49 protein-coding genes and 1 other RNA gene (2 of these 50 running past the window's edge) are annotated in these 57,671 nt (G+C 60.9%); 21 read left to right on the plus strand and 29 right to left on the minus strand.

Going from position 1 to position 57,671, the window contains the following annotated elements:
* The 5 genes from zipA to ffs form a co-directional block, all read left to right on the plus strand.
* Positions 1–92, plus strand: the 3' end of a protein-coding gene (gene zipA, locus BLU76_RS13400) for a cell division protein ZipA (protein WP_092223061.1). Its footprint begins 754 nt before the window's first position; only the last 92 of its 846 coding nucleotides appear in the window; its start codon lies beyond the left edge, outside the window; it ends in the stop codon at positions 90–92.
* A 259-nt stretch (positions 93–351) separates the two neighbouring features.
* Positions 352–2,709, plus strand: coding sequence for an NAD-dependent DNA ligase LigA (gene ligA / locus BLU76_RS13405; RefSeq protein WP_092223063.1), 2,358 nt, complete (start codon positions 352–354; stop codon positions 2,707–2,709).
* Between the two features lie 233 nt (positions 2,710–2,942).
* Positions 2,943–4,103 (plus strand): zinc-binding metallopeptidase family protein, encoded by a 1,161-nt coding sequence (locus tag BLU76_RS13410; protein ID WP_092148454.1) that lies wholly within the window; start codon positions 2,943–2,945, stop codon positions 4,101–4,103.
* Between the two features lie 868 nt (positions 4,104–4,971).
* On the plus strand, positions 4,972–5,286 hold the full coding sequence (locus BLU76_RS13420) for an IS110 family transposase (RefSeq protein WP_371914665.1): 315 nt from the start codon (positions 4,972–4,974) through the stop codon (positions 5,284–5,286).
* 274 nt (positions 5,287–5,560) lie between these two features.
* An RNA gene (gene ffs / locus BLU76_RS13425) (signal recognition particle sRNA small type) lies at positions 5,561–5,657 on the plus strand.
* Between the two features lie 161 nt (positions 5,658–5,818).
* On the opposite strand, the gene BLU76_RS13430 is transcribed toward ffs, so the two are convergent.
* A complete protein-coding gene (locus tag BLU76_RS13430; protein WP_139197676.1) occupies positions 5,819–6,667 on the minus strand; it encodes a hypothetical protein in 849 nt (282 codons plus the stop codon).
* A 525-nt stretch (positions 6,668–7,192) separates the two neighbouring features.
* Positions 7,193–7,507: a helix-turn-helix domain-containing protein gene (locus BLU76_RS13435; protein ID WP_063322219.1), complete on the minus strand. Its 315-nt coding sequence runs from the start codon at positions 7,505–7,507 to the stop codon at positions 7,193–7,195.
* 339 nt (positions 7,508–7,846) lie between these two features.
* On the opposite strand from BLU76_RS13435, the gene BLU76_RS13440 reads away from it, so the two are divergent.
* The gene (locus tag BLU76_RS13440) at positions 7,847–9,595 is read left to right on the plus strand and encodes a putative bifunctional diguanylate cyclase/phosphodiesterase (RefSeq protein ID WP_092148448.1); all 1,749 of its coding nucleotides are present in this window, start codon (positions 7,847–7,849) and stop codon (positions 9,593–9,595) included.
* Here the strand turns inward: BLU76_RS13440 and BLU76_RS13445 are convergent.
* Positions 9,541–10,311, minus strand: a complete 771-nt coding sequence (locus BLU76_RS13445) for a substrate-binding periplasmic protein (RefSeq protein ID WP_092148445.1) — start codon at positions 10,309–10,311, stop codon at positions 9,541–9,543. The genes BLU76_RS13440 and BLU76_RS13445 overlap by 55 nt on opposite strands.
* 143 nt (positions 10,312–10,454) lie before the next feature.
* Between BLU76_RS13445 and dnaX the strand changes: the two genes are divergently transcribed.
* The 4 genes from dnaX to recR all read left to right on the plus strand — a co-directional run bounded on the left by dnaX (position 10,455) and on the right by recR (position 14,913).
* Entirely contained in the window at positions 10,455–12,530 is a 2,076-nt protein-coding gene (dnaX, locus tag BLU76_RS13450; protein WP_092148442.1) for a DNA polymerase III subunit gamma/tau, read from the plus strand.
* Positions 12,531–12,594: 64 nt separating this feature from the next.
* Entirely contained in the window at positions 12,595–12,933 is a 339-nt protein-coding gene (locus BLU76_RS13455; RefSeq protein WP_003183512.1) for a YbaB/EbfC family nucleoid-associated protein, read from the plus strand.
* A gap of 276 nt (positions 12,934–13,209) precedes the next feature.
* Complete coding sequence (locus tag BLU76_RS13460) at positions 13,210–14,244, plus strand: NADP-dependent oxidoreductase (protein WP_092223069.1); 1,035 nt, start codon at positions 13,210–13,212, stop codon at positions 14,242–14,244.
* Between the two features lie 66 nt (positions 14,245–14,310).
* The gene (gene recR / locus BLU76_RS13465; RefSeq protein ID WP_003199585.1) at positions 14,311–14,913 is read left to right on the plus strand and encodes a recombination mediator RecR; all 603 of its coding nucleotides are present in this window, start codon (positions 14,311–14,313) and stop codon (positions 14,911–14,913) included.
* Positions 14,914–15,036: 123 nt separating this feature from the next.
* Here the strand turns inward: recR and BLU76_RS13470 are convergent, their stop codons facing one another.
* The 18 genes from BLU76_RS13470 to ccoN (BLU76_RS13555) all read right to left on the minus strand — a co-directional run bounded on the left by BLU76_RS13470 (position 15,037) and on the right by ccoN (BLU76_RS13555) (position 31,547).
* Positions 15,037–15,585, minus strand: coding sequence for an adenine phosphoribosyltransferase (locus BLU76_RS13470; protein WP_063322214.1), 549 nt, complete (start codon positions 15,583–15,585; stop codon positions 15,037–15,039).
* A gap of 76 nt (positions 15,586–15,661) precedes the next feature.
* Positions 15,662–16,396, minus strand: a complete 735-nt coding sequence (gene fnr, locus BLU76_RS13475) for a fumarate/nitrate reduction transcriptional regulator Fnr (protein WP_063322213.1) — start codon at positions 16,394–16,396, stop codon at positions 15,662–15,664.
* 94 nt (positions 16,397–16,490) lie between these two features.
* Positions 16,491–17,873, minus strand: coding sequence for an oxygen-independent coproporphyrinogen III oxidase (gene hemN, locus BLU76_RS13480; RefSeq protein WP_092223071.1), 1,383 nt, complete (start codon positions 17,871–17,873; stop codon positions 16,491–16,493).
* Positions 17,874–17,993: 120 nt separating this feature from the next.
* Positions 17,994–18,677 (minus strand): sulfite exporter TauE/SafE family protein, encoded by a 684-nt coding sequence (locus BLU76_RS13485; protein ID WP_063322211.1) that lies wholly within the window; start codon positions 18,675–18,677, stop codon positions 17,994–17,996.
* Positions 18,670–18,888 carry a cbb3-type cytochrome oxidase assembly protein CcoS gene (gene ccoS / locus BLU76_RS13490; protein ID WP_063322210.1) on the minus strand — a complete coding sequence of 73 codons (219 nt, stop codon included), beginning with the start codon at positions 18,886–18,888 and terminating at the stop codon, positions 18,670–18,672. Before ccoS ends, BLU76_RS13485 begins: the two co-directional genes overlap by 8 nt.
* 24 nt (positions 18,889–18,912) lie before the next feature.
* Positions 18,913–21,363, minus strand: coding sequence for a heavy metal translocating P-type ATPase (locus tag BLU76_RS13495; protein ID WP_092223072.1), 2,451 nt, complete (start codon positions 21,361–21,363; stop codon positions 18,913–18,915).
* 179 nt (positions 21,364–21,542) lie between these two features.
* Positions 21,543–22,082, minus strand: coding sequence for a FixH family protein (locus BLU76_RS13500; RefSeq protein WP_063322208.1), 540 nt, complete (start codon positions 22,080–22,082; stop codon positions 21,543–21,545).
* An 11-nt stretch (positions 22,083–22,093) separates the two neighbouring features.
* A complete protein-coding gene (gene ccoG / locus BLU76_RS13505) occupies positions 22,094–23,509 on the minus strand; it encodes a cytochrome c oxidase accessory protein CcoG (RefSeq protein WP_003199601.1) in 1,416 nt (471 codons plus the stop codon).
* Between the two features lie 285 nt (positions 23,510–23,794).
* A complete protein-coding gene (locus BLU76_RS13510; protein WP_092223073.1) occupies positions 23,795–24,241 on the minus strand; it encodes a type II toxin-antitoxin system VapC family toxin in 447 nt (148 codons plus the stop codon).
* Entirely contained in the window at positions 24,241–24,495 is a 255-nt protein-coding gene (locus tag BLU76_RS13515) for a type II toxin-antitoxin system Phd/YefM family antitoxin (RefSeq protein ID WP_063322205.1), read from the minus strand. Before BLU76_RS13515 ends, BLU76_RS13510 begins: the two co-directional genes overlap by 1 nt.
* A 147-nt stretch (positions 24,496–24,642) precedes the next feature.
* A complete protein-coding gene (gene ccoP / locus BLU76_RS13520; protein ID WP_063322204.1) occupies positions 24,643–25,626 on the minus strand; it encodes a cytochrome-c oxidase, cbb3-type subunit III in 984 nt (327 codons plus the stop codon).
* A complete protein-coding gene (locus tag BLU76_RS13525) occupies positions 25,623–25,808 on the minus strand; it encodes a CcoQ/FixQ family Cbb3-type cytochrome c oxidase assembly chaperone (protein ID WP_003183474.1) in 186 nt (61 codons plus the stop codon). Before BLU76_RS13525 ends, ccoP (BLU76_RS13520) begins: the two co-directional genes overlap by 4 nt.
* A 6-nt stretch (positions 25,809–25,814) precedes the next feature.
* Positions 25,815–26,423 (minus strand): cytochrome-c oxidase, cbb3-type subunit II, encoded by a 609-nt coding sequence (gene ccoO / locus BLU76_RS13530; protein WP_018925301.1) that lies wholly within the window; start codon positions 26,421–26,423, stop codon positions 25,815–25,817.
* A complete protein-coding gene (gene ccoN, locus BLU76_RS13535) occupies positions 26,423–27,865 on the minus strand; it encodes a cytochrome-c oxidase, cbb3-type subunit I (RefSeq protein WP_063322203.1) in 1,443 nt (480 codons plus the stop codon). The genes ccoO (BLU76_RS13530) and ccoN (BLU76_RS13535) overlap by 1 nt, the downstream gene beginning before the upstream one ends.
* 481 nt (positions 27,866–28,346) lie before the next feature.
* The gene (gene ccoP / locus BLU76_RS13540; protein WP_092148429.1) at positions 28,347–29,300 is read right to left on the minus strand and encodes a cytochrome-c oxidase, cbb3-type subunit III; all 954 of its coding nucleotides are present in this window, start codon (positions 29,298–29,300) and stop codon (positions 28,347–28,349) included.
* Entirely contained in the window at positions 29,297–29,500 is a 204-nt protein-coding gene (locus BLU76_RS13545) for a cbb3-type cytochrome oxidase subunit 3 (protein WP_092223077.1), read from the minus strand. Before BLU76_RS13545 ends, ccoP (BLU76_RS13540) begins: the two co-directional genes overlap by 4 nt.
* A gap of 3 nt (positions 29,501–29,503) precedes the next feature.
* Entirely contained in the window at positions 29,504–30,112 is a 609-nt protein-coding gene (ccoO, locus tag BLU76_RS13550; protein WP_063322200.1) for a cytochrome-c oxidase, cbb3-type subunit II, read from the minus strand.
* A gap of 10 nt (positions 30,113–30,122) precedes the next feature.
* Entirely contained in the window at positions 30,123–31,547 is a 1,425-nt protein-coding gene (gene ccoN / locus BLU76_RS13555) for a cytochrome-c oxidase, cbb3-type subunit I (RefSeq protein ID WP_060738426.1), read from the minus strand.
* A gap of 96 nt (positions 31,548–31,643) precedes the next feature.
* Between ccoN (BLU76_RS13555) and BLU76_RS13560 the strand changes: the two genes are divergently transcribed.
* Positions 31,644–32,330 carry an alpha/beta family hydrolase gene (locus BLU76_RS13560; RefSeq protein ID WP_092223079.1) on the plus strand — a complete coding sequence of 229 codons (687 nt, stop codon included), beginning with the start codon at positions 31,644–31,646 and terminating at the stop codon, positions 32,328–32,330.
* A 98-nt stretch (positions 32,331–32,428) separates the two neighbouring features.
* On the opposite strand, the gene BLU76_RS13565 is transcribed toward BLU76_RS13560, so the two are convergent.
* The 4 genes from BLU76_RS13565 to acnA all read right to left on the minus strand — a co-directional run bounded on the left by BLU76_RS13565 (position 32,429) and on the right by acnA (position 38,643).
* Positions 32,429–32,893, minus strand: a complete 465-nt coding sequence (locus BLU76_RS13565; RefSeq protein ID WP_092481403.1) for a hypothetical protein — start codon at positions 32,891–32,893, stop codon at positions 32,429–32,431.
* Between the two features lie 206 nt (positions 32,894–33,099).
* A complete protein-coding gene (locus tag BLU76_RS13570; protein ID WP_063322198.1) occupies positions 33,100–34,665 on the minus strand; it encodes a methyl-accepting chemotaxis protein in 1,566 nt (521 codons plus the stop codon).
* Between the two features lie 86 nt (positions 34,666–34,751).
* Entirely contained in the window at positions 34,752–35,540 is a 789-nt protein-coding gene (locus BLU76_RS13575) for a CPBP family intramembrane glutamic endopeptidase (protein WP_092148417.1), read from the minus strand.
* A 361-nt stretch (positions 35,541–35,901) separates the two neighbouring features.
* Positions 35,902–38,643, minus strand: coding sequence for an aconitate hydratase AcnA (gene acnA / locus BLU76_RS13580; protein WP_092223081.1), 2,742 nt, complete (start codon positions 38,641–38,643; stop codon positions 35,902–35,904).
* Positions 38,644–38,815: 172 nt separating this feature from the next.
* Between acnA and rlmM the strand changes: the two genes are divergently transcribed.
* Both rlmM and tusA read left to right on the plus strand, forming a co-directional pair.
* Entirely contained in the window at positions 38,816–39,889 is a 1,074-nt protein-coding gene (gene rlmM, locus BLU76_RS13585; protein WP_092148410.1) for a 23S rRNA (cytidine(2498)-2'-O)-methyltransferase RlmM, read from the plus strand.
* A gap of 187 nt (positions 39,890–40,076) precedes the next feature.
* Positions 40,077–40,328, plus strand: coding sequence for a sulfurtransferase TusA (tusA, locus tag BLU76_RS13590; protein WP_003183455.1), 252 nt, complete (start codon positions 40,077–40,079; stop codon positions 40,326–40,328).
* On the opposite strand, the gene BLU76_RS13595 is transcribed toward tusA, so the two are convergent.
* Positions 40,325–41,725, minus strand: coding sequence for an MATE family efflux transporter (locus BLU76_RS13595; protein WP_092148407.1), 1,401 nt, complete (start codon positions 41,723–41,725; stop codon positions 40,325–40,327). The two genes, tusA and BLU76_RS13595, sit on opposite strands and share 4 nt — an antisense overlap.
* Before the next feature lie 317 nt (positions 41,726–42,042).
* Here BLU76_RS13595 and pdxB point away from each other — a divergent pair, with 317 nt between their 5' ends.
* The gene (pdxB, locus tag BLU76_RS13605; protein WP_092148401.1) at positions 42,043–43,185 is read left to right on the plus strand and encodes a 4-phosphoerythronate dehydrogenase PdxB; all 1,143 of its coding nucleotides are present in this window, start codon (positions 42,043–42,045) and stop codon (positions 43,183–43,185) included.
* Between the two features lie 181 nt (positions 43,186–43,366).
* Here pdxB and BLU76_RS13610 read toward each other — a convergent pair whose 3' ends face one another.
* Entirely contained in the window at positions 43,367–43,546 is a 180-nt protein-coding gene (locus BLU76_RS13610) for a PA1571 family protein (protein WP_003199629.1), read from the minus strand.
* A 249-nt stretch (positions 43,547–43,795) separates the two neighbouring features.
* Here BLU76_RS13610 and BLU76_RS13615 point away from each other — a divergent pair, with 249 nt between their 5' ends.
* The gene (locus BLU76_RS13615; protein ID WP_161951739.1) at positions 43,796–45,577 is read left to right on the plus strand and encodes an ABC transporter transmembrane domain-containing protein; all 1,782 of its coding nucleotides are present in this window, start codon (positions 43,796–43,798) and stop codon (positions 45,575–45,577) included.
* Between the two features lie 119 nt (positions 45,578–45,696).
* Here the strand turns inward: BLU76_RS13615 and BLU76_RS13620 are convergent, their stop codons facing one another.
* The gene (locus tag BLU76_RS13620) at positions 45,697–47,625 is read right to left on the minus strand and encodes a transglycosylase SLT domain-containing protein (RefSeq protein ID WP_092223083.1); all 1,929 of its coding nucleotides are present in this window, start codon (positions 47,623–47,625) and stop codon (positions 45,697–45,699) included.
* A 213-nt stretch (positions 47,626–47,838) separates the two neighbouring features.
* On the opposite strand from BLU76_RS13620, the gene BLU76_RS13625 reads away from it, so the two are divergent.
* On the plus strand, positions 47,839–49,749 hold the full coding sequence (locus BLU76_RS13625) for an ATP-binding cassette domain-containing protein (protein ID WP_092148392.1): 1,911 nt from the start codon (positions 47,839–47,841) through the stop codon (positions 49,747–49,749).
* Between the two features lie 133 nt (positions 49,750–49,882).
* Here the strand turns inward: BLU76_RS13625 and BLU76_RS13630 are convergent, their stop codons facing one another.
* Positions 49,883–50,323: a universal stress protein gene (locus BLU76_RS13630; protein WP_063322188.1), complete on the minus strand. Its 441-nt coding sequence runs from the start codon at positions 50,321–50,323 to the stop codon at positions 49,883–49,885.
* Between the two features lie 102 nt (positions 50,324–50,425).
* On the opposite strand from BLU76_RS13630, the gene BLU76_RS13635 reads away from it, so the two are divergent.
* From BLU76_RS13635 to topA, 5 genes are all read left to right on the plus strand, one after another.
* Positions 50,426–50,863: a hypothetical protein gene (locus BLU76_RS13635; protein WP_003199638.1), complete on the plus strand. Its 438-nt coding sequence runs from the start codon at positions 50,426–50,428 to the stop codon at positions 50,861–50,863.
* Between the two features lie 487 nt (positions 50,864–51,350).
* Positions 51,351–53,498 (plus strand): fatty acid oxidation complex subunit alpha FadB, encoded by a 2,148-nt coding sequence (fadB, locus tag BLU76_RS13640; protein ID WP_092223085.1) that lies wholly within the window; start codon positions 51,351–51,353, stop codon positions 53,496–53,498.
* Positions 53,499–53,528: 30 nt separating this feature from the next.
* On the plus strand, positions 53,529–54,704 hold the full coding sequence (fadA, locus tag BLU76_RS13645; protein ID WP_024618393.1) for an acetyl-CoA C-acyltransferase FadA: 1,176 nt from the start codon (positions 53,529–53,531) through the stop codon (positions 54,702–54,704).
* A 108-nt stretch (positions 54,705–54,812) separates the two neighbouring features.
* Positions 54,813–55,049 (plus strand): DUF1653 domain-containing protein, encoded by a 237-nt coding sequence (locus BLU76_RS13650; RefSeq protein ID WP_003199644.1) that lies wholly within the window; start codon positions 54,813–54,815, stop codon positions 55,047–55,049.
* A 115-nt stretch (positions 55,050–55,164) separates the two neighbouring features.
* Positions 55,165–57,671 carry the 5' portion of a type I DNA topoisomerase gene (gene topA, locus BLU76_RS13655; RefSeq protein ID WP_092223087.1) on the plus strand. The gene runs 106 nt beyond the window's last position, so 2,507 of the gene's 2,613 nt are visible here — the first part of the coding sequence; the start codon lies at positions 55,165–55,167; the stop codon falls past the right edge of the window.

Raw genomic sequence — 57,671 nt, forward strand, 5'->3', positions numbered from 1 at the left:
ACCAGCGCAGCGTGCTGACCGCCCAGACCATCGAGCACTACCGCCAGCGCATCGTCGAATTCGAGCGTCGTGCGTTGACCCAGAAACGCTGAAATCGGCAAAGCCTTTGTGGCGCAGGGGCTTTTTGTGGCGAGGGGATTTATCCCCGCTGGGCTGCAAAGCAGCCCTGAAACCTGACGCCCTAGCCTGATCAGGCTAATTGAATTGATGACTTTTGGGGCTGCTTCGCAGCCCAGCGGGGATAAATCCCCTCGCCACAGGTTCTGTATTGGTAGGTTCAGGTTCGAACTGCCAACGATTTTAAAAGATTGAGCAGCCTAGGCTGCTCTTTTGCTTTATGAGAGAACACCCATGAACGCCGTCGAAACCCGCATCCAACAGCTGCGTACCGAGTTGGATCAGCACAACTATCGTTACCATGTCCTCGACGAGCCGAGCATCCCCGATGCCGAATACGACCGTCTGTTTCACGAACTCAAGGCCCTGGAAGAGCAGCACCCGGAGCTGGTGACCAGCGATTCCCCGACCCAGCGCGTCGGCAGCATGGCGCTGTCGGCGTTCAGCCAGGTGCGTCACGAGATCCCGATGCTCAGCCTGGGCAACGCCTTCGACGAAACCACCATGCGCGAGTTCGACCGGCGGGTGACTGAAGGCCTCGACCTGCCCATGGGCGATTTGCTGGGCGGTGGCGCGGCGGTTGAATACAGCTGCGAGCCGAAGCTCGATGGCTTGGCGGTCAGCCTGTTGTATCAGGACGGCCTGCTGGTGCGCGGAGCCACGCGCGGTGATGGCACCACGGGCGAGGACATCAGCGTCAATGTGCGTACCGTGCGCAACATCCCCCTTAAGTTGCAGGGCAGTGGCTGGCCGCCACTGCTGGAAGTGCGCGGCGAGGTGTACATGTCCAAGGCCGGTTTCGAGCGCCTCAACGCTACGCAACTGGAAGCGGGTGGCAAGACCTTCGCCAACCCGCGCAACGCGGCGGCGGGGAGCCTGCGCCAGTTGGATTCCAAGATCACCGCCAACCGCCCGCTGGAATTCTGCTGCTACGGTATCGGCCAGGTGACCACGGACATTGCCGATACCCACATCGGCAATCTCAAGCAACTCAAGGCCTGGGGCCTGCCCATCAGCCGTGAATTGAAGCTGGCCCATGGTATTGACGAATGCCTGGATTACTACCGCGACATCGGCGAGCGGCGCAACGCGTTGCCTTATGAAATCGACGGGGTGGTGTTCAAGGTCAACAGTATCGCCTCCCAACGCGAACTGGGTTTCCGCGCCCGGGAACCACGCTGGGCCATCGCTCATAAATTCCCGGCCTCTGAAGAGCTCACCGAGTTGCTGGACGTTGAGTTTCAGGTCGGTCGCACTGGCGCCGTGACGCCCGTGGCGCGCCTCAAGCCGGTCAAGGTCGCTGGCGTGACCGTGGCCAACGCCACGTTGCACAACATGGACGAAGTGGCGCGTCTGGGCCTGATGATCGGCGACACGGTGATCATCCGCCGCGCCGGGGATGTGATTCCGCAAGTGGTGCAGGTGATCACCGAACGTCGGCCGGAGCATGCTCGTCCGGTCGCGATCCCACAGCAGTGCCCGGTGTGCGGCTCCCATGTCGAGCGCACGCAACTGATCAAGCGCAGCAAGGGCCGTGAAACTATCAGCGAAGGCGCGGTGTATCGCTGCGTCGGTCGCCTGGCCTGTGGCGCGCAGCTCAAGCAGGCGATCATTCACTTCGTCTCGCGCCGGGCCATGGACATCGAAGGTCTGGGCGAGAAGAGTGTCGAGCAACTGGTGGACGAGGGCCTGGTGGGTTCGCCCGCCGACCTGTATGCCCTGACCTTCGAGCAGGTGGTCGACCTGGAGGGTTTCGCCGAACTGTCGAGCAAGAACCTGCTGGCGGCCATTGTCGACAGCAAAAAACCGAGCCTGGCGCGTTTTATCTACGCCCTCGGCATCCCGGACGTGGGCGAGGAAACCGCCAAGGTCCTGGCTCGCTCTCTTGGTTCGCTGGAGCGCGTACAAGCGGCTTTGCCCCAGGTGCTCACCTACTTGCCCGACGTCGGCCTGGAAGTGGCCCACGAGATCCACAGCTTCTTCGAAGACCCACACAACCGCCAGGTGATCAAGGACCTGCTGTGCCACGGTCTCGAGATTCAGGACCAAGGCGAGTTGGGCGCCGAGTTCTCCGCCAGCACAACCCTGGGCGGCTTTCTCGACAAACTGGACATCCCCTCGGTCGGGCCGGGCGGGGCGCAGAAACTGGCAGACAAGTTCGGTTCACTCGAAGCGGTGATGAATGCCGACTGGCTTGACATGCGCCAGGCGTTGCCGGAAAAGCAGGCCAACGCCGTGCGCGAGTTCTTCGCCAATGCCAGCAACCGTCAGCAGGCCGAGGCAGCGGAACGACAGTTGCGCGACTTCGGCATGCATTGGCAGAGCGAAAAGAAGGTCGTCGAAGGCTTGCCCGAGGCGGGGCATACCTGGGTGCTGACCGGTTCGCTGGAGTTGATGAGTCGCGACGTCGCCAAGGACAAGCTGGAGAGCCTGGGGGCGAAGGTCGCCGGTTCGGTGTCGGCGAAAACCCACTGCGTGGTGGCGGGGCCGGGCGCCGGGTCGAAATTGACCAAGGCCAATGAGCTGGGGCTCAAGGTGCTGGATGAAGAGGCGTTCGTGGCTTTCTTGAGCAAGCATGGCATCACGGTTTAATCGTGAGGGCGCCGCTGTGGCGAGGCAGCTTGCTCCCGCTCGGCGGCGCAGCCGTCGTAAAACCTCCTGACGCGGTCCGTCTGGGAAGGTTGCGTCGTTCCGATTGGGGCGGCTGCGCCACCCAGCGGGAGCATGCTCCCTCGCCACGGTTTATCGGGCACTATGACGCAACGCGTGGGAACGATCATGGATACAGGGTGATCTAGTCTTGCAGGCCCCAGGGAGAGATCGCCATGCACCGCTTCTTCGAACAACTGAGCTCACGCATCGCCGCGCCGTTCCTGGGCGATCGGTCACGTAACAGCAAGGTCTGGCCGTGCCGCTGTGGCCAGTCGTTGTTTTTTCGCAATAGCCAATGCCTGGCCTGCCTGGCGGCGCTGGGTTATCAACCTGAGCAGAGTCGCCTGACGTCCTTGCAACCTGGCGAGCAAGCCGGGACCTGGACGCTGGACGTTGATCCCCAAGCCGGGCTGTTTCGCCGTTGCGCCAACCTCGACACTGCGGCGGCCTGTAATTGGCTGCTGCCGGACAATGGGCACGACACCCTGTGCGTCGCCTGTAGCCTGAACCGCACCATTCCCGACCTGTCGATCCCGGAAAACCCAGAACGCTGGCGCAAGGTCGAGACCGCCAAGCGTCGACTGGTCGCGCAACTGATTACTCTCGGCTTGCCGGTCATCCCGAAAACCGTCGACGAAAACATCGGCTTGGCGTTTGATTTCATCGGTGTCGACCCCGACGGCACGCCACCCACCACCGGTCACGCCAGCGGGCTGATCACCCTCGACATCAAGGAAGCTGACGATGCCCATCGCGAATACGTGCGCCAGCAGATGCGCGAGCCGTATCGCACCTTGCTCGGGCATTTCCGGCATGAGGTGGGGCACTACTACTGGGACCGACTGGTCGCCAACAGCCACTGGCTCGGGGCTTTTCGCGAGCTGTTCGGCGATGAGCGCGCCAGCTACGCCGACGCCCTGGAGCAGCACTACCAGCAAGGCGCGCCGCTGGACTGGCAAACCCGCTACGTCAGCGCCTATGCCACCATGCACCCGTGGGAGGACTGGGCGGAAACCTGGGCCCATTACCTGCACATGATGGACGCGGTGGACACCGCCCTGGGGTTCGGTATGAGCGCCCGGGAAATGGATTTCGACTACCAGCCGTTCCCGCCCGAAACCCTATACGATTCCGGGCACGCTGGCGGTGCGGCCTTCCTCTCGTTCGTCAACGCCTGGATCGAACTGGCCGGCATGCTCAACGAACTGTCCCGCAGCATGGGCCAGCCGGATTTCTACCCATTCGTCGTACCGGCCGCGGTGATTACCAAGCTGCACTTCATCCATCTGGTGATCCAGGAGGAGGGTGGTCGGGCGGATGGGGTACTGTTGTAGTTTGCTCACGCAGGAAGTTTTGCTCGCCAGATACAGAGTCGACTCTCGATAAGAGCCTGGGCGAAGTTAAAGTGATGCCATTTGTTTTGACAGTGGTTTTATATTCTAGCTTTCCTTTACCCTAAGGCTGCCATGGATGATGGCTATATTTATTATGGAAAATTTTATGAAACACGATCAGATGGATAAGGCGACGACCATTCCCAATGCGCCCCGGAGGCTATCCCAGGCCGGACAAAGCACTTACACCATTATATTGGCCTGGCAAATCTCGGATAACGTCTGCCCCGACCAGATTGCCGCTCATACGTTCAGAGTGACTGCCGTGTCTACTGGACAGGGGCAGTTTGTCCCCGCCACCACTGTCCGGCCGGACCATCGTGGTTGGTACCGCCATGAAATAGGCGTCAGTGGTGGCTCCAGGCCGGTGTACTTCAATGTTCAAGTTCGGGCCCAGGCGCTTAATGGCGAGTATGGACCATTCTGCCCAGTAGTAGTTTGTAATACTTCGTCGTGATTAATTGCTGTTCAAGCATAACGATCTCTGAGTGTTCAATCCTGTCGCCGAAAGATCAATTTTCGCCGCTCTTGTTGCTAGGATCTAACGTCGACAATGATTCGGGGTTAGTTAAAAGTGTTGGGTGTAGGCGTTCATGTTGCGTGTGCCGGCGCTTTCGCGGGCAAGCCCGCTTGTATGGTAGGACTTGAAGGGAGGAGGAGGGACAAAGTCCGCTTCTGACTGTTAGCGCAGTACAGGCCGTGGGAGATTTCACCCCTCCTCCGTTCACCCAAGGGAGATCGGCTTGAGACGATTCCCAACAAATCGGCGGTCAAGAAATGGCTCAAGGCCTGGTTCGCGCCAGTGGGAGTGGCCATCGAAGCCTGCAATATCTATCACCAGAAGTTCGCCGATCTGGCTCATGCGGGCGGCTGTGTGATCCATATGGTCGGTGGTTATGAGCTCAGCCATTACCGCAAGGGCGTGAACGTACGGGCCAAAACTGATGCGCTGGATGCTCGACTGCTGGCCCGCTACTTGAAAACGAAGGGCGTGACCTGCACTCCTGAACCGCGCCGACTTATAAGTCTTCTTCGGCGCCGGGCGCCTTGGTTCAGGCTCGTGTCAGCCTCAAGCAAAGCTGTGCTAACGAGCTGTTGCGAATATCTGCCGAAAGGCATTTAAGGGCTATGCATGCACCATAGAGTCTCCCACAGTTGTTTTTGGATGGCCTCGGGATTTGCATCACCACAGATCCCCTGTGGGAGCTTGCTCGCGAAAGCGCTGAGCCAGCTTGCATTCATGTCCAATGTGCCAACGTCATCGCTAGCAAGCGATGCGCCCACAGCAAGTACTTGAACATCTTCAGTTTTTTTATCCGCCGCGAACGCTTGTAACTTCTCGTCAGATAGGTACAATGGCCCGGCTCGCCGTCAGGCGGGCGTCGTTATGGTGACCCCATCGGTCCCCCCGCAACGATTACCCGTGAACCTGGTCAGATCCGGAAGGAAGCAGCCACAGCGGGAACATTGTGTGCCGGGGTGTGGCTGGTGGGGTTGCCTCCATAACACCCAGGCCTTCGTTCGTAAGGTCTATGAGATGCCTTTCGGTCAGTCTGAAGCGGGGTGATCCTTTTCGCTTTGAAATTTGCCGGGATAGCGCAGCTTATTGCTGGTTAAAACGCCCCGTGCTTTGGTGAGGTGTTTCACTCCCGAAGTTATAGTGCAAATACAATCATCGATTCTCTTAGTTCACAAACTCTAACTGTTTTCGACAGTACCGATATTTTAACGGTTCCGTCGGTGGTGTTATGGTTGAATTCTATTTTAGCTACACTCTCCGAAAATCCATCATCTATATTCAAGATTGATATTCCGTCAGGGTAAAGCTTGTCCTTGTTGTCGGTAAGGGCATAGCTTCCTCCCGAAGATGCATAGCCCTGGAGGATGCGGCTCTCTACTTTTACTAATTTCTCATTAATCACTTGATGGATGGAGCTAGCTTGGTTTTCTCCTGCGGAGAAATACAGGCTGGTATTTGTTGTAAATGAAAAATATGTCGTGTTCGGAACTATGACGGATTCTTTTCCATTGCTGAAAATGGAACCCTGTTCCTCGCCAACGGCTATAAGGTGTTGGATGCCATTTTCTTCATGAAACTGGTTTTTGTTGTTATGAGATGACCGGCTTTGCTCGCCAACGATAAGATCCACGGATGCGAGGATGTCCCAGGCAAAGTTTGTCGTGACCGATCCCTGTGAGTTCATTGATGTATAAGTAACTTGGTCTCCAAATTTTTTTATTTCGAATATGGCCCCTGTTTCCGGGTCACTCATTTTCAGAGTGATTGAGTCAGGGATGTAGGCGACTATTAAGCCATAATGGTTGGGGCGTATATCTGTTGTTGTAGGGAAAAGGAATGGCTCGATTTGCCAGGTTTCAACCAGTCTCCATTCTGGATTTGTAAGGTCAGTCCGGGTATACAAGCTCTTTGACAATAAAAGCGCCTTCGAAGATCTGATTGTCATAGGCGTTTTATTTGATGCGGTCACTGATTTGGTTTTCATTTGATTATCCAGCAAATATGGCCTGAGTTGGTGCGGCGCTGCAAGAAGTTAGCGGTTTCTTGTCCTGTGATTGTTTTTTTTTGCCATATTTGTTGTCTACTGTCAGAACTGACAGTCCGGACGAGCGGTGGTTTTAAGTTCTTCGCGATTTGCAGGGAGAGTCGTTTTATATAAAAGGAACTCACTGTTCGGTAGCCACGGGCTTATTCTGCGTGAGCCGGTTATTGATTCCTTCCAATTGGTCGGTGTGCATCGGCTACCAAGCTCTACTCACCATCCCTTCCCGGCATCGGCGGGCCCCGTATCCCGTGCAACGCTGGGGTAAGGCATGCTTTGGGATTTCCCCGAGGAGAGAATCTGCCCTGGCGGTTTCCATGCCATCGATAACAAAAGCGTCAACGTGTTTGCCAGCAGTTTGACCAGTACTTGTTCCAGGCTGAGCGCATTGTCACGCCGCAGGTACCCGCCGTCGAACAGAAGCAGCACGGGCGGCAGGTATACTGGCTTCTCTTTTTCATGACTTCATCAAGGCTTGGACAAGGCCTGGTCAACCGCGGCGATCAGCTTTCCCAGATCCTTCGGCGTGGCTCTGTGTATGACACCGAACAGATAGGCCCGCTGTTCGTCCTCATCGCCCATGTCGGCAAAAAAGGCTTTCAGTTGTACATCCAGCACATTGGCAAGCAGGAACAAGGCTTCGACGCTGGGGGTGTAGGTGCCGGTTTCGAAGCGGCTGATGGTTTTGGGGTCAAAACCGGTTTTTTCGCCAAGTTCAGCCTGAGTAAGCCCCGCTACTTTGCGGTAGCGTCTGATGGCTGGACCCAAACTTGAAATTTGCATCGCTTAATTCCCATTTAGAATCAAGAACTTAACGATAGATTTTCGCATTAGACAACCGCGTGATCCATCACCTTGCTTTGCAAAGTGTGATGTGTTTCGTAGAATCGGCCTTTGGCACGGGTATTTGGCGACCTGCTTCAGAAGCCGGGGGCGTGTGCAGAGACCGGGCCTTGCGTTTCTTGCCGCGATACTTGGCAAGGGCTGAAGCTCTCCCTTAGTACCGCCAGGGCCCGCGCTCCAGCTTCTCTCAAAGTGTTTGAGCCTAGTTGATTTTCGCCTGTCTTGAAGGCGGTGCAACCGCGCGCGACAAATGAGCCTGACTCATGGATGACTGCTTCGATGGATAAGAAGTACCGCAGAGCCGTTGACGCCGCCGCGATTTTTTCCGAAACCGATCTGAGCGGGCGCATTACCTACGTCAACGATCAATTTTGCAGCCTTTTTGGTTACCGGCGCGATGAGTTGCTGGGTGTGAACCATCGCCTGCTCAATTCCGGCCAGCACCCTGACGAATTCTTCGGCGCCATGTGGCGCACCATTGCCCTGGGCCAGGTCTGGAAAGGGGAAATCTGTAACCGGGCCAAGGACGGTACGCTGCACTGGGTCGACACCACCCTGGTGCCAGTGATCGATGACGATACAGGACAAGTCGAACGCTACCTGGCGATTCGCTTCGATGTCAGCGAAAAGCGTCGCCTGCTGCATTCGCTGCAATGGCGGGTTGGTCACGATGTGCTGACCGGGTTGCCCAATCGCACTTATCTGTCCGATCTGCTGGACCAGGCCCTGGAGTTTTCTCGTGCGGAAAACTTGCCCCTGGCGGTGTGCATGCTCGACCTCGATGGCTTCAAGGCGGTCAATGACGGCTACGGCCACGCCAGTGGCGATCGGCTGCTGGTGGAGGTCGCCAGGCGCCTGCGCAGTATCGTGCGGGGCGAGGATGTGGTGGCGCGGCTGGGTGGGGACGAGTTCGTGCTGGTGCTGCGCCATGTGCGTGGGATGGATGAGTTGCACGCCGCGTTGAGCCGGGTGTTGATCGCTGTTTCCATGCCGTATGGCATTGACGGGAAGGGCATCAAGGTCTTCGCCAGCATTGGCGTCACATTGTTTCCTTGGGATAACGAAGACGCCGAGACCTTGTTGCGTCATGCCGACCAGGCGATGTACGTGGCCAAGCAAAGCGGTCGCAATCGTTTCCATTTGTTCGATGTGTCCCGGGACAAGGAAGTGCGAGCCACTTACCAGACCGTCGAGCGGGTCCGCCAGGCGCTGGCCGGCAATGAGTTGCGGCTGCATTTCCAGCCCAAGGTCAACATGCGCCACGGCACCGTGGTCGGCCTGGAGGCGCTGCTGCGCTGGAAGCATCCGCAACGTGGCCTGGTGCCGCCTCGGGAGTTCCTGCCGCTGGTGGAAGAGACCGACCTGATCGTCGAGATCGGCGAGTGGGTCATGGAGCAGGTATTGACCCAGTTGCAGCAATGGCTGCAAGCGGGGCAGGGCTGGCCGGTGAGCATCAATATCTCGGCGCGGCATTTCCAGCGAGCGGATTTTGTCGAGCGGCTGCGACAGGTGTTGGAGCGGCATCCGGCGGTACCGCCATGCCTGTTGGATCTGCAGATTGTCGAATCGGTCGCGGTGGAGAACCTTGCCCACGTCAGCGCTTGCCTCCAGGCCTGCCATGCCTTGGGCGTGGGGTTTTCGCTGGGTGGGTTCGGCACGGGCTACTGCTCGCTCAATGATCTCAAGCACCTGCGCACGCAAGCCATCAAGATCGACAAGACCTTTGTCCGCGACATCCTCCATGACCGCGACGACCTGGCACTGACCAAAGCGGTGATCGGCCTGGCTCGGGCGTTTGGCCGTGAGGTGGTCGCCGAAGGGCTGGACAGCCTTGAGCACGGCCAACTGCTGTTGAGCCTGGGCTGTGAGGTGGCACAAGGTTATTTCATCGCACGGCCCATGCCGCCCGAACGGATACCCGGCTGGGTGCAGGGCTTCATCCCGCCGTCGCAATGGCAGCAGCGGCCAGGCGATCAGGGGGAGGGTGCCTCTCTCCTGGCCTGCGATGCATCACTGCGGCCAGTGTAAAGCTGGATGATCGCGTCGATTTCCCCGGACGTCTTCATGTTCAGCAAGGTTCTCAGGATGCGTTGCGCTGGAATGTCCGGATCGTTGCGCACGTAACAGCTCAACTGCTGTTCCTGAAGCACAGCCACGGCACGGAGTTGTCGATCCGCCGGATGGCGTTGATTGAACCAGTCCAGTGCCCATTGGTTGCTGACCGCATAGCTATAGCGGCCTGCCAGCAGTTTCGCCAGCACTTGCTCCTGGCTGCGAGCATCGTCTCGGCGCAGTTGGCCGCTGTTGAACAAGGGTTGCAAGGTCGGGTAGGTATAGCTGAGCACTGTGCCTATGGCCTGGTGCGCCAGCGTTGCCGGTGTTACTGCCGCAGGTGCGTTTGCCGTGGCAACGAGCAGGTCGCGTTGGAAAAACAATGGGATGCTCCACAGATAATCGCCGCCATCACTCACCCATTCAGGGCTGACATAGCAACGTACGTCGATCTCGCCGTGTTTCATGGCGCTGTCCAGCCGGGCGCGGGACAGGACGTGGAATTGCGCTGGCAGTCCCATCTGGGTCGCCAGGCTGGTCATTACATCGGGAAGGATGCCCTGGGTCGGGCGACCCCGTTCGATCTGCACCATGGGCATCGCCCAGCCGTCGGTAACGGCAAAACGCAAAGGTACTTCATCAGCAAGACAACCTGTCCCCAACAACAGCAAAGCCCCCATGGCTGAGCGCATAAACTCTCCTGACTGTGCAAAACCGCGTCGACAACCTAGTCCCTGATCCCATCTTAGTCAGATTAGACGAGCACACCGGATGCAATTTCGCCCCTGCTCCGCTAGCATTAGCCGCTTATGTTCCTTCGTTGCGACGGTTTTCGATGAGTTATCAGGTTCTTGCACGTAAATGGCGTCCGCGCTCGTTCCGCGAAATGGTCGGCCAGACCCATGTGCTCAAGGCTCTGATCAATGCCTTGGACAGCCAGCGGCTGCACCATGCCTACCTGTTCACGGGTACCCGTGGCGTGGGCAAGACCACCATCGCACGGATCATCGCCAAGTGCCTGAACTGTGAAACCGGCATCACCTCCACGCCTTGCGGCGAGTGCTCGGTCTGCCGGGAAATCGACGAGGGCCGTTTCGTCGACCTGATCGAGATCGACGCCGCCAGCCGCACCAAGGTCGAAGACACCCGCGAGCTGCTCGACAACGTGCAGTACGCGCCGAGCCGTGGGCGCTTCAAGGTCTACCTGATCGACGAAGTGCACATGCTCTCCAGCCATTCCTTCAATGCGCTGCTCAAGACCCTTGAGGAGCCGCCGCCCTACGTCAAGTTCATCCTGGCGACCACCGACCCGCAGAAACTTCCTGCAACGATTTTGTCGCGGTGCCTGCAGTTCTCCCTCAAGAACATGACGCCGGAACGGGTCGTCGAGCACCTGACCCACGTACTGGGCGTCGAGAACGTGCCCTTCGAGGACGATGCGCTGTGGCTGCTGGGGCGCGCCGCCGATGGTTCGATGCGCGACGCCATGAGCCTGACCGACCAGGCCATCGCTTTCGGTGAAGGCAAGGTCATGGCCGCCGATGTCCGGGCCATGCTCGGCACCCTCGACCACGGCCAGGTCTATGACGTTTTGCATGCGCTGATCGAAGGCGATGCCAAGGCGCTGCTCGAGGCGGTGCGTCACCTGGCCGAGCAGGGGCCGGACTGGAATGGCGTACTCTCGGAAATCCTCAACGTGCTGCACCGCGTCGCCATTGCCCAGGCCCTGCCCGAAGGCGTCGACAACGGCCATGGCGATCGTGATCGCGTTCTGGCCCTGGCCCAGGCGCTGCCGGCCGAAGACGTGCAGTTCTATTACCAGATGGGCCTGATCGGCCGTCGCGACCTGCCCCTGGCCCCCGATCCGCGCGGCGGCTTCGAAATGGTCCTGCTGCGGATGCTGGCGTTCCGGCCAGCCGACACAGCGGATGCCCCGAGGCAAGCGCTAAAGCCAGTGGGGATCAGCCAGGCCACAGCTGATTCCGCCAAGCCAGTGGCTGCCGCGCCCGTCGTTGCGCCGGCAGTGGCTTCGGCTCCGGTAGCGTCGGCACCTGTGGCACCAGCGACCCCGACACCCGTTGTCGCGGCCCCTGAGCCAGAACCTGAACCGATCGTCGAGGCGCTGCCCGAACCGGTCGCCGAAGCCGTTGTCGATCTGCCCTGGAACGATCCGATCGAGCCCGAGGTTGTCCAGCAACCTGCCGTGGAACCGGTCCTGGAGACCATCGCCGAGCAGCCCGAGTTGCCGCCGATGCCTTTGCCGACGCCCGACAGCGTGGTGCCCGATGCGCCTGAGTGGGTCGCCGCGCCGGTGCCCGAACCGACAGTGGCCGACGTCGATGTCGCCACGCCAGGCATCGATCAGGATGACGAACCGCCGCTGGACGAGGATTACATCGAGCCAGACCTGGATTCGGCCTACAGCTACCTGGACGACCTGGCCAGCGAGCACGCCGCTGAGCCGGCCCCGGAGCCCGAGCCGGAACCCGCGGCGATGCCAGCCACCGGGCTGGCCCTGCAATGGCTGGAGCTGTTCCCTAAGCTGCCGATCAGCGGCATGACCGGCAGCATCGCCGCCAACTGCACGCTGATGGCCGTGGAGGGCGACCACTGGCTGCTGCACCTGGACCCGGCCCACAGCGCGCTGTTCAACGCGACCCAGCAGCGCCGCCTCAACGATGCGCTGAACCAGTACCACCAGCGCACCCTGACGCTGACCATCGAGCTGATCAAGCCCGAGCAGGAGACCCCGGCCCAGGCCGCGTCCCGGCGCCGTGCCGACCGTCAGCGCGAAGCCGAGGAGTCGATCCACGGTGATCCATTCATCCAGCAGATGATGCAACAGTTCGGCGCCGTGGTCCGTCACGATACTATCGAACCTGTCGAGGCCCCGGTCACCCAGGGCTCATAACTGAAGGCACCGGGCCGAACGGGCCGGGTGCGTTGTTTATCCAAGTACTTTCGAGGTGATTCCCATGATGAAAGGTGGCATGGCCGGCCTGATGAAGCAGGCGCAGCAGATGCAGGAAAAAATGGCCAAGATGCAGGAAGAACTGGCCAACGCCGAAGTCACCGGCAAGTCCGGCGGCGACATGGTGACCGTGGTCATGACCGGTCGCCACGACATCAAGCGCGTCAGCATCGACCCAAGCGTGGTCGAAGGCCTGAGCGAAGACGACAAGGAAATGCTCGAAGCCCTGTTCGCCGCCGCCGTCAATGACGCGGTGCGCAAGATCGAAGCCAACAGCCAGGACAAGATGTCTGGCATGACGGCCGGCATGCAACTGCCGCCGGGCATGAAACTGCCGTTCTGATTCGCCATCCCGGTCGGGATGGGCTACACACAATGCCAGGCATCGCGCCTGGCATTTTTGTTTCTGTCATAGGCGCGAGCGGTGGTAGAAATCATACCTGTGGGAGCAAGGCTTGCCCGCGATGAACGATGACGCGCCGCTCCGACACACCGAGGTCTCTGTATCGCGGGCAAGCCTTGCTACCACAGGTGCCCGCTTGAACAAACATCGAACGCCGCCCCCTCGGCAATGGTCTGCTCCCTATACGTGCCACTCAACGATCAAGGAGACGCTTCCATGTCACAAGCATCGACCTCCAACCAGCGCATCGTCCTTGCCTCCCGCCCCCACGGCGCCCCGACCGCGGAGAATTTCCGCCTGGAGCACGTGACGCTGCCGGAGCTGGCGCAAGGGCAGATCCTGCTCAAGACGCAGTTCCTGTCGCTGGACCCTTACATGCGTGGGCGAATGAGTGACGCGCCTTCCTACGCTGCTCCGGTAAAAATCGACGAGGTGATGACCGGTGGCGCCGTCAGCCGCGTGGAGCGCTCGATGCACCCGAAATTCCAGGAGGGTGATCTGGTGGTGGGGGCCACCGGTTGGCAGAGCCACAGCATCAGCGACGGGCGCAACGTGATGCCCATCCCCTCGGGGCTTGCGAGCCCGTCGATGGCCTTGGGTGTGCTGGGCATGCCGGGCATGACCGCTTACATGGGGCTGATGGACATCGGCCAACCCAAGGCCGGGGAGACCCTGGTGGTCGCAGCGGCCTCGGGTGCGGTGGGCTCGGTGGTCGGCCAGGTGGCGAAGATCAAGGGCCTGCGCGTCGTCGGCGTCGCGGGTGGCCGCGAGAAATGCAAGTACGTGGTCGACGAGCTGGGATTTGACGCCTGTGTCGATCACAAGAGCGCACGTTTTGCCGAGGAGCTGGCGCAGGCTTGCGACAAGGGCATCGACATCTATTACGAAAACGTCGGTGGCAAGGTTTTCGATGCCGTCGTGCCGCTGCTCAACGCCAAGGCGCGAATCCCGCTTTGTGGCCTGATCGCTTCCTACAACGATCATCAAGCGCCGAGCGGCCCGGATCGCTTGCCGCAGTTGCAGCGCACGTTGCTTAACAAGCGCGTGCGGATCCAGGGGTTTATTGTGTTCGATGACTACGGCGACCGTCAGCCCGAGTTCATCAGTGCCATGGCCCCTTGGGTGCGCGATGGCAAGGTCAAGTTCCGTGAAGACCTGGTCGATGGCCTTGAGAATGCGCCACAGGCGTTTATCGGGTTGTTGGAGGGGCGCAACTTTGGCAAGTTGGTGGTGCGGGTCGCGCAGGATTGAGTATTTGACGCTAATCGGAGGCGCGGGTATAAACCGCGTCTCGTTGTTATGTCGGACATTTCCTCCATGAGCTTCAGCCCTTTGATTCGCCAACTGATCGATGCCCTGCGAACGTTGCCGGGTGTAGGTCAGAAAACTGCCCAGCGCATGGCGTTGCAATTGCTCGAGCGTGATCGCAGCGGCGGTTCGCGCCTGGCCCAGGCCCTGAGCCAGGCCATGGAAGGCGTAGGGCATTGCCGGTTATGCCGCACCCTCACCGAAGACGATCTCTGTCCACAATGTGCCGATCCGCGTCGGGACGACAGCCTGCTTTGCGTGGTGGAAGGGCCGATGGATGTGTATGCGGTAGAGCAGACCGGTTTTCGTGGCCGTTATTTCGTGCTCAAGGGCCATTTGTCACCGCTCGACGGCTTGGGGCCTGAAGCCATCGGCATTCCACAGTTGATCGCGCGGATCGAAGAGGCGGGTACGTTCACGGAAGTCATTCTCGCTACGAACCCGACGGTCGAAGGCGAAGCCACCGCCCATTACATTGCCCAACTGCTCAACAACAAAGGCTTGATCGCCTCGCGCATCGCCCACGGCGTGCCGCTGGGTGGGGAGCTTGAGTTGGTGGATGGCGGGACGCTGGCGCATTCGTTTGCCGGGCGCAAGCCGATCGCGTTGTAGCCGCTACACAGTACCTGTGGGAGCGAGCTTGCTCGCGATAGCGGTGGATCAGTCAATATCCATGCGACTGATAAATCGCCATCGAGCAAGCTCGCTCCCACAGGTTCGATTGTTGCCTGCCAATTACCTTTCGCTGAGCGAGAACTGCGTCAGGCAGAACGTGGGAATCCCCATGTCTTCCAGGCGCTGGGAGCCGAGCAGCTCCGGCAGGTCGATGATCGCCGCGGCTTCGTGGACCTTGGCGCCCATACGGCGGATCAGGTTGGCAGCGGCGATCAGCGTGCCGCCAGTGGCAATCAGGTCATCGAACATCACCACCGAATCACCCTCGCACAAGCTATCGGCGTGCACTTCAAGGAAGGCTTCGCCGTATTCGGTCTGGTAACCCTCGGCCAGCACATCGGCCGGCAGCTTGCCTTGCTTGCGAAACAAGATCAGCGGCTTGTTCAACTGATAGGCCAGGATCGAGCCAATCAGGAAACCCCGCGCATCCATCGCGCCAATGTGAGTGAACTCGGCCTCGACGTACCGGTGGGCGAAACTGTCCATGACCAGGCGCAGGGCGGTCGGGGATTGGAAGAGTGGGGTAATGTCGCGAAAGATCACGCCGGGCTTGGGGAAATCGATCACGGGGCGGATCAGGGATTTGATATCGAAGGAGTCGAAGACCATCGTGGAGGTGTCCTGGCAGGGCTGCAAACGCGGCAGTATAGCGCGGCGAGGCAAATCCCTCAGCCGCGCAGGTTCATCAGCCGTCGATCGAGCCGCCGGCCAGGGCGCAGAGCTGGATCGGGTCGAGAATGTGGATTTCCTTGCCTTCGGCGGCAATCAACTCGTTCTGTTGGAAGCGGGTGAACACCCGGGACACGGTTTCCACCGCCAGGCCCAGGTAGTTGCCGATTTCGTTGCGCGACATGCTCAAGCGGAACTGGTTGGCCGAGAACCCACGAGCGCGGAAGCGTGCCGAGAGGTTGACCAGGAATGTGGCGATACGCTCGTCGGCGGTTTTTTTCGAGAGCAGCAGCATCATCTGCTGATCGTCACGGATTTCCCGGCTCATGACCCGCATCAACTGGCGGCGCAGTTGCGGCAGCTGTATGGCCAGCTCGTCCAGGCGATCGAAGGGAATTTCGCACACCGAGGTGGTTTCCAGCGCCTGGGCCGAGACCGGGTGGGACTCGGTGTCCATGCCGGACAGGCCCACCAGTTCGCTGGGCAGGTGGAAGCCGGTGAGCTGTTCTTCGCCGCCATCGCTCAGGTTAAAGGTCTTCAAGGCGCCCGAGCGCACGGCGTAGACAGAGTCGAAGGCGTCGCCCTGGCGAAACAGGAACTCGCCTTTTTTCAACGGTCGGCCCCGTTTGACGATGTCGTCCAGCGCGTCCATGTCCTCAAGGTTCAGCGAAAGCGGCAGGCAGAGGGGGGCCAGGCTGCAATCCTTGCAATGGGCCTGGTTGTGGGCGCGCAGTTTGACTGGCTCGGACATTTCTTAAATCCTTGTGGGAAATCACGCATAAGGCGTAAGGGTACCCCAGAGATGGCACTCCGGCCAGTGCGGTTTCGTCGTCAAATTGTCGCGCTCAAATAACGCGGGAGAAGCGCTGTCGGTTGTGCTGCTCCAAGTAGGCATCGAACACCATGCACACGGACCGAACCAGCAGGCGCCCGGCGGGCAATACCCGGATGTGGGTGTCATCCAGCTCGATCAGCCCATCCGCGGCCATGGCCCGCAATTGCGGCCATTGCGGGGCGAAGTAACCGCGAAAATCGATGTTGAAGGTTTGCTCGATCTCGGCGAAGGGCAGGTGGAAATGGCAGATCAATTGCTGGATCACCGCGCGCCGCAGCCGGTCGTCAGCGTTGCAGATCAGCCCGCGACTGGTCGCCAGTTGCCCGTCGGCGAGGGTGTTCTGGTAATGGCTCAGATCACTGCTGTTCTGGCAGTACAAATCGCCGATCTGGCTGATGGCTGACACGCCAAGGCCGATCAGGTCGCAATGGCCATGGGTGGTGTAGCCCTGGAAGTTGCGCTGCAACGTAGCCTCTTCCTGAGCGATTGCCAGTTCGTCGTCGGGCAGGGCGAAGTGGTCCATGCCGACATAGCGGTAACCGGCGGTGGTCAGTTGTTCGATGGTGCCTTGCAGCATTGCCAGTTTCTGCTCCGGGGTCGGCAAGTCCTGGCTGTTGATGCGCCGCTGGGGCATGAAGCGTTCCGGCAGGTGGGCGTAGTTGAACACCGAGAGCCGGTCCGGTTGCAGATGGATGACTTCCTGGACCGTGCGGGCGAAGTTTTCCGGGGTCTGCTTGGGCAGCCCATAAATCAGATCAATATTGATCGAACGGAACTGCAAGGTCCGGGCGGCTTCGACCACTGCGCGGGTTTCCTCGAGACTTTGCAGGCGATTGACGGCCCGCTGCACCGCTGGATCAAGGTCTTGCAGGCCGATACTGACCCGGTTGAAACCCAGTTCGCGCAACAGGCCCATGGTCGACCAGTCGGCTTCCCTGGGGTCGATTTCGATGCCGTAGTCACCGGAATCGTCGTCCAGCAGGTTCAGGTGCAGGCGCAGCTTGGCCATCAGTTGGCGCAGTTCGTCGTGGCTGAGGAACGTCGGGGTACCGCCGCCAAAGTGCAACTGTTCCACGCGCTGGGTGGGGTTCAGGTGACAGCCGATCAGTTGGATTTCCTGCTCCAGGCGTTGCAGGTAGGCGTGGGCACGACCGCGGTCCTTGGTGATGACTTTGTTGCAGGCGCAGTAGTAGCAAATGTTCGCGCAGAACGGTATGTGCACGTACAGCGACAACGGCCGCAGGGCCTTGCGGCTGTCGCGCAGGGCATGGAGCAGGTCGAAGATGCCCACCTGGCTGCCGAACTGCGCTGCAGTGGGGTACGAGGTGTAGCGTGGTCCCGCCAGGTCGTAACGGCGGATAAGATTTGAGTCCCAACAAATGGTGTCGAGCATGCGGGCATTCCCCGGATAGACTGGCATGGGGCGAGTCTAGGGGCGCGAGGGGGTGGCCGTTTTGATTTGCGTCAACGGGGCATTGGGAGTTGTCGATGCTCGCGATTGGGGGCGACTTGGTCAATGGCCCATGAGCCAATGTTGATGTGGCCCCGGCAGTGTCCATGCGCCGAAAATAATCACCAACAAGCCACCGGCCATGCGCACGCTGCGTTTGCGCAGCAGGGCGGTGACGCGTTCGGCGGCCAGGCCCGTGGCGAGCAGCACCGGCCAGGTGCCCAGGCCGAAGGCGAGCATGAGCAACGCGCTGTCCAGTGCATTGCCCTGGCTGGCGGACCACAACAGGGTGCTGTAGACCAGGCCGCACGGCAGCCAGCCCCATAGCGCACCGAGCAGCAAGGCCCGGGGCAGGCTCGACACGGGCAGCAAACGGTTGGCGACGGGTTGGATGTGCCGCCACAGGCCGCGACCGATGCTTTCGATGCGGGTCAGGCCGCTCCACCAGCCCGCCAAGTACAAGCCCATGGCAATCAACAGCAAGCCGGCCAGCACCCGCATGATCATCGCCGCCGGGCTGTTGGACACCGCCCAACCGGCCAGGCCGATCAGCAACCCGGCGGTGGCGTAGCTCAGGATCCGCCCCAGGTTGTACGCCAGCAGCAACCGAAAGCGCCGGCTGCGCTGTTCCTTGGGAATCGCCAGGGTCAGGGCGCCCATCAGGCCGCCGCACATGCCCAGGCAGTGTCCGCCGCCGAGCAGGCCAAGGATGACCGCCGAAACCAACAGGGGTGCCAGGTCAAGCATGGGGCCCAGCCTTGTCGTCCGGCTTGCGGGCCTCGCCACTGGCTTCGTCCACCGCCGCCTTGTGGTTCGGGTCCTGATCGTCGAACAGAATGCTGTGGGCCGGACCGTCGAGGTCGTCGTACTGGCCGCTGTCCACGGCCCAGAAGAAAATGTACACAGCGATGGCCACGATCAGCAGCGCGGCCGGGATCATCACGTAGAGAGCTGGCATGTCGGAACTCCATGCCCGTGCGGCTCAGGCCGACAGCGGGCGGGTATCGGGCGTGGTGTCGAAAACCTGCGTCTTGGGCTGACGTGTCAGCCTCAGCGCATTCAACACGACGGTCAACGAACTGATGGACATGCCGACCGCCGCCCACACCGGCGTAATCCAGCCGAGGGCGGCGAACGGCAACATGAGGCCATTGTACAGCCCGGCCCACACCAGGTTCTCGATGATCACACGGCGGGTGCGTCGGGCCAGGCTGAAGGCGTGGATCAGGGCGTCGAGGCGGTTGGACAGCAGCACCGCGTCGGCGCTGGTCTTGGCCAGGTCGGTGGCCGAGCCCATGGCGACACTGATGTCCGCCGCCGCCAGCACGGGCACGTCGTTCACGCCATCGCCGAGCATCAGTACCTTGCGGCCCTGTTGATGCAACTGCTGCAACACGGCCAGTTTGTCGTCCGGGCGCAGCCCGCCGCGAGCCTCATCGATGCCCAGCTCGGCGGCGACGCTGGCAACCATGGGCGAACTGTCACCCGACAACAGCAGCGTCCGCCAGCCCCGTGCCTTGCAGGCCGCCAGCAGTGCCGGGGCATCGACGCGCAAGCGGTCATCGAGGACGAACCAGGCCAGGGGCCCGATCTCATCGCCCAGCAATAGCCATTGCCCGGGTTCGTCCGGCATTTGCGGTACGGCGACGCCACTCAGTTCGCAGACGAAACCGGGCTGGCCGATGCGCAGGCGCTGTTCGGTCACCAAACCTTCCAGCCCCAGCCCCGGGGTGCTTTGCACCTGTTCGGCGGCCAATGGCGCGCGGCCGAAGGCGCGGGCGATAGGGTGTTCGGAGCGGTTTTCCAGGGCGGCGGCCAAGCCCAGGCATTGATCACTGTCGAGGGCCGCCAATGGCCGAATGGCGCGCAACGCCAGGCGGCCTTCGGTGAGGGTACCGGTCTTGTCGAAAATTACCGTGTCGATCTGGTTCAGGCCTTCCAGCACATGACCGCGCGTCAGCAGCAGACCGAGTTTGTGCAGGGTGCCGGTGGCGGCGGTGAGGGCGGTCGGCGTGGCGAGGGACAACGCGCAAGGGCAGGTGGCGACCAGCATCGCCAGGACGATCCAGAACGCGCGCGAAGCGTCCAGTTGCCACCACACCAGCCCGATGACGGCAGCGGCGATCAAGGAGAACAGCAAGAACCATTGGGCCGCGCGGTCGGCGATTTCCGCCAGCCGTGGCTTTTCGGCCTGGGCCCGCTCCAGCAGCCGCACGATGGCCGACAATCGGGTGTCTTGCCCGAGGGCCAGCACCTCGACCGTCAAGGCCCCTTCGACGTTCAGCGTGCCGGCGGTGACCGCGTCGCCCACCTGGCGAGGTTGTGGCAGGTATTCACCGGTCAGCAGCGATTCGTCGATGCTGGACTGGCCATCCAGGATCCTGCCATCGGCCGGCAGCACCGCGCCTGGATGCACCAATACCCGATCGCCGGTGCGCAACTCGCTGAGCAGGATGCGTTCGCTCTGGCCGTTGTCTTCCAGGCGCAGGCACGAGGCCGGCAACAGATTGACCAGTTGGGCGGTGGCGGCAGCGGTACGCTCCCGGGCCCGGCGTTCCAGGTAACGGCCGGCCAACAGGAAGAGGGCAAACATGCCTACGGCGTCGAAGTACAACTCGCCGACCCCGGTAATTGACGTCCAGATCCCGGCAACGTAGGCGCTGCCGATGGCCAGGGACACGGAAACGTCCATGGTCAGGTGGCGGGTGCGCAGGTCGCGCATGGCGCCTTTGAATAACGGCGCGCAGCTATAGAAGACGATGGGCGTGGTGAGGAACAGGGCAACCCAGCGCAGGATGGTGTGCATCTCCGGGCTCAGGTCGATGTTGAATTCCGGCCAGGTGGCCATGGTTGCCATCATCGCCTGGAACCACAACAGACCGGCCACACCCAATTGGCGCAGGGCCAGGCGGTTTTGTGCGGCGAGTTGTTCACAGGCCTGGTCGGCCTGGTACGGGTGGGCGACATAGCCGATCTGGCGCAATTCGGTGAGCAGCGTGCTCAGCGGCAGTTGAGCGTCGGCCCAACGTACATGCAGGCGATGATTGGACAGGTTCAACCGCGCCTCGGCCACGGCCGGCAGGCTGCGTAATTGCTTTTCGATCAACCAGCCGCAGGCGGCGCAACTGATGCCTTCCATCAACAGGGTGGTTTCGGCCAGTTCGCCTTCATGGCGCACGAATGATTGCTGCACGTCTGGGCGATCGTACAGTGTCAGTTCATCGGTCAACTGGACGGGCAGGGATTCGGGGTTGGCCGACGCTTCGCTGCGATGCTGGTAATAACTTTCCAGGCCACCGGCGACAATGGCCTCGGCCACCGCCTGGCAGCCCGGGCAGCACAGCTCGCGGGTTTCACCGAGGACAACGGCGGTGAAGCGACTGCCAGGGGGGACGGGCAGGGCGCAGTGGTAGCAGGGCTGTGGAGTGGTCATGGTTGTCGCATGAAGGCCTTTTTGGCTGGGGCGTTTGCTGGTTTATGGGCGCTGTTGTGGCGAGGGAGCTTGCTCCCGCTCGGCTGCGTAGCAGTCGTAATCGGGTGAGCCGGTCATACGACGAACGGGGCCGCTTCGCGACCCAGCGGGAGCAAGCTCCCTCGCCACAGAGAAGCGATTTACTGCTTCAGGTCTTCAGCGCCTTGCAGCGGTTCATCGCCGAGCAGGAGGTCCTGGCCGTGATTGATCTGCTCTTCTTCGAACAGGCGCCAGGTCTTGTCGTTCTCCACCCCCAGCAATTCGACAAAGCGCCGGCCTTCGATCTTGTCCGCCAACTGACCGACGTAGCGCCCTGGTTCACTGTCGTTGCGTGTCAGGACGATCTTGCGGTCCTTCTCCGGTTGGGTCGGCGAGATCAGGCTCAGTTCCAGGGTCTGGGGACGGCTGTTGCCGTTCAGGCGCAGGTTCACCTCACCGGTGAGTTCGTCCAGTTGCACGTTGGCACGCAGTTGCAGGGTCTGGGCCAGCAATTCGCGCTCCAGCGAGCGGTTGATGCCCTTGCCGGCTTCATAATAATTGTCGTTGACCAGGTTGTCCGGGTTCTTCACCGCAATGGTCACCATCGTCAGGCTCAGTGTCACCGAGCAGGTCAGGATCGCGATGATGATCCACGGCCAGAGGTGCTTGTACCAAGGGCTGGTGGCGGTTGCTGCAGGCATGTTCAGTTCTCTCAACGAGTTTGTGGGCCGATGAACCGGCTCTTGGCTTCGACATGTACGCTTTCGTCATCGGCGTCCTTGAGGATGAAGGTCACCTCGTTGGTGCTCGATGGCAGTTGTTCCGGTGCGCTGGACAGCTCGACCGGCTGGCTGTAGATCTCGCCGGCCGCGACCTTGATTTCCCGACGGCCTTGCAACTTGAGGTCGGGCAGGCCGGCGGCTTCCAGGACGTACGTATGGTCGCGTTGGTCTTTGTTCATGATCTTCAGGCTGTAGACGTTCTCGATCCGGCCTTCGGCGTTTTCGCGGTAGAGCACGCGGTCCTTGCTGACGTCGAAACCCACCAGCGAGCGCATGAAGAACGCCGCCGCCAACAGGCTCATCATGGTCAGCAGCACCAGGGCATAACCGATCAGGCGCGGGCGCAGTTTATGGGTTTTCTGCCCTGAAAGGTTGTGTTCGGTGGTGTAGCTGATCAGGCCGCGTGGATAATCCATTTTGTCCATGATGTTGTCGCAGGCATCGATGCAGGCCGCGCAGCCGATGCACTCGATCTGCAGGCCGTCGCGGATGTCGATGCCGGTAGGGCAGACCTGGACGCACATGGTGCAGTCGATGCAATCCCCCAGGCCCAGGGCTTTGTAGTCAACGCCCTTCTTGCGCGGGCCACGGCTTTCGCCACGACGCGGGTCGTAGGAAACGATCAAGGTGTCCTTGTCGAACATCACGCTCTGGAAGCGTGCGTACGGGCACATGTAGATACACACTTGCTCACGCAGCCAGCCAGCGTTGCCGTAGGTGGCGAGGGTGAAGAAACCCACCCAGAAATACGACCAGCCATCGGCCTGGCCGGTAAAGAACTCGAACACCAGTTCGCGGATTGGCGTGAAGTAACCAACAAAGGTCATGCCGGTGACGAAACCGATCAGCAGCCACAGGCTGTGCTTGGCGAGCTTGCGCAGGAATTTGTTGGCGCCCATGGGGGCCTTGTCGAGCTTGATGCGCTGGTTGCGGTCGCCTTCGGTGACTTTTTCGCACCACATGAAGATCCAGGTCCACACGCTCTGTGGGCAGGTGTAGCCACACCACACGCGTCCTGCATAGACTGTGATGAAAAACAGGCCAAAGGCGGCAATGATCAACATCCCGGACAGCAGGATGAAATCCTGGGGCCAGAAGGTGGCGCCGAAAATAAAGAATTTGCGCTCCGGCAGGTTCCACCAGACGGCCTGATGGCCACCCCAGTTCAGCCAGACCGTACCAAAATACAGCAGGAACAATAGCGCGCCGCCAGCCATTCGCAGGTTGCGGAACAGGCCAGTGAAGGCACGGGTGTAGATTTTTTCCCGAGAGGCATACAGGTCGACGCTTTTGTTCGCGTCCTTGGCAGGCGGGGTGACGTCATGTACCGGAATCTGGTTGCTCATCAAATGCATCCCACGGCAGTGGAAAAGTGCCGTGGCCAGTACGTGCTAACCACGGTCAGAAAGGGTGTTGCGGTGGCGCAATGATACGCCTGTCGCTCTAGCCCAAGGGTGCGACCTTTGGTCGCGTTGGGGATGAGGGCACAATGGTGTAGCGGGATGTAACAAGTCTTGACCCAGGTCAATTGACTATAGACATTCCATGGCACTGGAGAAAAACGAAAGGGCCTGCTGACTCATTCAGCAGACCCTTTCGGATTGGCTTGGTGCGGCTACCATGGGTCGACGTTACCCAGTGCGCGGTTCGCCTGTCGCGAGGAGGCTTTGGTTGGACCACGGATCAAGCAACGCCACGCCGCTGCCTCGGAAATCAGTCACATTGCGGGTGACTACGGTCAGCCCATGAACCAGCGCGGTGGCGGCAATCAATGCATCGCATTCATTGCTGCGAACCAGAACGTGCAGGCGAGCGCAGCGCAGCGCAACGGCGCGGTCGACCGCCAGGATTCTGCCGGCGAATGCGGGCATGACATGGTTGTCCAGCCATGCGCGCAGACGGCTGCCTTGCGCCGGGTCTTTGCGTTCGAAGCGCAACACGCCGGTTTCCAGTTCCAATACGGTAATTGCCGAGAGGTAAAGGCTGGGGGCGGGCACGCTACGCGCCCAAGCCAGTACGTTTTTATCGGCCTGAGGCTTACGCAGTTCCGAGATGACGTTAGTGTCGAGCAGGTACATCAGGACAGGTCCACCGAACGAGGAGAGATGACGGCACGTTCGGTATCGAAATCAATATCCGGCGTGTCGGGCATGACCAGCAATTCGACAATGCTGGTGCCGATGCCGGTCAGTTTCTGGTACTCCTCAATGCTTAGCAGCACATGGGCCGGCTTGCCACGGTCGGTGATGATGACCGGCCCCTGGCGGGTGGCTTTTTTGGCACCACTTGTGTCGTGGTTGAATTCGCGGCTGGAAATAGTGGTGATGGACATGGCGGCGTCCTCGAGAAAACTGAATGTAGGCACGTTACTACCGTCGTTGATTGCGGGCAAGATAAAACCATTGCCCTGTCGCACCGGCAAACAAAAAGGCCCCGTCAACCTGGGTTGACGGGGCCTTGGGGGCATCAGGCGCTGGCTTTACTGGGCGTCAGCCGCAGGAGCCTTTTCGCCGTGAGACAGGCTGTAGACGTAGGCGGCCAGCAAATGGACCTTGTCGTTGCCTTGCAAGTCGGCCTGGGCCGGCATCTGGCCCTGGCGACCGTAGCGGATGGTCTGCTGCAACTGAGCGAAGCTCGAACCGTAGATGAAACCGGCCGGGTGCGTCAGGTCAGGTGCGCCCATGGCTGGCGTGCCTTTGCCAGCAGGGCCGTGGCAGGCCACGCAGTTGGCGGCAAAGAGTTTCTGCCCATTGGCTGGATCGGCCTTGGCGCCTTCCGGCAGTTTGCGGCTGTGCAGGCTGGTCACCAGGTAAGCGGCCACGTCGGCCACGCCTTGCTCGCCGACCACGGCAGCCCAGCCCGGCATCACGGCGTGACGACCGCCCATGATGGTGGTCTTGATGGTTTCCGGCTCACCGCCCCAGCGCCAGTCGGCGTCGGTCAGGTTAGGGAAGCCATAGGCGCCCTTGGCATCGGAACCGTGGCAGACCGAGCAGTTGGAGGCGAACAGGCGGCCACCCATCTTCAGGGCTTGTGGGTCCTTGGCGACTTCTTCAATCGGCATGGAGGCGAACTTGGCGAAGATCGGACCGAACTTGGCGTCCGAACGTGCCATTTCCTTTTCCCACTCATGGACGCCCGTCCAGCCGGTCTGGCCGTTGGCGAAGGCGGTCTGCTTTTCGGTGTCCAGGTAGTTGTAGCCTGGCAGCAGGCCCTTCCAGTTGCCCAGGCCTGGGTAGAGCACCAGGTAACCGAGGGCGAACACGATGGTGCCCACGAACAGCATGAACCACCATTTCGGCAGTGGGTTGTCGTACTCCTCGATCCCGTCGAACGAGTGGCCGACGGTCTCGTCCGTCTGCTCGGCGCGCTGGCCCTTGCGGGTCGACAGCAGCAGCCAGGTCAGGGAGAAGATCGTTCCCAGGCTGAGGACTGTGACGTACAGACTCCAGAATGTAGTCATTCTTTGTTACTCCTAGAAGCTTGCTCGACGTGCTTGATGGCTTCGGGATCATCCGCGAACGGCAGCAAGGTCGCGTCGTCAAACTCCGACTTGCGCTTGGGGCTGAACACCCACAGGGCCAGACCGATGAAGGCCACCATCACGACGACGGTGCCCAGGCCGCGAATCATCCCGATATCCATAAAGAATCACCGTTTGCTTTTGATGATGGTGCCCAGGCCTTGCAGATAGGCCACCAGCGCGTCCATTTCAGTCTTGCCCTTGACGGCATCCTTGGCACCGGCGATGTCTTCGTCGGTGTAAGGCACGCCCAGGGTGCGCAGGACTTCCATTTTCTTGGCGGTGTCTTTGCCGTCGAGCTTGTTTTCTACGAGGAACGGGTAGGCTGGCATTTTCGACTCAGGCACCACGTTGCGCGGGTTATACAAGTGCGCACGCTGCCAGTCGTCGGAGTAGCGGCCGCCAACGCGGGCCAGGTCCGGACCGGTACGCTTGGAACCCCACAGGAATGGGTGGTCCCAGACGCTTTCACCGGCGACCGAATAGTGGCCATAGCGTTCGGTTTCGGCGCGGAACGGACGGATCATCTGCGAGTGGCAGCCGACACAACCGTTGGCGATATAGATGTCACGGCCTTCCAGTTCAAGGGCGGTACGTGGCTTCATGCCTTCGACCGGCTTGTTGGTCACGTCCTGGAAGAACAGCGGGACGATCTGGGTCAGGCCGCCGATGCTGACGGCAATGACCATGAAGAAGGCCAGCAGGCCGATATTCTTCTCTACTGCTTCGTGCTTCATCAGTGAGCTCCAACTACGGCGATCTTGGCGGCGGCTTCAGCTTCAGCCGGGTCAGAGGCACGAACGGTGCGGTACACGTTGTAGGCCATGAGCAGCATGCCGCTGGCGAAGAACGCGCCGCCCAGGGCACGCACGATGAAGCCAGGGTGGCTGGCCTGCAGCGCTTCGACGAACGAGTAGGTCAGGGTGCCGTCGTCGTTGATTGCACGCCACATCAGGCCTTGGGTGATGCCGTTGACCCACATCGAGGCGATGTAGAGCACGGTACCGATGGTCGCGAGCCAGAAGTGCGCGTTGATCAGGCCGGTGCTGTGCATCTGCGCACGACCGAACAGTTTCGGGATCATGTGGTAGATGGCGCCGATGGAAATCATCGCCACCCAGCCGAGCGCACCAGCGTGCACGTGGCCGATCGTCCAGTCGGTGTAGTGGCTCAGGGAGTTGACGGTCTTGATGGCCATCATCGGGCCTTCGAAGGTCGACATGCCGTAGAACGCCAACGACACCACCAGGAAGCGCAGGATCGGGTCGGTGCGCAGCTTATGCCAGGCGCCCGACAGGGTCATCATGCCGTTGATCATGCCGCCCCAGCTTGGTGCCAGCAGGATGATCGACATCGCCATGCCCAGGGACTGCGCCCAATCCGGCAGTGCGGTGTAGTGCAGGTGGTGCGGACCTGCCCAGATGTACAGGGTGATCAGCGCCCAGAAGTGCACGATGGACAGGCGATAGGAATAGATCGGACGCTCGGCCTGTTTCGGCACGAAGTAGTACATCATCCCCAGGAAACCGGTGGTCAGGAAGAAACCCACGGCATTGTGGCCGTACCACCACTGGATCATCGCATCGGTCGCACCCGAGTAGGCCGAGTACGACTTGAAGAAGCTGACCGGCAGGGAAGCGTGGTTGACGATGTGCAGCATGGCGGTCACGACGATGAAGGCACCGTAGAACCAGTTACCGACGTAGATGTGCTTGGTCTTGCGCTTGACGATGGTGCCGAAGAACACCAGACCGTAGGTCACCCAGACGATGGCCAGCAGGATAGCCAGGGGCCATTCCAGCTCAGCGTATTCCTTGGTGGTGGTGTAACCCAGTGGCAAGGTCACGATCGCACCGACGATGACCGCTTGCCAGCCCCAGAAGGTGAAGGCGGCGAGGCTGTCGGAGATCAGTCGCGTTTGGCAGGTTCGCTGCACGACGTAATAAGAAGTGGCAAACAATGCACAACCACCGAAGGCGAAGATCACCAGGTTGGTGTGCAGCGGGCGCAGGCGTCCAAATGTCGTCCATGGCAGATCGAAGTTCAACTCCGGCCAGACCAGTTGCGAGGCGATGAAGACACCGAGCCCCATGCCAAGGATCCCCCAGACCACCGTCATGATGGCGAACTGGCGGACTACCTTATAGTTATAAGCAGTCGGACTGATTGCTGTGCTCATTCTAAGGTTCCACGGTTTGGGTGTTTTATTAGGATAAAAATCGGTCGCAAGTATGGAGAAAGCGGGGGGTCATTGCAACGCGCCATGACCTGGGTCAATGCTTTCCAAAGCTGATTCTGCGGCCTTTCCATGTTCCGTGTAGGGACAAAATTGGCCCTCGGCAAAATGTCGCAACGAAGGAAAGAGGCGAGGGGGTCGGGTCGGTTGTAACGGGGTGTGTTCAAACACGGCGTTCGGGTGATGCCAGGCAACTGTCGCAACAGCCGGTATTCACCTGCCTTTGCGGCCTTTTTGACGAACGATTGTCGAACGCATCGGGTCGGGTCGACCTGAAACCGGCAGTCGCCAGCGCACGCAAAGGCAAGCTTAGACCCGATTCCGGGGAACCGAAAGAAAGACTATGGGAGGGTGCGACAATGCGTCGCGCAGGGACACGGAGCAGCCGCATCCAGACGGATACGGCTGTTCACGCGGTCAAGATTTATTCGCTTTTGTGTTCGGCTTGCAGGCGCTCGGCACCGGCGGTGTGGGACAGGCTGTAGACGTAGGCGGCCAGCAGTTGCACCTTGTCATTGCCCAACAACTCATTCTGCGCTGGCATATGGCCCTGGCGACCATGGCGAATGGTCTGTTGCAACTGGGCCAGGCTGGTGCCATAGATGAAACCGGCCGGTTGCGTCAGGTTCGGCGCGCCCATGGCTTCGGTCCCTTGGCCGTTGGCGCCGTGGCAGGCGACGCAGGTGGTGTTGAAGGCCTGCTGTCCGGCCTGCAGATCGGCACCGCTGTCTGCCGGCAACGGCAGGCCGGCCAGGTCGTGGCGTACATACGCGGCCACGTTCTTGACCCCGGCGTCCCCCAGTACTTCGCCCCAGGCGGGCATCGCCGCCATGCGACCGCCCATGATGGTGGCCTTGATGGTGTCGGCAGCACCGCCCCAACGCCAGTTGCTGTCGGCCAGGTTCGGGAAGCCAAAGGCACCCTTGGCGTCCGAGCCGTGGCAGACCGAGCAGTTGGAGGCGAACAGGCGGCCCCCCATCTTCAAGGCCTGTGGGTCCTTGGCCACTTCCTCCACGGGCATGGCGGCGAATTTGGCGAAGATCGGTCCGAACTTGGCATCGGCCTTGGCCATCTCCTTTTCCCATTCATGGGCGCCGGTCCAGCCGTTCTCGTAGCCTGGCAGGATGCCTTTCCAGTTGCCCAGGCCGGGATAGAGGACCAGGTAGCCGACGGAAAACACCAGGGTGCCGGCGAACAACAGGAACCACCACTGTGGCAGCGGGTTGTCGTACTCCTCGATGCCGTCGAAGCTGTGGCCCATGGTCTGGTCGACGCTGCCCTTGGTCTCGCCCTTGCGAGTGCCGATCAGCAACCACGTCAGGCCGATGAGGCTGCCGATGGTCAGTACGCAGATCCACGTACTCCAGAAGGTGGTCATGGCCGGGTACTCCTTGTTGCAGGGTCTTGGGGGGGGGCGATGTCGGCAGCTGGCTCGTCGGCGAACGGCAGCAGGCGCGCTTCGGCGAACTCTGGACGACGTTTGCTGCTGAATACCCACAGGGTCAGGCCGATGAAGGCGATGAACACCACGACCGTGCCCAGGCCGCGGATCATTCCAGTACTCATTTCAAGAACCATGGCTCACCTCTTGCTCTTGATGGCAGTGCCGAGCACTTGCAGGTAGGCCACCAGCGCGTCCATTTCGGTCTTGCCCTTGAGCGAGGCCACGCTGGCGGTGATGTCGTCATCGGTGTACGGCACGCCCAGGGTGCGCATGGCGCGCAGCTTGCCTTCGGTGTGGCTGCTGTCTACCGCTTGGGTCACCAGCCACGGGTAGGCCGGCATTTTCGACTCGGGCACGACGTTGCGCGGGTTGTACAAGTGGGCGCGGTGCCAGTCATCGGAGTAGCGCGCGCCAACCCGGGCCAGGTCCGGCCCGGTGCGCTTGGAGCCCCACAGGAATGGGTGGTCCCAGACGCTTTCACCGGCGACGGAGTAGTGGCCGTAGCGCTCGGTCTCGGCGCGGAACGGACGGATCATCTGCGAGTGGCAACCGACGCAGCCTTCACGAATGTAGATGTCACGGCCTTCCAGTTGCAGGGCGGTGTAGGGCTTCATGCCGTCCACCGGTTTATTGGTCACGTCCTGGAAGAACAGCGGCACGATCTGGGTCAGGCCGCCAATGCTCACGGCCAGGACCATCAGCAGCATCAGCAGGCCGACGTTTTTTTCGATTGTTTCGTGTTTCATGGTGGACTCCTCAGGCCATCTGCGCGGCAGCGGCGGCTTCGGCAGGCTGGTAGGCCCGCACGGTGCGCCAGGTGTTGTAGGCCATCAGCAGCATGCCGAGGAGGAAGATCGACCCGCCCGCCAGCCGCACGACGAAGCCTGGGTGACTGGCCACCAGGGTTTCGACGAAGGAGTAGGTGAGCGTGCCGTCCTCGTTCACCGCACGCCACATCAGGCCCTGGGCGATGCCGTTGACCCACATCGAGGCGATGTAGAGCACGGTGCCGATGGTCGCGAGCCAGAAGTGCGCGTTGATCAGCCCGATGCTGTGCATCTGTGGCCGGCCGAAGACTTTCGGGATCATGTGGTACAGGGCGCCGATGGAAATCATTGCCACCCAGCCGAGTGCGCCGGCGTGTACGTGGCCGATGGTCCAGTCGGTGTAGTGGGAGAGGGCGTTGACGGTCTTGATCGCCATCATCGGACCTTCGAAGGTCGACATGCCGTAGAACGCCAGGGACACCACCAGGAACCGCAGGATCGGGTCGCTGCGCAGCTTATGCCAGGCGCCCGACAGGGTCATCATGCCGTTGATCATGCCGCCCCAGCTTGGCGCCAGCAGAATCAGCGACATCACCATGCCCAGGGACTGTGCCCAGTCCGGCAGCGCGGTGTAGTGCAAGTGGTGAGGGCCGGCCCAGATGTACAGGGTGATCAGGGCCCAGAAGTGCACGATGGACAAGCGATAGGAATACACCGGGCGCTCGGCCTGCTTCGGCACGAAGTAGTACATCATCCCCAGGAAGCCTGCGGTGAGGAAGAAGCCCACGGCGTTGTGGCCGTACCACCATTGCACCATCGCGTCCGTGGCCCCGGCGTAGACCGAGTAGGACTTGGTGAGGCTCACCGGCAGTTCCAGGTTGTTGACGATGTGCAGGATCGCCACGGTCAGGATGAACCCGCCGAAGAACCAGTTACCAACGTAGATGTGCTTGGTGTTGCGCTTGGCCACGGTGCCGAAGAACACAATCGCGTAGGCAACCCAGACGATGGTGATCAGAATGTCGATCGGCCATTCCAGCTCGGCGTATTCCTTGGAACTGGTGTAGCCCAGTGGCAGGCTGATGGCCGCCAGCAGGATCACCAGTTGCCAGCCCCAGAAGCAGAACGCGGCGATTTTCGGCGCAAACAGCTGAGTCTGGCAGGTGCGCTGCACCGAATAGAACGAACTGGCGAACAACGCACAGCCACCGAAGGCGAAGATCACCGCGTTGGTGTGCAGCGGGCGCAGGCGGCCGAAGCTGGTCCAGGGCAAATCGAAGTTGAGCTGTGGCCAGACCAATTGGGCGGCGAGAAAAACCCCGAGCCCCATGCCGACGATGCCCCACACCACCGTCATAATGGCGAATTGGCGGACCACCTTGTAGTTGTAGGCGGTACTGATAGAAGTGTTCATGGTTCCCCATCCACGGTTCAGCCGAAGTGAGCGCCTGCGCAAGGCAGTGCGGCGTTCTTCGCCTGGAGTTATAGGCAGACTAAAAGCGAGATCAGCATGGACAAACAGCACAAGGCCAGTATTGACGGGGATCAATGGGTGCGGTGTGTGGCCGAACACGGTTGGCTATGGACGGCCGCGCGGTCGGGCGCCAGTGCCGAGGCGCCGACCCTGATCCTGGCCCACGGCGCCGGTGCACCGATGGACAGCGGATTCATGGAGGAAATGGCTGCGGGCCTTGCCGCGCATGGGGTCAACGTGCTGCGCTTCGAGTTTCCCTACATGGCCCAACGACGTTTGGATGGGGGCAAGCGCCCACCCAATCCGGCACCGAAGCTGCTGGAATGCTGGCGACAGGTGTACGCCACGGTGCGGCCTTATGTCGCTGGGCGGCTGGCCATTGGCGGCAAGTCCATGGGCGGGCGCATGGCGAGTTTGCTGGCCGATGAATTGGGCGCCGACGCGCTGGTGTGCCTGGGCTATCCCTTCTATGCGGTGGGCAAGCCGCAGAAACCGCGGGTCGAGCACTTGGCGACGTTGAAGACCCCCACCTTGATCGTCCAGGGCGAGCGCGATGCGTTGGGCAATCGGGAGGCGGTGCAGGGGTATGAATTGTCACCGGGCATCGAGGTGATGTGGTTGGTGGCGGGGGATCATGACCTGAAACCGCTGAAGGCTTCGGGGTTTAGTCATGAGCAACATATGGAGGCGGCGGCGCTCAGGGTGACAAAATTCCTTGAGTAACCTTTTGCCTGACTGTCACCGTCCCATCGCGAACTGACCTGCTGCAATTTTTACTTCCTGGAATTGCGCTTGCTCGCGATGGATCATTCAGACCGTAACTAATTTTTCATGTCATCCCGGATTAAGTCGAATGTCCCCGTCGGGTGCATGTCGTACCCATCGGTGTTGAAATGAGCGGTGAAATTGCCCTTCGCGGTTCCACCCACAGGATCGAGCCTGATAGTCAATTCTGCGCTGTCAGCGCGGACCGATTGAAACCAGCCGGGCTGACCAGGAATCGAATGCGTGTGACGGAAGGAGAAGCCGCCTTCTAATGTGTAACTCGCGTCCATCACTTCCTCGCTGACATAATCAACCCCAATTTGGAAATAGAAATAATCACCAGTACTTGGGTAGTCGGCAGTGCCGGTAAGGAACCAGGTGTGCTCTCTTGGGGGCGGAGAGAGACGCAGTAAGAAAGACGTAGATCTTGCATGAACGAGCGTAGGGCCGAGGTACCAAGAAAAGGATCCGTTGAGCCGCTGGTGCTCGTCTTTGGGAAAGTAGAAGTCATGAACTTTCATGTGAAAGAACCTCATTGCTAATCGTTTTTATGAAATGTTCTCCCTTGTTGCATTTGCACTTTAACAATGTGGCGATTGCGGTCTACTGTCAGAGTTGACAGGTCACGACAAAACCTCATCGCGAGCAGGCACGCGTGAGCGGCCTTCCAGGCGGCAAAAAACCCGGAAGCCTACGCTGTCCGGGTTTTTTGTGAGGCAGGCATCTGTCAGCGGTTAAACCGCTCCACCAATGAATACTGCGTATTGGCCGTGCGGGTCAGCTCTTCGCTGAGCAGCGCCGAGCTGTGGGCCTGGCCGGAGGTCTGGTCGGCCAGTTCCGAGATATTGCTGATGTTGCGGCTGATCTCCTCGGCCACTGAGCTTTGCTCCTCGGTGGCGGCGGCGATCTGGGTGGTCATGTCCGTGATGTGGGCCACCGCTTCGCTGATCCCCACCAGAGCCTCGTCCGCTTCCATGACCCGTGCCACGCCTTCTTCGGCCTGGCGATGGCCAGCGTCCATGGTCTGCACGGCGTTGGTGGCGGTCTGCTGGAGTTTGGCGATCAGGGCGTGGATCTGCCCGGTGGATTCGCTGGTGCGTTGTGCCAGTTGCCGCACTTCGTCAGCCACCACGGCAAAGCCACGGCCCATCTCCCCGGCACGGGCCGCTTCGATGGCGGCGTTGAGGGCCAGCAGGTTGGTCTGGTCGGCGATGCCTTTGATCACGTCCACCACGCCACCGATCTCGTCGCTGTCCTTGGCCAGTTGGGTCACGGTCTGGCCGGTTTCGCCGACCACCACCGACAGGCGCTCGATGGCTTCGCGGGTTTCGCCAGCGATGTCGCGGCCGCGGCTGGTCAGGCGGTTGGCTTCCTGGGTGGCATCGGCGGTGCGCTGCACGTGGCTGGCGACTTCCTGGGTGGTTGCCGCCATCTGGTTGACGGCCGTGGCGACCTGTTCGGTTTCCACCCGCTGGCGCTCCAGGCCGCTGGAACTGTTATGGGCCAGGGTATTGGACTGGCGAGCCTGGTCGTTAAGGTGCTCGGCGGTGTCCTGCAGGCGGGTCAGGCAGGTTTTCAGGCGTGCTTCCTGGCTGAGGATCGACATCTCCAGGCGTGCCTGGACGCCGCGGCTGTCGGTGTACATCCGGGCGATCAGCGGGTCGGACGTGGTTTGCTCGGCCAGGCGCAGCAGGCGCTTGATCCCGCGTTGCTGCCATTGCAGGCCCATCAGCCCCAAGGGCACCGACAGCACGGCCGCCAGGGCAAAGCCCCAGGACGAATCCAGGAACGCGCCGACGACGAAACTCAACTGGCTGACCAGGATAAACGGTAGCCAGTCCTGCAGCATGGGCACCCATTTGTCGCTGCCCGGAACCGCGGACTTGCCTTGGTTGATGCGTTGATAAAGCGCTTCGGCCCGAGCGATCTGTTCGGCGGAGGGCTTGACCCGCACCGATTCGTAGCCGACCACTTGATTGCCCTCGAACACGGGCGTGACATAGGCATTGACCCAGTAATGGTCGCCGTTCTTGCTGCGGTTCTTGACGATGCCCATCCATGGCAAGCCTTGTTTCAGCGTACCCCACATGTGTGCGAACACTGCGGATGGGACGTCGGGATGGCGCACGAGATTGTGCGGTGAACGAATCAGTTCTTCCTTCGAATACCCGCTGATGTCAACGAACGCGTCGTTGCAGTAGGTGATCACGCCCTTGGCATCGGTGGTCGAAATCAATCGTTGTTGGGCCGGGAAGGTCCTTTCGCGTTGTGTGACGGGTTGGTTGTTACGCATGTGTGTTGATCCGCAAGGCTTTGAAAGGCTATGAAAGGTTGTCGGCGGTGTCAGGTTTTAATTGAAGTTATTTTTGCCTGTCGCTATCACGCCAGCATCGGGTAGGTAAATAGGGCGAAATGAAGCAGATTGAGAAGAAAATGCGTAGCAATCGCCGCGCCCAGACCGCCAAAACGATACGCCAGGCCGTAGCCGACCCCCGCCAGGCCCGACAACAGCACCCATTGCCAACCTGCGCCAGCGTGTACCAGGCCGAACAGCAGCGAGGTCAGGAGCAGCGCCAGGTTGTCGCCGTAACCCAGGTGTTTGAAGCGTCGGCTCAAGCCTCCCTGAATGTAGCCACGAAATAGCGCTTCCTCCACAAGCGTCACCAATAAAAGATTATTGAGCACCCACAACCAGGCGTGTTCCGGCCATTTTGGTGCCCAGTGGATCATGCCCAGCAGCATCGCCCCGCCGAGGGCCAGCACCGCGCTCAGCGCCAGCCCCAGGGCCGTGGCGTAGACCGACAGGCGAAGTGACCGCTGGCCGACTATCCAGGGGCAGGCCAGCAGCAGCCAGAATCCGATCAGGGGCTTGTCCTGGTTCAGGTACATGGCAAATGGCGCGGCGTCGTCGGTCAAGCGTTGCGCCGGGATCGCCCGCCCGTTGAAGAAGCCGGGCATCCAATGCAAGGCCAACGCCAGGGCCAGTACCACAAATAGAATGTGACCGAGAAACCGGCCGATTGGCATGGGTTGCTGGCGAACGGCATATCCGGCGAACAGCAATAGCGCGACTGAGATGAGGGCGGTCCAGGCCAACTGGCCGTAGGCCAGGGCCAAGCCATAGCCGATGGCGAGCATGGCCAGGTAGGGCCAGGGTAAAGCGGGCATACAACATCCTTTTAGACGGTAGAGCTTTGGGCGAAAGTGGCCGCCGCGTCTATGACGCTGCCATATTGCGCAAAGAGCACGTTTTGTATCCATGCAGGTTCATGCGTAGGAGGGGGCAAGCCGTTGGCTGACTCTGTTCCGTGATTGCCGACGGGATTATAGGCGGGCTCGTGCAAAAACGCCGCTTGTTAAAACGCTAATGACGGTCAGTAAGCCACAGGACCTGTGGAGCGAGCTTGCTCGCGATAGGGGCTTGTCAGTCAACATCGATGTTGGCTGTTCTACCGCTATCGCGAAAGCTTGCTCCCACAGAGGGGCTTGTTTTTCACTGACCCGTGTTCGCTGTAAGAGACGGGTCTTTCTAGCCGGCAATCAATTGCCGCAACACATAGTGAAGGATTCCGCCGGCCTTGAAATATTCCACTTCATTCAAGGTATCGATCCGGCACAACACTTCGATTCGCTCCCGGCTGCCGTCCTCGCGGGTAATGACCAAGGGCAGGTTCATGCGCGGCGTCAGTTCGACGTCATTGAGCCCGAGGATGTCCAGGGTTTCCTTGCCCGTGAGGTTCAGGCTCTTGCGGTTCTGGTCGAGCTTGAACTGCAACGGCAGCACGCCCATGCCCACGAGGTTGGAGCGATGGATACGCTCGAAGCTTTCGGCGATCACCGCCTTGACCCCTAGCAGGTTCGTGCCCTTGGCTGCCCAGTCCCGGCTCGATCCGGTGCCATATTCCTGGCCGGCGATCACCACCAGCGGCGTGCCCATTGCCTGGTACAGCATGGCGGCGTCGTAGATCGGCATTTTTTCGCCACTGGGAATGTAGATCGTGTTGCCGCCTTCTTCGCCGTCGAGCATTTCGTTGCGAATGCGGATATTGGCGAAGGTGCCGCGCATCATCACCTGGTGGTTGCCACGCCTGGAACCGTAGGAGTTGAAGTCTCGCGGTTCCACGCCTTGTTCGCGCAGGTAGCGACCGGCCGGGCTGTCCGCCTTGATGTTGCCGGCCGGGGAGATGTGGTCGGTGGTGACCGAGTCTCCCAGCAGCGCCAGGATCCGGGCGCCTTCGACGTTCTTGACGGCCGGTGGCGGCCCGTCGATGGCGTCGAAGAACGGCGGATGCTGGATGTAGGTCGAGTCGTCCTGCCAGACGTAAGTCGCCGCCTGCGGCACTTCGATGGCTTGCCATTGCTCGTCACCGGCAAATACGGCGGCGTATTCCTTGTGGAACATGCTGGTGTTGACCTGGGCGACGGCGGTGGCCACTTCCTGGCTGCTGGGCCAGACATCCCGCAGGTACACCGGCTTGCCGTCCCGGTCGTTGCCCAGCGGCTCGCTGCTGATGTCGATGCGCACGGTGCCGGCCAGGGCATAGGCGACCACCAGCGGTGGCGAAGCCAGCCAGTTGGTCTTCACCAGTGGGTGCACCCGGCCTTCGAAGTTGCGGTTGCCCGACAACACCGAAGCCACCGTCAGGTCGGCTTTCTGGATGGCTTTTTCGATGGGCTCCGGCAACGGTCCGGAGTTGCCGATGCAAGTGGTGCAACCATAGCCCACCAAGTCGAAACCGAGTTTATCCAGGTATTCGGTCAGGCCGGCCGCCTTGTAGTAGTCGGTGACCACCTTGGAACCCGGGGCCAGGGAGCTCTTGACCCAAGGCTTGCGGGTCAGGCCTTTCTCCACGGCTTTTTTCGCCAGCAACCCGGCGGCCATCATCACGCTGGGGTTGGAGGTGTTGGTGCACGAAGTAATGGCGGCAATCACCACCGCGCCGTTTTTCAGGCGATGGGTGTGGCCTTCGAATTCGTATTCGGCTTCGCCCACCTGGTCGGCATTGCCCACCGCGACGCCACCGCCACCTTCACTTTCCAGGCGACCTTCTTCTTTACTGGTGGGTTTGACCTGCAACCCCAGGAAGTCGCTGAAAGCCTGGCCGACATTTGGCAGCGAAACCCGGTCCTGCGGGCGCTTCGGTCCGGCGAGACTGGCCTCGACGCTGCCCATGTCCAGCTCCAGGGTGTCGGTGAACACCGGTTCCTGGCCGGGCAAGCGCCACAGGCCCTGGGCCTTGCAATAGGCCTCCACCAATTTCACCGTTTCCGCTGGACGTCCCGACAGGCGCAAGTAGTCCAGGGTCACCTCATCCACCGGGAAGAAACCGCAGGTGGCGCCATATTCCGGCGCCATGTTGGCGATGGTGGCGCGGTCGGCCAGGGGCAGGTCGGCCAGGCCGTCGCCATAGAACTCGACGAACTTGCCCACCACGCCTTTCTTGCGCAGCATCTGCGTGACGGTCAGCACCAGGTCGGTGGCGGTGATGCCTTCGCGTAGCTTGCCGATGAGTTTGAAGCCGATGACCTCGGGGATCAGCATCGACACCGGTTGGCCGAGCATGGCGGCTTCCGCCTCGATCCCGCCGACACCCCAGCCCAGCACGCCAAGGCCATTGATCATGGTGGTGTGGGAGTCGGTGCCTACCAGGGTGTCCGGGAACGCATAGGTGCGGCCGTCTTCCTCTTTGGTCCACACGGTGCGGCCCAGGTATTCGAGGTTGACCTGATGGCAGATGCCAGTGCCCGGCGGCACCACGCTGAAGTTGTCGAAGGCGCTCTGGCCCCAACGCAGGAAGGCGTAGCGTTCGCCGTTGCGTTGCATTTCGATGTCGACGTTCTGCTCGAACGCCTGGCTGCTGGCGAATTTGTCCACCATTACCGAGTGGTCGATCACCAGGTCCACCGGTGACAGCGGGTTGATCCGCTGGGGATCACCGCCGGCCTTTTCCACGGCGGCACGCATGGCGGCCAGGTCGACCACGGCGGGGACGCCGGTGAAGTCCTGCATCAACACCCGTGCCGGGCGGTATTGGATCTCTCGGTCGGATCGGCGCTCTTTCAGCCAACCGGCCAAGGCCTTGAGGTCGGTGCTGGTGACGGTTTTTTCATCTTCCCAACGCAGCAGGTTTTCCAGCAGCACTTTCAGCGACATGGGCAGCTTGTCCAGGTCGCCGAGGCTTCGGGCGGCCTCCGGCAGGCTGAAATAGTGGTAGGTCCTGGCGTCGACTTGCAGTGTTTTAAGGGTTTTCAGGCTATCGAGGGACGGCATTGCAATCACTCCTTTAAGTCCGCACGGCTACGGACTGACGGAACGGACAGAGCCTTTAACCTAGCCCTGTTTTGAGCGTATGACTAATCACTGGACTCTATGGGCAGGTTCGCGGTTCCGAACTCCGCTATCATGCGGCGGTTTTCGTGACAGGCTTTGCTACGGAGTTTCAATGAACACGCTTTTCATGCACTGCCGGCCGGGCTTCGAAGGCGAGGTCTGTTCCGAGATCGCTGAACACGCGGCCCGACTCAACGTTGCCGGCTACGCCAAGGCCAAACCGGCCAGTGCCTGCGCTGAATTTGTCTGCACTGAAGACGACGGTGCCGAGCGGCTGATGGGTGGTCTGCGTTTCGCCGAACTGATTTTTCCGCGCCAGTGGGCGCGGGGTACTTTCATCGATTTGCCGGAGACCGACCGCATCAGTGTCATCCTGGCCCACATGGCTGCTTTCCCGACCTGCGGCAGCCTGTGGCTGGAAGTGGTGGATACCAACGACGGCAAGGAACTGTCGAACTTCTGCAAGAAATTCGAAGGCCCCTTGCGCAAGGCGCTGATTGGCGCCGGCAAGCTGGTGGACGATCCGCGCAAGCCGCGCCTGCTGCTGACATTCAAGAGTGGCCGCGAAGTGTTCCTGGGCCTGGCCGAATCCGATAACTCGGCCATGTGGCCCATGGGCATTCCCCGCCTGAAGTTTCCCCGGGAAGCGCCGAGCCGTTCCACCCTCAAGCTTGAAGAGGCCTGGCACCATTTCATTCCCCGGGACCAGTGGGACGAGCGCCTGCACAGTGACATGACCGGCGTGGACCTCGGCGCGGCACCGGGTGGCTGGACCTGGCAACTGGTCAACCGTGGGATGCTGGTGACGGCCATCGACAACGGACCGATGGCTGAAAGCCTGATGGACACCGGCCTGGTGCAGCATTTGATGGCAGACGGCTTCACGTTCAAACCCAAGCAGCCGGTGGACTGGATGGTCTGTGACATCGTCGAGAAGCCAGCGCGTAACGCGGCGATGCTGGAAGAATGGATCGGCGAGGGTCATTGCCGCGAGGCGGTGGTCAACCTCAAGCTGCCGATGAAGCAACGGTACGCCGAGGTCAAGCGCCTGCTCGAACGCATCGCCGACGGTTTCAAGGCGCGGGGCATCAAGGTCGAGATCGGTTGCAAGCAGCTATACCACGACCGTGAGGAAGTGACCTGCCATTTGCGGCGGTTGGATACGAAGAAACCGAAGTCCCGTTGATGCTGTCTTGAACAGCTTTTGTGGCGAGGGAGCTTGCTCCCGCGGGGTTGCGAAGCAACCCCGATCCAAAGAGCGACGACTGCTGCGCAGCCGAGCGGGAGCAAGCTCCCTCGCCACAGGGATGGATGCAGGTCTGTTAAGGGCGCCGACATTGCGCGACAATGCCGGCCAGTTTCAGGAGTAGAACATGAGTGAAATGAACGACACGCCGGTCGACGGCACGCTGGATGCCACGGGCCTCAATTGCCCGGAACCGGTGATGATGCTGCACCAGCACATCCGCGACCTGGCCCCCGGTGGCCTGCTGAAAGTCATCGCCACCGACCCGTCGACCCGCCGCGACATCCCCAAGTTTTGCGTGTTCCTGGACCACGAACTGGTGGCCCAGCAGGAAGAGGCAGGCACCTACCTCTACTGGATCCGCAAGAAGCTTGCTTAAGCCGTCGAGCGGCTGATGCGGATCTGCTTGCGCGCGCTGCGGGCCAGACGGATCGACAGCATCAGCGCCGCGCAGCTCAAGCCCACGATCAAGCCTTGCCACAAGCCACTCGGGCCGCTGGCCACACCGAGCCAGTCGGTCAGGCCCAGGGCGTAACCCACTGGCAGGCCGATACCCCAATAGGCGAACAGCGTCAGGATCATCGTCACCCGGGTGTCCTGATAGCCGCGCAACGCGCCCGCCGCCGTGACCTGGATCGCATCGGAAAACTGAAACAGCGCCGCGTAGACGATCAGCATCGACGCCACCTCGATCACCACCGGGTCGGCGGTATAGATCGCGGCGATGGGGCCGCGCAATGCGAACATCAGGCTCGCCGACAGGCAGGCGTAGGCCAGCGCCGTGCCCATGCCCACCCCCGCTGCGAAGCGCGCTTCACGGGGCTGAGCGCGCCCCAGGGCCTGGCCGACCCGCACCGTCACGGCCATGCCCAGGGAGTAGGGGATCATGAACACCAGGGAACTGAAGTTCAGTGCGATCTGGTGCCCGGCCACCACCGTGGCGCCGAGGCTGCCGATCAGCAGGGCAATCACTGCGAAAATACTCGACTCGGCAAACACCGCGATGCCAATCGGCAGGCCGATGCCCAGCAGGCGCTTGATGACCGCCCATTGCGGCCAGTCGAAACGGCTGAACAACCGGCTCGACTGATAGGCCGGTGCCCAGCGGGCCCAACCGGCCATGCCCAGGGCCATGACCCACATCACGATGGCCGTGGCCCAGCCGCAACCGACCCCGCCCATGGCGGGCACGCCCAAGTGCCCGTAGATGAAGATGTAATTGAGCGGAATGTTCAGCGCCAACCCGCACAGCCCCAGCACCATCGCCGGCCGCGTGCGTCCCAGGCCGTCGCTGAAGCAGCGCAGTACGTGGTACAGCGCCACGGCTGGCAGGCCCGTGCCGATGCCGCGCAGGTATTCCATGCATGGGCCAATCAATTCGGGGTCGACATTCATGATGTGCAGGATCGGTTCGGCGCTGAACAGCGCCAGTGAGGCGATCAACCCCACCACCAATGCCAGCCACAGCGCCTGGCGCACCAGCGGGCCGATCTCGGCGAACGTGCCGGCACCGAAGCGTTGGGCAACTTTCGGCGTGGTCGCCAGCAATGTGCCGGTCATCAACAGGAACACCGGCACCCAGATCGAGTTACCCAATGCCACCGCGGCCAGGTCCCGTGGGCCGACGCGACCGGCCATCACCGCATCGACGAACCCCATGGCGGTGGTTGCCAGTTGCGCCACCATGATCGGCAAGGCCAGGGCCAGCAAGGTCCTGAGTTCCAGGCGAACGCGGGCCGGGCGGGAGAGGGTGGTGGTATCGATTACAGGGTTCACAGGCGAAGCGTCCGAAAAGATTAAGCGCAAGGCGGCGAATTCTACGCCTTGACACAGTGGTCAGGAAAAAACCTGTGTTGTGGATTTGTAATTGCTCGCTCCCTTGTATCCAGCCTGTACTCTTTGGACCGGGAACAGGGTGACCCGTGGCGAGGGAGCTTGCTCCCGCTCGGCTGCGCAGCAGTCGTCGCTCTTTGGATTGGGGTTGCTGCGCAACCCAGCGGGAGCAAGCTCCCTCGCCACAACATCATTCACTGAAGGAATGCACGGAGTTACTGGAACGCCTACACTGCCTACCCCGCCAAAGGAGCTTTGCCATGCTGATCGTCGCCGACGAAAACATCCCCCTGCTTGATGCATTTTTCCAAGGATTCGGCGAAATCCGCCGGGTACCGGGCCGGGGGATCGACCGGACGATGGTCGAGCAAGCCGACGTGCTGCTGGTACGTTCGGTCAGCCAGATCAATCGGGCTCTGCTGGAAGGCAGCAAGGTGCGCTTCGTCGGCACCTGCACCATCGGCACCGATCACTTGGACCTGGATTATTTCGCCGAGGCCGGTATTCGCTGGGCCAGCGCGCCGGGCTGCAATGCCCGTGGCGTGGTGGACTATGTGCTGGGCAGCCTGATGACCCTGGCAGAAATCGAAGGTGCGCAACTTGAGCAACGAACCTTCGGTGTGGTCGGCGCAGGCCAAGTGGGCGGGCGGTTGATCGAGGTGCTCAAGGGGTTGGGCTGGACCGTGAAGGTCTGCGATCCGCCGCGTCAGGCTGCCGAGGGGGGCGACTATATGAGCCTGGAGCAGATCATCGAACAGTGCGATGTGATCAGCCTGCACACACCGTTGACCCGCGACGGTGAGCAACCAACCTGGCACCTGTTCGACGAGGCGCGTCTGAACCAGCTCAAGCCCGGGACCTGGCTGATCAACGCGGCCCGCGGCCCGGTGATCGACAACGCCGCGCTGCGCGAAGTGTTGCTGGAACGTGAGGACCTGCAAGCGGTGTTGGATGTCTGGGAGCAGGAACCCACCGTGGATGTGGACCTGGCCGATTTGTGCGTGATCGCGACCCCGCACATTGCCGGTTACAGCCTCGATGGCCGCCAGCGCGGCACGGCGCAGATCTACCAGGCCTTGTGCGCTTTCCTGGAGCGGCCGGTTGAAGTCAGCCTCGGCGACCTGTTGCCTCGACCTTGGCTGGGTGGCATCACCCTGGATGCCGCAACCGACCCGGCCTGGGCCTTGGCGGTGTTATGCCGGAGCGTGTATGACCCCCGTGGCGACGACGCGAACTTTCGCCGCAGCTTGGTTGGAACGGTCAGCGAGCAACGCAGTGCATTCGATGCCCTGCGCAAGCACTACCCGCCGCGGCGGGAAATCGACAGCCTGAAGGTGCGTATCGAAGGGCAGTCGGCGGCCTTGCAACAGATCGTGACGGCGCTGGGTGCCACCGCCCTTTAAGGGGAAATGCTCTTGTGGCGAGGGAGCTTGCTCCCGCTGGGTTGCGAAGCAACCCCAATCCAAAGAGTGACGACTGCTGCGCAGCCGAGCGGGAGCAAGCTCCCTCGCCACAGGTTCCTGCAAAATCAACAGGCATAAAAAACCCGACATCAAGGTCGGGTCCAATTGAAGACGGGCTGTATCACTTTTGTTCGGCAGGCTTGACCAGTCGTTTTTCCAGCTCGCTGCAGGCTTTTTGGATCATGTCTTCGGTGATCGGTACTTCGCGCCCTTGGGCATCGATGAACGAGCAGCCCAGAGACTGGTCCGGTTGCGTGCGGATTACTTGAATCTTGTCGTCGCTGCTGTGTTGCAAGGACATGGCCTGTCTCCTCATCAGGTTGTGTGCCTACTTTAATGTCGCCAGGTGACCGAGCCATGACACTCCTTGTAGGTTCATGGCGACACCTCCACTCAATCAGAAACACAGTTGCGTTTCCAGCCAGACTTTAGACCGATAACATCTAGCCTCTAGTCGTTGTGGTCATATTTAACCTGACTCATTCTGATTCAACTTGGCTCCGCTACGCTTTCGCGTCGCTGGCCGGCCTTTTTCCTGCTGCATTATCGGATGCCCTTGATGCTTTCTTCCCGACATCGCCGTGCCATACGCCTGGCCAGCGGCTTCATCGCCCCTTACCGTAAACAGGTCGCCGGCGCTTTGCTGGCCTTGATTGTCACTGCCGGTATTACCTTGTCCATGGGCCAAGGCATCCGCTTGCTGGTGGACCAGGGCTTCATGACCCGCTCACCGCACCTGCTCAATCAATCCATCGGCCTGTTCATGGTGCTGGTGGTGGGGCTGGCGATCGGTACGTTTGCACGTTTTTACCTGGTGTCCTGGATCGGCGAGCGGGTGGTGGCCGATATCCGGCGGCAGGTCTTCAACCATCTGGTGTACTTGCACCCCGGTTTCTATGAAAACAACCGTAGTTCGGAAATCCAGTCGCGGCTGACCGCCGATACGACCTTGCTGCAATCGGTGATCGGTTCGTCGCTGTCGTTGTTTTTGCGCAACGCCTTGATGGTGGTGGGCGGCATCGTGCTGCTGTTCATCACCAATCCCAAGTTGACCAGTATCGTGGTGATCGCCCTGCCGCTGGTATTGGCGCCGATCCTGGTCTTTGGTCGTCGGGTGCGCAGTTTGTCGCGCCAGAGCCAGGACCGCATTGCCGACGTCGGCAGCTACGTCTCCGAAACCCTTGGCCAGATCAAGACCGTGCAGGCTTACAACCACCAGGTCCAGGACGAACAACGATTCTCCGTGACGGTGGAGCAGGCTTTCGACACCGCCCGCAAGCGCATCGCCCAACGGGCCTGGCTGATTACCCTGGTGATCGTGCTGGTGCTGGGCGCGGTGGGGGTGATGCTCTGGGTCGGCGGCATGGATGTGATCGCCGGGCGGATTTCCGGCGGTGAGCTGGCGGCATTTGTGTTCTATAGCCTGATTGTCGGCAGTGCCTTCGGCACGCTGAGCGAGGTGATCGGGGAGCTGCAACGGGCGGCGGGTGCTGCCGAGCGCATTGCCGAGTTACTGCGTTCGCAGAACATCATCCAGCCACCGGCTTCAGGCCTTGTCACGTTGCCGGAGCGCGTTCGAGGCGATCTGCGCCTCGAAGGCGTGCGTTTTTCCTACCCCTCCCGGCCGGACAGTTATGCGGTCGACGGTCTCGACCTGACCATCAAGGCCGGCGAGACCCTGGCCCTGGTCGGGCCTTCCGGTGCGGGCAAGTCAACGGTGTATGACCTGCTGCTGCGCTTCTACGATCCGGTGCAAGGGCAGATCCTGATCGACGACGTGCCGTTGACTCGACTCGATCCGCTGGACCTGCGCCGCCACTTCGCCCTGGTCTCACAGAACCCGGCGCTGTTTTTCGGCACGGTCGAAGAGAATATCCGCTACGGCAACCCTGGGGCAACGTCCGAGCAGGTGCGTGAGGCCGCGCAGATTGCCCACGCCCACGACTTCATCGAAAAAATGCCCGGCGGCTACCAGACCCACCTGGGCGACGGTGGCCAGGGTCTGTCCGGCGGCCAGCGCCAACGCCTGGCCATCGCCCGGGCATTGCTGGTGGACGCGCCGATCCTGCTGCTGGACGAAGCCACCAGTGCCCTCGATGCGCAAAGCGAACACCTGATCCAGCAAGCCCTGCCCAACCTGATGAAAAACCGCACGACCCTGGTCATCGCCCACCGCTTGGCCACGGTGAAAAACGCTGACCGGATCGCGGTGATGGATCAGGGCAAGGTGGTTGCCGTGGGCACTCACCAGGAGCTGGTCGCCAGCAATGCGCTGTACGCGCGGCTGGCAGCGTTGCAGTTCAATGTGGGGCTGGAGTCGACAGCTGACTGAGAACTGCTCCCGCAAGGTCCAGACAAACCGATCAAAAAAAGCCCGTATCTTTCGATACGGGCTTTTTTTGCTTTTGAGGAACAGCTTGCCGCTTGAAGCTCAACGCTTGCCGCTAACCCTCACTGATCATCGAAATACCGCTCATGCCAGTCCACCAGCGGTTGCGGCGAGTTGAGCTTCTGGCCGTAGATCACCGAGTACGACAACACGTTCTGCACGTATTGGCGGGTTTCGTCGAAAGGAATGCTTTCGACCCAGACGTCGAAGCTCAAGTGGTCGGCGCCGCGCAGCCACTGGCGCACGCGACCGGGGCCGGCGTTGTAGGCCGCCGAGGCCAGGACACGGTTGCCGTTGAACTGGCTGTGGACCTGGCTCAGGTAGGCCGCGCCGAGCTGGATGTTCTTGTCTGGGTTCAACACTTGCTGCGGCGAGGCCAGGGGAATGCTGAACTTGCGTGCGGTTTCCTTGGCAGTGCCGGGCATCAGTTGCATCAGGCCGGCGGCACCGACGCTGGAGCGAGCATCGTCCATGAACGCACTTTCCTGGCGGGTAATGGCGAACGCCCAGCTTGGATGCAATCCGCGGACCTTGGCTTCGCGCACCAGGGTGTCGCGATGGGCCATCGGGAAGCGGATGTCCAGGTCGTCCCAGTACTTGGCCTGGCTGATGGTGCGAATGGCCGGGAAATACCACTTCAGGTCATAGGCCAGTTTCGCCTGGGCGACCATTTCGTCACGGTTGAAATGCCGGCTGACGTGATACCACTCGCGGCGCCCGTCGACGATGTCCCCACGGGCATGAAATTCCAGCGCCCGACGCACGCCAGGGGTGTTGCGCACTTTGTTGATCAGCGCCTGGCTCATCACCAGCGGCTTGTTGACGAGCGAGTACGGTGACTGGGAGCGGTCGGCGGCCAGGAAGCCATAGAAATCTCGTTCACGGGCCAGGTGCTTGTAGAGCGCCAGCGCCTCGGGATTCTGCGGCTGCGCCAATTCCAGCGTACGGGCTTGCCAGTACCGCCAGCGATTGGTGCTCGACAGCGACTCGGGCAGGCGACGGGTCAGTTGGTAGGCATCGTCCCAGCGGGCCAGGCGCAGCAGCAGGCGCAAGCGCCATTCCGAAACGGTGTCATCGCGCAGTTCCGGGTCGTATTTCGTCATCACGTCCAAGGCCCGGCTGTCGAAGCGCTTGGCCAGGGTCAGGCCGATTTCCCGGGCAATCGCAACTTTTTCATCACGGGAAAAATGCATGGTGCTGGCGTAGCCGTCCAGCAGCGCCATGGCCTTTTCCGGATCCTGGCGGGCCAGGCGCCGCAGGCCGAGGCTGACGATGTCGGACATCGGTTCATCGGCCGGGGTGAAGCGCGAGGGCTGGTTGAGCAGCTCGGGTTTTTGCGCCACGTCCACCAGCAGCTTGCCGCGGGGGGCGAGGGTGGTCAGACCGCTGACCAGGCTGTTGGCCAGCGGATAGTTGCGGGCCTGGGCCGCCAGTTTTGTGCGTTCCCAGCGTTTCTGTTCGGTCAACTGGCCCTGGGAGGCCCATAGGCCGAACAAGGCATCGCACGCCTGGGGTTGGGATTTGCCGGAGAGCCACAGCTTTTCGGTATTGGCATAGCCTTCGGCCTTCAAGCCATGGCTGAGCTGGTACTGGGCGTTGAGGCAATCCAGTTCGGTGAAATTGAGCTTGGGGTCGTAATACTTGACGAAGGTCTTCCAGTCACCGCGTTCGGTCAGCCAACGCAGCCAGCGCAACTTCATCCAGTTGGCCTGGGGCAGATCACCGTGTTCGGCGAGGAACTTCTCGATTTCGGCGTTGCTGGCGCTCTTGAGGCGAGCGGTCAATTCGTCGTAGGCCAGGTAGGGTTCCAGCGGATAATCGCGCAGGGCCTGGCTGTAGCGAAAGTAAGGGCCGGAATCACCCTTGGCCAAGGCACGCTTGGCCTCGTCGTAATATTGGCGTTGAGTGGAGATATCCACCGCCTGCGCGGATTGAACGGCAGTGGCACATACAAAAAGACACGATAAAACACTGAAAAGGCGACTGCGCATGAGACGTCCGGGCATAGAAAACATGACAAGCCCAAGGGGTAACCCAGGGTAACTGTCTGTAGCTTAGCCTTTTGCCAGCAGCCGGCGAAAGCTTTGCAGGGCCGCCGGTGCAAGTTCGCAACATTTGTCATGCAGAGTGCTTCGGTGGCGAAATTGGCGGACCCCTGAGGCCTCATCTCAGGTAGAATGCGCGCCCGGTTTTTGGAGAAGCTCATGACCCTGCTCAAATTCAGCGATGTGTCCCTTGCTTTCGGCGCTATGCCGTTGTTGGACAAGGTGTCCTGGCAGATCGCCCGTGGTGAGCGGGTGTGCATCATCGGCCGCAACGGCACTGGCAAGTCCAGCATGATGAAGCTGGTCAAGGGCGATCAGAAGCCCGATGACGGCTCGGTCTGGCGCGCGCCAGGCCTGAAAATCGGCGAATTGCCCCAGGAACTGCCGGTGGCCGACGAGCGGACCGTGTTCGATGTGGTCGCCGAAGGCCTGGACGGTGTCGGCGCGCTGCTGGCCGAGTATCACCACCTGAGCCAGAACATCGTCACCGATGCTGACCTGGACAAGTTGATGCACGTGCAGCACGACCTCGAAGCCCGTGATGGCTGGCGGTTGCAGCAATTGGTCGACAGCACCCTGAGTCGCTTGCAACTGCCTGCCGACAAGACCCTCGCCGAGCTGTCCGGCGGCTGGCGTCGTCGCGTCCTGCTGGCCCAGGCCCTGGTGTCCGAGCCAGACCTGCTGCTGCTCGACGAACCGACCAACCACCTGGACATCGGCGCCATCGCCTGGCTTGAAGAAGCCTTGAAGGACTTCCAGGGGGCGGTGCTGTTCATCACCCACGACCGTTCCTTCCTGCAAAACCTGGCAACCCGCATCCTCGAACTGGACCGCGGCGGCCTGATCGACTGGAACGGCGACTACGCCAGCTTCCTGGTACACAAGGAAGCGGCGCTGGCAGCGGAAGAAACCGCCAACGCGCTGTTCGACAAGAAGCTGGCCCAGGAAGAAGTCTGGATCCGCCAGGGCATCAAGGCGCGGCGCACCCGCAACGAAGGCCGCGTGCGGGCGCTCAAGGCCTTGCGCATGGAGCGCAGCGAGCGTCGCGAGCGCACCGGCAAGGCCAACATTCAGTTGGATACCGCTGACAAGTCCGGCAAGCAGGTCATGGTGCTGGAGAACGTGAGTTTCGCCCACCCTGGCGGTCCGTTCCTGATCAAGGACTTCTCCATGGTACTGCAGCGGGGTGATCGCATTGGCCTGCTGGGTGCCAACGGTACCGGCAAGACCACTTTGCTCAAGCTGATGCTCGGCGGCCTGGTGCCGACCAACGGCAAGGTGGAAGAGGGCACGAAGATCGACGTCGCCTACTTCGACCAGTTGCGCCATCAACTGGACCTGGAAAAGACCGTGATCGACAACGTGGCCGAAGGCCGCGATTTCATCGATATCGATGGCCAGAGCCGTCACGTATTGAGCTACCTCGGCGATTTCCTGTTCAGCCCCCAGCGTGCCCGCACGCCGGTCAAGGCGCTGTCCGGCGGTGAGCGTGCCCGCCTGTTGCTGGCCAAGTTGTTCAGCAAACCGGCGAACCTGCTGGTGCTCGACGAACCGACCAACGACTTGGACGTGGAAACCCTTGAATTGCTGGAAGAGGTGTTGTTGACCTTCAACGGCACCGTCCTGATGGTCAGTCACGACCGGGCATTCCTCGACAACGTGGTCACCAGCACGCTGGTGTTCGAAGGCGAAGGCCTGGTGCGCGAATACGTCGGTGGTTATCAGGATTGGCTGCGCCAGGGCGGCTCGCCGCGTCTGCTGGGGGTCACCGAGAGCAAGTCCGGCAAGGCCGACCTGAATTCGGCGGTGGTCAAGGCCGAGCCTGCTCCGGTCGCCGCCGCGGCCCCAGCGAAGAAAAAGCTCAGCTACAAGCTGCAGCGTGAACTGGAAGCCTTGCCGGGTGAGATCGACGCGAAGGAGCAGCAGATCGCAGCGGTAGAAGCCGAAATGGCTGACGCCGGGTTCTACCAGCGACCTGCTGCCGAAACCGCCAAGGTGATTGCGCACCTGGAGCAACTGCAGGCTGAGCTGGATGCATTGGTCGAGCGCTGGGCCGAGCTGGACGCTTGAACCCGCACGCTCAATGACTGTGGCGAGGGAGCTTGCTCCCGCGGGGCTGCGAAGCGGCCCCTGGCGGTGAGTGCTTCGCACTCAAGCGGGAGCAAGCTCCCTCGCCACAGGTTCAGTGAGTTCCTTGGGTGAATCAGCTGCGCTTGACCAGGTGCACCGCCAGCACGTCGCAAGGCGCGCCATGCAGCACGTCGTTGGCGGTCGAGCCCAGCAGCAACGCCAGGCCATGGCGGCCATGGCTGCCGACGACGATCAGGTCGCAACCCTGCTCCTTGGCCAGGTGATGGATCTCCTGGCGCGGCTGGCCGTAGGTCAGGTGGCAGTTTTCCTTTTTCAGGTCAGGGTACTTCACGATCAGTCGCTCAAGGCGTTCCTTGGCTTGATCGAATTGCTGTTGCTGCAACTGGGAAAGGTCCATCGGCACATCACCACCAAAGGCCATGGCCATCGGCTCGACGATATGCACCAGCGACAGCTTGGTGTCTCTGCCGTCGCACAGGGCGCGAGCGCGTTTGACGACGGGATCGCATTCTTCAGTGAGGTCAACGGCGACCAGAACGTGGTTGTAGTACATGGAAGGCACTCCAGAGAATTGCGATACGGTAAGTATGGCTGGTTTCAAGCGCATTGACGGCGACGTGGCTCAATGGGCTCATCAGAATTCGGGAGTACGAATATGACGGTCTGGATAGTGGTGTCAATCCTGTTGGTGGTGTTAAGTCCGCTGGCATGGTTGCGACCGTCCCGTGTCCAGAGCGGTCGCATGGCCCTGCGCATGGAGGCGCGACGCCTGGGCCTGGCCATGCAGCTGGCGCCGCAGGAGTGGCCGCACTGGCTCGGCCAGCAGCCGCCAAACCCCTGTGCCCAGTACCACCGGCCTCGGCGCGGCAAGGAACCGGCTGTCTGGAGCTATTGGCAGACTGCGCCAGGCGTCTGGGTCAACCAGTGGCGAGAAGTCTGCCAGGATGAGTCCCTGCTCAATCATTTCGAAAAATTGCCGGCCAACGTCTACAAGGTTGAAGCCGATCGGCAAATGATTGCCTTGTACTGGGGCGAGAAGGGCGAAGCGACTGTTTTGCAGGATATTTGCGCGGTACTCAAGGCGCTGGCCTGAGGCATAAAAAAGCCCGACAGTCTCATCGGGCGGGTTGGCCAGGCAGGCCGGTAATCAATCCCATGTCAGGGCGTGCGTTCGTAACGTCCTTTGTTCCCAATCTTCAATCGCGTCCCGACAGCGTAGACGGCTGGATCCAGTCTGTCTGGAATTAGGGCGATTTTTCTAATTATTGATCCTATGAATAGCTATGCATGCGGCGCCGTGTTGCGGATCCGTATGGTACGGAAATGACCGTGAAGTCGCGTTCACGCCCGTGTTTAGGGCGATTGACAATTGTCGGAAATTCCGTGAAGGTGACGTACCCAAATCAAACGGGCGTATGAATTGAGCGTTTGTATTTTCAGAATGCTCCTACAGACCCCGACTATCGCGTTGACGGGTGTGCCTGGCGGATTGGCGTAGCATCGACGGTAAACGTCAATGCCGAACCAGTGGTCAGCGTTCAACGTGTACTGTTCAGCTTCCATATCGTGGAGATCAGTTGATGATTTACGAAGGTAAAGCCATCACGGTTAAGGCTCTTGAAAGTGGCATCGTCGAATTGAAATTCGACCTCAAGGGTGAGTCCGTCAACAAGTTCAACCGTCTAACCCTGAATGAATTGCGTCAGGCCGTGGACACTATCAAGGCAGATGCTTCGATCAAGGGTGTGATCGTCAGCAGCGGCAAGGACGTGTTCATCGTCGGCGCCGACATCACCGAATTCGTCGACAACTTCAAGCTGCCCGATGCCGAACTGATCGCTGGCAACCTCGAAGCCAACCGTATTTTCAGCGATTTCGAAGACCTCAACGTACCGACCGTCGTGGCCATCAACGGCATCGCCCTGGGTGGCGGCCTGGAGATGTGCCTGGCAGCGGATTACCGCGTCATGTCCACCACGGCCAAGATCGGCCTGCCGGAAGTCAAGCTGGGTATCTACCCAGGCTTCGGCGGCACCGTGCGCCTGCCGCGCCTGATCGGTGCCGACAACGCCATCGAGTGGATTGCCGCCGGCAAGGAAAACCGTGCTGAAGACGCGCTGAAGGTCGGTGCCGTGGATGCCGTGGTCGAACCTGGCAAACTCCAGGAAGCGGCCCTTGAAACCATCAAGCGCGCCATCAGCGGCGAGTTCGACTACAAGGCCAAGCGTCAGCCGAAGCTGGAAAAGCTCAAGCTCAACGCCATCGAACAAATGATGGCCTTCGAAACCGCCAAGGGTTTCGTGGCCGGTCAGGCCGGCCCGAACTACCCGGCGCCGGTCGAAGCGATCAAGACCATCCAGAAAGCCGCGAGCTTCGGTCGCGACAAGGCTCTGGAAGTCGAGGCCGCCGGCTTCGTCAAGCTGGCCAAGACCTCGGCTGCGCAAAGCCTGATCGGTCTGTTCCTCAATGACCAGGAACTGAAGAAAAAGGCCAAGGCTTACGACGAAATTGCCAGTGACGTGAAGCAGGCCGCCGTGCTCGGCGCCGGCATCATGGGTGGCGGTATCGCCTACCAGTCTGCGTCCAAGGGCACGCCGATCCTGATGAAGGACATCAACGAACACGGGATCGAGCAAGGCCTGGCCGAAGCCGCCAAGCTGTTGGTCGGTCGTGTCGACAAAGGTCGCATGACCGCTGCGAAGATGGCCGAAGTGCTCAACGGCATTCGTCCGACCCTGTCCTACGGCGATTTCGGCCATGTCGACCTGGTGGTCGAAGCCGTTGTCGAGAACCCGAAGGTCAAGCAGGCGGTATTGGCTGAAGTCGAAGACAAGGTCAAAGAGGACACCATCCTGGCCTCGAACACCTCGACCATCTCCATTTCGCTGCTGGCCAAGGCCCTCAAGCGTCCGGAGAACTTCGTCGGCATGCACTTCTTCAACCCGGTGCACATGATGCCGCTGGTGGAAGTGATCCGTGGCGAGAAGTCCAGCGAGCATGCCGTTGCCACCACCGTGGCCTACGCCAAGAAAATGGGCAAGAACCCGATCGTCGTCAACGATTGCCCGGGCTTTTTGGTCAACCGCGTGCTGTTCCCGTACTTCGGCGGTTTCGCCAAGCTGGTCAGTGCTGGCGTGGATTTCGTGCGCATCGACAAGATCATGGAAAAATTCGGTTGGCCGATGGGCCCGGCGTACCTGATGGACGTGGTCGGCATTGACACCGGCCACCACGGTCGCGACGTCATGGCTGAAGGTTTCCCGGACCGCATGAAGGACGATCGTCGTTCGGCTGTCGACGTGCTCTACGAAGCCAAGCGCCTGGGCCAGAAAAACGGCAAGGGCTTCTACGCCTATGAGACCGACAAGCGCGGCAAGCAGAAGAAAGTCGCCGACTCGTCGGTGCTGGAAGTGCTCAAGCCGATCGTCTACGAGCAGCGCGAAGTCACCGACGAGGACATCATCAACTGGATGATGATCCCGCTGTGCCTCGAAACCGTGCGTTGCCTGGAAGACGGCATTGTCGAGACCGCCGCCGAAGCCGACATGGGTCTGGTCTACGGTATCGGTTTCCCTCCATTCCGTGGCGGTGCGCTGCGCTACATCGATTCGATCGGTGTCGCCGAGTTCGTTGCCCTGGCTGACCAGTACGCTGATTTGGGCGCGCTGTACCACCCGACCGCGAAGCTGCGTGAAATGGCCAAGAACGGCCAGAGCTTCTTCGGTTAAGCGCCCAACGACTAGAGCGAGAGAACATTTATGAGCTTGAATCCTAGAGACGTCGTGATTGTCGACTTCGGTCGTACGCCGATGGGCCGCTCCAAGGGCGGCATGCACCGCAACACCCGCGCCGAAGACATGTCGGCGCACCTGATCAGCAAGCTGCTGGAACGCAACGTCAAGGTCGACCCCAACGAAGTCGAAGACGTGATCTGGGGCTGTGTGAACCAGACCCTGGAGCAGGGCTGGAACATCGCCCGCATGGCCTCGCTGATGACCCAGATCCCTCACACGGCGGCGGGCCAGACCGTCAGCCGCCTGTGCGGTTCGTCCATGAGCGCACTGCACACCGCCGCCCAGGCGATCATGACCGGTAACGGTGACGTGTTCGTCGTCGGTGGTGTCGAGCATATGGGCCACGTGAGCATGATGCACGGCGTCGATCCGAACCCGCACATGTCGCTGTACGCGGCGAAAGCCTCGGGCATGATGGGTTTGACTGCGGAAATGCTTGGCAAAATGCACGGCATCACCCGCGAACAGCAGGACGCCTTTGGCGTGCGCTCCCACCAGCTCGCCCACAAGGCGACCGTGGAAGGCAAGTTCAAGGATGAGATCATCCCGATGCAGGGCTACGACGAGAACGGCTTCCTGAAGCTGTTCGACTACGACGAAACCATTCGTCCGGAAACCACCCTGGAAAGCCTGGCGGCCCTCAAGCCGGCATTCAATCCGAAGGGCGGCACCGTGACAGCCGGTACCTCGTCGCAGATCACCGATGGTGCCTCGTGCATGATCGTGATGTCGGCCCAGCGAGCCCAGGACCTGGGTATCCAGCCGATGGCGGTGATTCGTTCGATGGCCGTGGCGGGTGTGGACCCGGCGATCATGGGCTATGGTCCAGTACCGGCCACGCAGAAAGCCTTGAAGCGTGCAGGCCTGGGTATTGCCGATATCGACTTCTTCGAACTCAACGAAGCTTTCGCCGCACAGGCCTTGCCAGTGCTGAAAGATTTGAAAGTGCTCGACAAGATGAACGAGAAGGTTAACCTGCACGGCGGCGCGATCGCCCTGGGTCATCCGTTCGGTTGCTCCGGTGCGCGTATCTCCGGCACGCTGCTCAACGTCATGAAGCAGAATGGCGGCACCTTTGGTGTGTCGACCATGTGCATTGGCCTCGGCCAGGGCATTGCCACTGTCTTCGAACGCGTCTAAGCGTTGCGTTGATGGAAGCCGGGGCCAAGTGCCCCGGTTTTTGTTTTTTCCGGGTTTAGTAGAAAAATTTTGTTTTTATTTTGAAAAGATTTGAGTGAGGGCCAAGACATGCCGATACAACCTGGGCTCTACCAGCATTACAAAGGTCCGCAGTACCGCGTATTCAGCATTGCGCGGCATTCCGAGACCGAGGAAGAAGTGGTCTTCTATCAAGCCCTGTATGGCGATTACGGCTTTTGGGTGCGTCCCTTGAGCATGTTCGAGGAGTCCGTCGAGGTTGACGGCGAACAGGTGCCACGCTTTGCTTTGGTGCAGGCCGAGGAGAGCATTTTTTCCAAGCCTTGAGGCCGGTATGCGGGCAACCCTGCGCTTGACCTCACCTTGCAGCCACTATATATAGCGGTGCCGCGTCAGGCGCCAACCGCCTTTCACTTTTTAGAATTCAGGAATTTTCTGATCCATGGGCAAATCGCTGGTCATTGTGGAATCCCCGGCTAAGGCCAAGACCATCAACAAGTATCTGGGCAACCAATACGTGGTGAAGTCGAGTATCGGCCATATCCGAGACCTGCCCACCAGCGGTTCGGCTAGCGCCAGCAAGGAGCCAGCCGCCAAGCGCGGCAAGGCTGCGGCTGGTGAAGCGCCGGCGCTGTCGCCGAAAGACAAGGCGCGCAAGCAGCTGGTCTCACGCATGGGGGTCGATCCGGAACACGGCTGGAAAGCCAAGTACGAGATCCTCCCGGGCAAGGAAAAGGTCATCGAAGAGCTGCGCCGGCTCGCCAAGGATGCCGACACCATCTATCTCGCGACGGACTTGGACCGCGAAGGGGAAGCCATTGCCTGGCACCTGCGCGAAGCCATTGGTGGGGATGACAGCCGCTACAAGCGCGTGGTGTTCAACGAAATTACCAAGAAGGCCATCCAGGAAGCCTTCTCCCAGCCGGGTGAGCTGGACATCGATCGGGTCAACGCTCAACAGGCGCGTCGCTTCCTCGACCGCGTGGTGGGCTATATGGTCTCGCCCCTGCTGTGGGCCAAGATCGCCCGCGGCCTGTCGGCTGGTCGCGTGCAGTCGGTTGCGGTGAAGCTGGTGGTGGAGCGCGAGCGCGAGATCCGCGCATTCATCCCTGAAGAGTACTGGGAAGTCCACGCCGACCTCGGCACCGCGAAGGGCGCCACCGTGCGCTTCGACGTGGCGCGGGAGAAGGGCGAAGCCTTCAAGCCGCTCAACGAAGCCCAGGCCATGGCGGCACTGGAGAAGCTCAAGGCGTCCAGCTACAGCATCGTCAAGCGCGAAGACAAGCCGACCAGCAGCAAGCCATCGGCGCCGTTCATTACCTCCACGCTGCAACAGGCCGCGAGCAATCGCCTGGGCTTTGGCGTGAAGAAAACCATGATGATGGCCCAGCGTCTGTACGAAGCCGGCTATATCACCTATATGCGTACCGACTCGACCAATCTTTCGGCCGATGCCGTGGCGATGGCGCGCACTTATATAGAAAGCGAATTCGGCAAGAAGTACCTGCCGGACACGCCGAACGTCTACAGCAGCAAGGAAGGCGCACAAGAGGCGCACGAAGCGATTCGTCCGTCCGATGCCAACACCGAGCCAAGCAAGCTGTCGGGCATGGAACGCGATGCCGAGCGTCTCTACGAGCTGATCTGGCGCCAGTTCCTGGCCTGCCAGATGCTGCCGGCGCAATACTTGTCGACCACGGTCAGCGTCGGTGCCGGCGACTTCGAGCTGCGCGCGAAGGGCCGCATCCTGAAGTTCGACGGCTACACTCGCGTCATGCCGCAGATCACCAAGCCTGGGGATGACGACGTCCTGCCAGACATGGCCCAGGGCGACGTGATGAAGCTGATCAAGCTTGATCCGACCCAGCATTTCACCAAGCCACCGGCCCGTTACTCCGAAGCCAGCCTGGTCAAGGAAATGGAAAAGCGCGGTATTGGTCGTCCTTCGACCTACGCAGCGATCATCTCCACCATCCAGGACCGCGGCTATGTGGCGCTGCACAACCGTCGTTTCTATTCGGAAAAGATGGGCGACATCGTTACCGAGCGTTTGTCCGAGAGCTTCTCGAACCTGATGGACTACGGCTTCACCGCCGGTATGGAAGAGAACCTCGACGATGTGGCCCAGGGCGAGCGCGACTGGAAAAACGTTCTCGACGAGTTCTACGGCGACTTCAAGAAAAAGCTCGAAGTGGCCGAAAGCCCTGACAGCGGCATGCGCGCCAACCAGCCGGTCATGACCGACATCCCGTGCCTGACCTGTGGGCGCCCGATGCAAATCCGTACCGCCTCGACCGGTGTGTTCCTCGGTTGCTCGGGCTACAGCCTGCCACCCAAGGAACGCTGCAAGGCGACGGTCAACCTCGTGCCGGGCGATGAAATCGCCGCTGACGACGAGGGCGAGTCGGAATCCCTGGTATTGCGCGGCAAGCATCGCTGCCCGATCTGCAGCACGGCGATGGATGCCTACCTGCTGGATGAGAAGCGCAAGCTGCACATCTGCGGTAACAACCCCGATTGTGCCGGCTACGAGATCGAAGAGGGCACTTATCGCATCAAGGGCTACGAAGGCCCGAGCCTGGAGTGCGACAAGTGTGGCAGCGAGATGCAACTCAAGACCGGTCGTTTCGGCAAATTCTTCGGTTGCACCAACCCGACCTGCAAGAACACCCGCAAACTGCTCAAGAGTGGTGACGCGGCGCCGCCGAAGATGGACCCGGTGAAGATGCCTGAGCTCAAGTGCGAGAAGGTCAACGACACCTACATCCTGCGTGACGGTGCCTCCGGCCTGTTCCTGGCGGCCAGCCAGTTCCCGAAAAACCGCGAGACCCGTGCGCCGTTGGTGATGGAGATCCTGCCGCATAAGAGCGAGATCGACCCGAAGTACCATTTCCTCTGCGAAGCGCCGCAGAAGGATCCGGAAGGGCGCCCGGCGGTCATTCGCTACAG

Origin of the sequence: Pseudomonas sp. NFACC08-1 (assembly GCF_900106735.1) — a bacterium.
Classification (GTDB): domain Bacteria; phylum Pseudomonadota; class Gammaproteobacteria; order Pseudomonadales; family Pseudomonadaceae; genus Aquipseudomonas; species Aquipseudomonas fluorescens_Q.

Excerpts from the sequence above, each read along its gene's own strand:
- BLU76_RS13430 (WP_139197676.1), bottom strand. The coding sequence starts at position 6,667 with ATGAAAACCAAATCAGTGACCGCATCAAATAAAACGCCTATGACAATC.
- ccoG (WP_003199601.1), bottom strand. The coding sequence starts at position 23,509 with ATGAGCAACCAGATTCCGGTACATGACGTCACCCCGCCTGCCAAGGAC.
- BLU76_RS13565 (WP_092481403.1), bottom strand. The coding sequence starts at position 32,893 with ATGAAAGTTCATGACTTCTACTTTCCCAAAGACGAGCACCAGCGGCTC.
- BLU76_RS13435 (WP_063322219.1), bottom strand. The coding sequence starts at position 7,507 with ATGCAAATTTCAAGTTTGGGTCCAGCCATCAGACGCTACCGCAAAGTA.
- BLU76_RS13445 (WP_092148445.1), bottom strand. The coding sequence starts at position 10,311 with ATGCGCTCAGCCATGGGGGCTTTGCTGTTGTTGGGGACAGGTTGTCTT.
- BLU76_RS13500 (WP_063322208.1), bottom strand. The coding sequence starts at position 22,082 with ATGCCTGCAGCAACCGCCACCAGCCCTTGGTACAAGCACCTCTGGCCG.
- BLU76_RS13560 (WP_092223079.1), top strand. The coding sequence starts at position 31,644 with ATGGACAAACAGCACAAGGCCAGTATTGACGGGGATCAATGGGTGCGG.
- BLU76_RS13545 (WP_092223077.1), bottom strand. The coding sequence starts at position 29,500 with ATGGTTCTTGAAATGAGTACTGGAATGATCCGCGGCCTGGGCACGGTC.
- BLU76_RS13630 (WP_063322188.1), bottom strand. The coding sequence starts at position 50,323 with ATGTACTACAACCACGTTCTGGTCGCCGTTGACCTCACTGAAGAATGC.
- ccoN (WP_060738426.1), bottom strand. The coding sequence starts at position 31,547 with ATGAACACTTCTATCAGTACCGCCTACAACTACAAGGTGGTCCGCCAA.
- tusA (WP_003183455.1), top strand. The coding sequence starts at position 40,077 with ATGAGTGAAATGAACGACACGCCGGTCGACGGCACGCTGGATGCCACG.
- BLU76_RS13410 (WP_092148454.1), top strand. The coding sequence starts at position 2,943 with ATGCACCGCTTCTTCGAACAACTGAGCTCACGCATCGCCGCGCCGTTC.
- ccoO (WP_018925301.1), bottom strand. The coding sequence starts at position 26,423 with ATGAAGCACGAAGCAGTAGAGAAGAATATCGGCCTGCTGGCCTTCTTC.
- BLU76_RS13515 (WP_063322205.1), bottom strand. The coding sequence starts at position 24,495 with ATGTCCATCACCACTATTTCCAGCCGCGAATTCAACCACGACACAAGT.
- ccoP (WP_092148429.1), bottom strand. The coding sequence starts at position 29,300 with ATGACCACCTTCTGGAGTACGTGGATCTGCGTACTGACCATCGGCAGC.
- BLU76_RS13570 (WP_063322198.1), bottom strand. The coding sequence starts at position 34,665 with ATGCGTAACAACCAACCCGTCACACAACGCGAAAGGACCTTCCCGGCC.
- rlmM (WP_092148410.1), top strand. The coding sequence starts at position 38,816 with ATGAACACGCTTTTCATGCACTGCCGGCCGGGCTTCGAAGGCGAGGTC.
- BLU76_RS13615 (WP_161951739.1), top strand. The coding sequence starts at position 43,796 with ATGCCCTTGATGCTTTCTTCCCGACATCGCCGTGCCATACGCCTGGCC.
- BLU76_RS13455 (WP_003183512.1), top strand. The coding sequence starts at position 12,595 with ATGATGAAAGGTGGCATGGCCGGCCTGATGAAGCAGGCGCAGCAGATG.
- BLU76_RS13635 (WP_003199638.1), top strand. The coding sequence starts at position 50,426 with ATGACGGTCTGGATAGTGGTGTCAATCCTGTTGGTGGTGTTAAGTCCG.
- BLU76_RS13620 (WP_092223083.1), bottom strand. The coding sequence starts at position 47,625 with ATGCGCAGTCGCCTTTTCAGTGTTTTATCGTGTCTTTTTGTATGTGCC.
- fadA (WP_024618393.1), top strand. The coding sequence starts at position 53,529 with ATGAGCTTGAATCCTAGAGACGTCGTGATTGTCGACTTCGGTCGTACG.
- hemN (WP_092223071.1), bottom strand. The coding sequence starts at position 17,873 with ATGCTCGACACCATTTGTTGGGACTCAAATCTTATCCGCCGTTACGAC.
- ccoS (WP_063322210.1), bottom strand. The coding sequence starts at position 18,888 with ATGCCAGCTCTCTACGTGATGATCCCGGCCGCGCTGCTGATCGTGGCC.
- ccoP (WP_063322204.1), bottom strand. The coding sequence starts at position 25,626 with ATGACTACATTCTGGAGTCTGTACGTCACAGTCCTCAGCCTGGGAACG.
- BLU76_RS13470 (WP_063322214.1), bottom strand. The coding sequence starts at position 15,585 with ATGGTCTTCGACTCCTTCGATATCAAATCCCTGATCCGCCCCGTGATC.
- BLU76_RS13525 (WP_003183474.1), bottom strand. The coding sequence starts at position 25,808 with ATGGATATCGGGATGATTCGCGGCCTGGGCACCGTCGTCGTGATGGTG.
- BLU76_RS13575 (WP_092148417.1), bottom strand. The coding sequence starts at position 35,540 with ATGCCCGCTTTACCCTGGCCCTACCTGGCCATGCTCGCCATCGGCTAT.
- BLU76_RS13495 (WP_092223072.1), bottom strand. The coding sequence starts at position 21,363 with ATGACCACTCCACAGCCCTGCTACCACTGCGCCCTGCCCGTCCCCCCT.
- BLU76_RS13440 (WP_092148448.1), top strand. The coding sequence starts at position 7,847 with ATGGATAAGAAGTACCGCAGAGCCGTTGACGCCGCCGCGATTTTTTCC.
- fadB (WP_092223085.1), top strand. The coding sequence starts at position 51,351 with ATGATTTACGAAGGTAAAGCCATCACGGTTAAGGCTCTTGAAAGTGGC.
- BLU76_RS13610 (WP_003199629.1), bottom strand. The coding sequence starts at position 43,546 with ATGTCCTTGCAACACAGCAGCGACGACAAGATTCAAGTAATCCGCACG.
- BLU76_RS13485 (WP_063322211.1), bottom strand. The coding sequence starts at position 18,677 with ATGCTTGACCTGGCACCCCTGTTGGTTTCGGCGGTCATCCTTGGCCTG.
- BLU76_RS13625 (WP_092148392.1), top strand. The coding sequence starts at position 47,839 with ATGACCCTGCTCAAATTCAGCGATGTGTCCCTTGCTTTCGGCGCTATG.
- BLU76_RS13460 (WP_092223069.1), top strand. The coding sequence starts at position 13,210 with ATGTCACAAGCATCGACCTCCAACCAGCGCATCGTCCTTGCCTCCCGC.
- dnaX (WP_092148442.1), top strand. The coding sequence starts at position 10,455 with ATGAGTTATCAGGTTCTTGCACGTAAATGGCGTCCGCGCTCGTTCCGC.
- pdxB (WP_092148401.1), top strand. The coding sequence starts at position 42,043 with ATGCTGATCGTCGCCGACGAAAACATCCCCCTGCTTGATGCATTTTTC.
- recR (WP_003199585.1), top strand. The coding sequence starts at position 14,311 with ATGAGCTTCAGCCCTTTGATTCGCCAACTGATCGATGCCCTGCGAACG.
- BLU76_RS13510 (WP_092223073.1), bottom strand. The coding sequence starts at position 24,241 with ATGTACCTGCTCGACACTAACGTCATCTCGGAACTGCGTAAGCCTCAG.
- acnA (WP_092223081.1), bottom strand. The coding sequence starts at position 38,643 with ATGCCGTCCCTCGATAGCCTGAAAACCCTTAAAACACTGCAAGTCGAC.
- ligA (WP_092223063.1), top strand. The coding sequence starts at position 352 with ATGAACGCCGTCGAAACCCGCATCCAACAGCTGCGTACCGAGTTGGAT.
- ccoN (WP_063322203.1), bottom strand. The coding sequence starts at position 27,865 with ATGAGCACAGCAATCAGTCCGACTGCTTATAACTATAAGGTAGTCCGC.
- ccoO (WP_063322200.1), bottom strand. The coding sequence starts at position 30,112 with ATGAAACACGAAACAATCGAAAAAAACGTCGGCCTGCTGATGCTGCTG.
- fnr (WP_063322213.1), bottom strand. The coding sequence starts at position 16,396 with ATGTCCGAGCCAGTCAAACTGCGCGCCCACAACCAGGCCCATTGCAAG.
- BLU76_RS13650 (WP_003199644.1), top strand. The coding sequence starts at position 54,813 with ATGCCGATACAACCTGGGCTCTACCAGCATTACAAAGGTCCGCAGTAC.